The 57,671-nt window shown below is 38.8% G+C and carries 55 protein-coding genes (1 of these 55 only partly in view); 18 read left to right on the top strand and 37 right to left on the bottom strand.

Annotated elements, in window-relative coordinates; all coding sequences use genetic code 11:
* The 3 genes from AC504W_RS12400 to AC504W_RS12390 all read left to right on the top strand — a co-directional run.
* On the top strand, positions 1-139 hold the final stretch of the coding sequence (locus AC504W_RS12400; protein WP_494877961.1) for an nSTAND1 domain-containing NTPase. Its footprint begins 3,542 nt before the window's first position; only the last 139 of its 3,681 coding nucleotides appear in the window; the start codon falls outside the window, past its left edge; it ends in the stop codon at positions 137-139.
* 93 nt (positions 140-232) lie between these two features.
* Positions 233-493, top strand: coding sequence for a ribbon-helix-helix domain-containing protein (locus tag AC504W_RS12395; protein ID WP_103126223.1), 261 nt, complete (start codon positions 233-235; stop codon positions 491-493).
* A complete protein-coding gene (locus AC504W_RS12390) occupies positions 490-822 on the top strand; it encodes a type II toxin-antitoxin system RelE/ParE family toxin (RefSeq protein ID WP_096576603.1) in 333 nt (110 codons plus the stop codon). Before AC504W_RS12395 ends, AC504W_RS12390 begins: the two co-directional genes overlap by 4 nt.
* Positions 823-867: 45 nt before the next feature.
* On the opposite strand, the gene AC504W_RS12385 is transcribed toward AC504W_RS12390, so the two are convergent.
* Positions 868-2,619, bottom strand: a complete 1,752-nt coding sequence (locus tag AC504W_RS12385) for an ABC transporter ATP-binding protein (protein WP_494877960.1) — start codon at positions 2,617-2,619, stop codon at positions 868-870.
* Between the two features lie 200 nt (positions 2,620-2,819).
* Positions 2,820-3,512, bottom strand: coding sequence for a septal nanopore formation protein FraI (gene fraI / locus AC504W_RS12380; protein WP_096576599.1), 693 nt, complete (start codon positions 3,510-3,512; stop codon positions 2,820-2,822).
* Between the two features lie 342 nt (positions 3,513-3,854).
* Between fraI and galE the strand changes: the two genes are divergently transcribed.
* Entirely contained in the window at positions 3,855-4,853 is a 999-nt protein-coding gene (galE, locus tag AC504W_RS12375; protein WP_494877959.1) for a UDP-glucose 4-epimerase GalE, read from the top strand.
* Positions 4,854-5,004: 151 nt separating this feature from the next.
* Here the strand turns inward: galE and AC504W_RS12370 are convergent, their stop codons facing one another.
* Both AC504W_RS12370 and AC504W_RS12365 read right to left on the bottom strand, forming a co-directional pair.
* Positions 5,005-5,604, bottom strand: coding sequence for a hypothetical protein (locus tag AC504W_RS12370; RefSeq protein WP_494877958.1), 600 nt, complete (start codon positions 5,602-5,604; stop codon positions 5,005-5,007).
* Positions 5,601-6,842, bottom strand: a complete 1,242-nt coding sequence (locus tag AC504W_RS12365) for an urease accessory protein UreH domain-containing protein (protein ID WP_494877957.1) — start codon at positions 6,840-6,842, stop codon at positions 5,601-5,603. The genes AC504W_RS12370 and AC504W_RS12365 overlap by 4 nt, the downstream gene beginning before the upstream one ends.
* 196 nt (positions 6,843-7,038) lie before the next feature.
* Between AC504W_RS12365 and AC504W_RS12360 the strand changes: the two genes are divergently transcribed.
* Positions 7,039-8,067 carry a M20/M25/M40 family metallo-hydrolase gene (locus AC504W_RS12360; RefSeq protein ID WP_494877956.1) on the top strand — a complete coding sequence of 343 codons (1,029 nt, stop codon included), beginning with the start codon at positions 7,039-7,041 and terminating at the stop codon, positions 8,065-8,067.
* An 86-nt stretch (positions 8,068-8,153) separates the two neighbouring features.
* On the opposite strand, the gene AC504W_RS12355 is transcribed toward AC504W_RS12360, so the two are convergent.
* Entirely contained in the window at positions 8,154-8,588 is a 435-nt protein-coding gene (locus AC504W_RS12355) for a hypothetical protein (protein ID WP_494878639.1), read from the bottom strand.
* 334 nt (positions 8,589-8,922) lie between these two features.
* Between AC504W_RS12355 and AC504W_RS12350 the strand changes: the two genes are divergently transcribed.
* Positions 8,923-10,572, top strand: a complete 1,650-nt coding sequence (locus tag AC504W_RS12350) for an alpha/beta hydrolase (RefSeq protein ID WP_494877955.1) — start codon at positions 8,923-8,925, stop codon at positions 10,570-10,572.
* A 511-nt stretch (positions 10,573-11,083) separates the two neighbouring features.
* Here AC504W_RS12350 and AC504W_RS12345 read toward each other — a convergent pair.
* Both AC504W_RS12345 and AC504W_RS12340 read right to left on the bottom strand, forming a co-directional pair.
* Positions 11,084-12,262, bottom strand: coding sequence for an AbrB family transcriptional regulator (locus AC504W_RS12345; RefSeq protein ID WP_494877954.1), 1,179 nt, complete (start codon positions 12,260-12,262; stop codon positions 11,084-11,086).
* Positions 12,263-12,515: 253 nt separating this feature from the next.
* Positions 12,516-12,854 carry a hypothetical protein gene (locus AC504W_RS12340; RefSeq protein WP_494877953.1) on the bottom strand — a complete coding sequence of 113 codons (339 nt, stop codon included), beginning with the start codon at positions 12,852-12,854 and terminating at the stop codon, positions 12,516-12,518.
* A 173-nt stretch (positions 12,855-13,027) separates the two neighbouring features.
* Between AC504W_RS12340 and AC504W_RS12335 the strand changes: the two genes are divergently transcribed.
* Complete coding sequence (locus AC504W_RS12335; RefSeq protein ID WP_494877952.1) at positions 13,028-14,746, top strand: ankyrin repeat domain-containing protein; 1,719 nt, start codon at positions 13,028-13,030, stop codon at positions 14,744-14,746.
* A 532-nt stretch (positions 14,747-15,278) separates the two neighbouring features.
* Here AC504W_RS12335 and AC504W_RS12330 read toward each other — a convergent pair.
* Positions 15,279-15,809, bottom strand: a complete 531-nt coding sequence (locus AC504W_RS12330; RefSeq protein ID WP_494877951.1) for a hypothetical protein — start codon at positions 15,807-15,809, stop codon at positions 15,279-15,281.
* 541 nt (positions 15,810-16,350) lie between these two features.
* Here AC504W_RS12330 and AC504W_RS12325 point away from each other — a divergent pair.
* From AC504W_RS12325 to AC504W_RS12310, 4 genes are all read left to right on the top strand, one after another.
* Positions 16,351-19,761, top strand: a complete 3,411-nt coding sequence (locus AC504W_RS12325; RefSeq protein ID WP_494877950.1) for a phycobilisome rod-core linker polypeptide — start codon at positions 16,351-16,353, stop codon at positions 19,759-19,761.
* Between the two features lie 384 nt (positions 19,762-20,145).
* Positions 20,146-20,631, top strand: coding sequence for an allophycocyanin subunit alpha (apcA, locus tag AC504W_RS12320; RefSeq protein ID WP_103126234.1), 486 nt, complete (start codon positions 20,146-20,148; stop codon positions 20,629-20,631).
* A gap of 64 nt (positions 20,632-20,695) precedes the next feature.
* Positions 20,696-21,184 carry an allophycocyanin subunit beta gene (gene apcB / locus AC504W_RS12315; protein ID WP_096576575.1) on the top strand — a complete coding sequence of 163 codons (489 nt, stop codon included), beginning with the start codon at positions 20,696-20,698 and terminating at the stop codon, positions 21,182-21,184.
* A gap of 240 nt (positions 21,185-21,424) precedes the next feature.
* Positions 21,425-21,631 (top strand): phycobilisome linker polypeptide, encoded by a 207-nt coding sequence (locus tag AC504W_RS12310; protein WP_015114200.1) that lies wholly within the window; start codon positions 21,425-21,427, stop codon positions 21,629-21,631.
* A gap of 298 nt (positions 21,632-21,929) precedes the next feature.
* Here the strand turns inward: AC504W_RS12310 and AC504W_RS12305 are convergent, their stop codons facing one another.
* A complete protein-coding gene (locus tag AC504W_RS12305; protein ID WP_494877949.1) occupies positions 21,930-24,593 on the bottom strand; it encodes a CHAT domain-containing protein in 2,664 nt (887 codons plus the stop codon).
* Between the two features lie 171 nt (positions 24,594-24,764).
* Between AC504W_RS12305 and AC504W_RS12300 the strand changes: the two genes are divergently transcribed.
* From AC504W_RS12300 to AC504W_RS12285, 4 genes are all read left to right on the top strand, one after another.
* Complete coding sequence (locus AC504W_RS12300) at positions 24,765-25,184, top strand: DUF3110 domain-containing protein (RefSeq protein ID WP_096576573.1); 420 nt, start codon at positions 24,765-24,767, stop codon at positions 25,182-25,184.
* A gap of 166 nt (positions 25,185-25,350) precedes the next feature.
* On the top strand, positions 25,351-26,274 hold the full coding sequence (murQ, locus tag AC504W_RS12295) for an N-acetylmuramic acid 6-phosphate etherase (RefSeq protein WP_494878638.1): 924 nt from the start codon (positions 25,351-25,353) through the stop codon (positions 26,272-26,274).
* An 813-nt stretch (positions 26,275-27,087) separates the two neighbouring features.
* Positions 27,088-28,545, top strand: coding sequence for a glycoside hydrolase (locus AC504W_RS12290; protein WP_494877948.1), 1,458 nt, complete (start codon positions 27,088-27,090; stop codon positions 28,543-28,545).
* A 272-nt stretch (positions 28,546-28,817) separates the two neighbouring features.
* On the top strand, positions 28,818-30,044 hold the full coding sequence (locus tag AC504W_RS12285) for a nucleotidyltransferase domain-containing protein (RefSeq protein WP_494877947.1): 1,227 nt from the start codon (positions 28,818-28,820) through the stop codon (positions 30,042-30,044).
* A gap of 31 nt (positions 30,045-30,075) precedes the next feature.
* Here the strand turns inward: AC504W_RS12285 and AC504W_RS12280 are convergent, their stop codons facing one another.
* The 15 genes from AC504W_RS12280 to AC504W_RS12210 form a co-directional block, all read right to left on the bottom strand.
* Positions 30,076-31,251: a glycosyltransferase family 4 protein gene (locus AC504W_RS12280; RefSeq protein WP_494877946.1), complete on the bottom strand. Its 1,176-nt coding sequence runs from the start codon at positions 31,249-31,251 to the stop codon at positions 30,076-30,078.
* A 153-nt stretch (positions 31,252-31,404) separates the two neighbouring features.
* Positions 31,405-32,640: a glycosyltransferase family 4 protein gene (locus AC504W_RS12275; protein WP_494877945.1), complete on the bottom strand. Its 1,236-nt coding sequence runs from the start codon at positions 32,638-32,640 to the stop codon at positions 31,405-31,407.
* Between the two features lie 130 nt (positions 32,641-32,770).
* Positions 32,771-34,084 (bottom strand): O-antigen ligase family protein, encoded by a 1,314-nt coding sequence (locus AC504W_RS12270; protein WP_494877944.1) that lies wholly within the window; start codon positions 34,082-34,084, stop codon positions 32,771-32,773.
* Positions 34,085-34,206: 122 nt separating this feature from the next.
* Positions 34,207-35,385: a glycosyltransferase family 4 protein gene (locus tag AC504W_RS12265; RefSeq protein WP_494877943.1), complete on the bottom strand. Its 1,179-nt coding sequence runs from the start codon at positions 35,383-35,385 to the stop codon at positions 34,207-34,209.
* Between the two features lie 11 nt (positions 35,386-35,396).
* Positions 35,397-36,653, bottom strand: a complete 1,257-nt coding sequence (locus AC504W_RS12260) for a glycosyltransferase family 4 protein (RefSeq protein ID WP_494877942.1) — start codon at positions 36,651-36,653, stop codon at positions 35,397-35,399.
* Positions 36,654-36,757: 104 nt separating this feature from the next.
* Positions 36,758-37,570: a hypothetical protein gene (locus AC504W_RS12255; RefSeq protein ID WP_494877941.1), complete on the bottom strand. Its 813-nt coding sequence runs from the start codon at positions 37,568-37,570 to the stop codon at positions 36,758-36,760.
* A gap of 119 nt (positions 37,571-37,689) precedes the next feature.
* The gene (locus tag AC504W_RS12250; protein WP_494877940.1) at positions 37,690-38,853 is read right to left on the bottom strand and encodes a glycosyltransferase; all 1,164 of its coding nucleotides are present in this window, start codon (positions 38,851-38,853) and stop codon (positions 37,690-37,692) included.
* A gap of 106 nt (positions 38,854-38,959) precedes the next feature.
* The gene (locus AC504W_RS12245) at positions 38,960-39,949 is read right to left on the bottom strand and encodes a glycosyltransferase family 2 protein (protein WP_494877939.1); all 990 of its coding nucleotides are present in this window, start codon (positions 39,947-39,949) and stop codon (positions 38,960-38,962) included.
* Positions 39,950-40,012: 63 nt separating this feature from the next.
* Complete coding sequence (locus AC504W_RS12240; RefSeq protein ID WP_494877938.1) at positions 40,013-41,080, bottom strand: glycosyltransferase family 4 protein; 1,068 nt, start codon at positions 41,078-41,080, stop codon at positions 40,013-40,015.
* A gap of 84 nt (positions 41,081-41,164) precedes the next feature.
* Complete coding sequence (locus tag AC504W_RS12235; protein ID WP_494879625.1) at positions 41,165-42,151, bottom strand: glycosyltransferase family 2 protein; 987 nt, start codon at positions 42,149-42,151, stop codon at positions 41,165-41,167.
* A gap of 37 nt (positions 42,152-42,188) precedes the next feature.
* Positions 42,189-43,418 carry a polysaccharide pyruvyl transferase family protein gene (locus tag AC504W_RS12230; protein WP_494877936.1) on the bottom strand — a complete coding sequence of 410 codons (1,230 nt, stop codon included), beginning with the start codon at positions 43,416-43,418 and terminating at the stop codon, positions 42,189-42,191.
* Positions 43,419-43,450: 32 nt separating this feature from the next.
* Positions 43,451-44,890 (bottom strand): Coenzyme F420 hydrogenase/dehydrogenase, beta subunit C-terminal domain, encoded by a 1,440-nt coding sequence (locus tag AC504W_RS12225; RefSeq protein WP_494877935.1) that lies wholly within the window; start codon positions 44,888-44,890, stop codon positions 43,451-43,453.
* Between the two features lie 35 nt (positions 44,891-44,925).
* A complete protein-coding gene (locus AC504W_RS12220; protein ID WP_494877934.1) occupies positions 44,926-46,437 on the bottom strand; it encodes a lipopolysaccharide biosynthesis protein in 1,512 nt (503 codons plus the stop codon).
* A gap of 268 nt (positions 46,438-46,705) precedes the next feature.
* Positions 46,706-47,503 carry a WecB/TagA/CpsF family glycosyltransferase gene (locus AC504W_RS12215; protein ID WP_494877933.1) on the bottom strand — a complete coding sequence of 266 codons (798 nt, stop codon included), beginning with the start codon at positions 47,501-47,503 and terminating at the stop codon, positions 46,706-46,708.
* Positions 47,504-48,119: 616 nt separating this feature from the next.
* Positions 48,120-48,371, bottom strand: coding sequence for a hypothetical protein (locus AC504W_RS12210; RefSeq protein WP_494877932.1), 252 nt, complete (start codon positions 48,369-48,371; stop codon positions 48,120-48,122).
* 346 nt (positions 48,372-48,717) lie between these two features.
* Here AC504W_RS12210 and AC504W_RS12205 point away from each other — a divergent pair, with 346 nt between their 5' ends.
* A complete protein-coding gene (locus AC504W_RS12205; protein WP_096576538.1) occupies positions 48,718-49,140 on the top strand; it encodes a hypothetical protein in 423 nt (140 codons plus the stop codon).
* Positions 49,141-49,229: 89 nt separating this feature from the next.
* On the opposite strand, the gene AC504W_RS12200 is transcribed toward AC504W_RS12205, so the two are convergent.
* From AC504W_RS12200 to AC504W_RS12190, 3 genes are all read right to left on the bottom strand, one after another.
* The gene (locus AC504W_RS12200; protein ID WP_494877931.1) at positions 49,230-49,502 is read right to left on the bottom strand and encodes a type II toxin-antitoxin system RelE/ParE family toxin; all 273 of its coding nucleotides are present in this window, start codon (positions 49,500-49,502) and stop codon (positions 49,230-49,232) included.
* Positions 49,499-49,705 carry a hypothetical protein gene (locus tag AC504W_RS12195; protein ID WP_494877930.1) on the bottom strand — a complete coding sequence of 69 codons (207 nt, stop codon included), beginning with the start codon at positions 49,703-49,705 and terminating at the stop codon, positions 49,499-49,501. The genes AC504W_RS12200 and AC504W_RS12195 overlap by 4 nt, the downstream gene beginning before the upstream one ends.
* A 75-nt stretch (positions 49,706-49,780) precedes the next feature.
* Positions 49,781-50,239 carry a hypothetical protein gene (locus tag AC504W_RS12190; protein WP_494877929.1) on the bottom strand — a complete coding sequence of 153 codons (459 nt, stop codon included), beginning with the start codon at positions 50,237-50,239 and terminating at the stop codon, positions 49,781-49,783.
* 58 nt (positions 50,240-50,297) lie between these two features.
* On the opposite strand from AC504W_RS12190, the gene AC504W_RS12185 reads away from it, so the two are divergent.
* Positions 50,298-50,768 carry a hydrogenase maturation protease gene (locus AC504W_RS12185; protein ID WP_494877928.1) on the top strand — a complete coding sequence of 157 codons (471 nt, stop codon included), beginning with the start codon at positions 50,298-50,300 and terminating at the stop codon, positions 50,766-50,768.
* Positions 50,769-50,787: 19 nt separating this feature from the next.
* Here the strand turns inward: AC504W_RS12185 and AC504W_RS12180 are convergent, their stop codons facing one another.
* The 4 genes from AC504W_RS12180 to AC504W_RS12165 all read right to left on the bottom strand — a co-directional run bounded on the left by AC504W_RS12180 (position 50,788) and on the right by AC504W_RS12165 (position 53,870).
* Positions 50,788-51,168 (bottom strand): hypothetical protein, encoded by a 381-nt coding sequence (locus AC504W_RS12180; protein ID WP_494877927.1) that lies wholly within the window; start codon positions 51,166-51,168, stop codon positions 50,788-50,790.
* A gap of 18 nt (positions 51,169-51,186) precedes the next feature.
* On the bottom strand, positions 51,187-52,473 hold the full coding sequence (locus tag AC504W_RS12175; protein WP_494877926.1) for a nitroreductase family protein: 1,287 nt from the start codon (positions 52,471-52,473) through the stop codon (positions 51,187-51,189).
* Positions 52,460-52,924 (bottom strand): ankyrin repeat domain-containing protein, encoded by a 465-nt coding sequence (locus AC504W_RS12170; protein ID WP_494877925.1) that lies wholly within the window; start codon positions 52,922-52,924, stop codon positions 52,460-52,462. Before AC504W_RS12170 ends, AC504W_RS12175 begins: the two co-directional genes overlap by 14 nt.
* Before the next feature lie 319 nt (positions 52,925-53,243).
* Entirely contained in the window at positions 53,244-53,870 is a 627-nt protein-coding gene (locus tag AC504W_RS12165) for a CBS domain-containing protein (protein WP_494877924.1), read from the bottom strand.
* A 768-nt stretch (positions 53,871-54,638) separates the two neighbouring features.
* Between AC504W_RS12165 and AC504W_RS12160 the strand changes: the two genes are divergently transcribed.
* The gene (locus AC504W_RS12160) at positions 54,639-54,848 is read left to right on the top strand and encodes a TOBE domain-containing protein (protein ID WP_096576524.1); all 210 of its coding nucleotides are present in this window, start codon (positions 54,639-54,641) and stop codon (positions 54,846-54,848) included.
* Between the two features lie 81 nt (positions 54,849-54,929).
* Here AC504W_RS12160 and AC504W_RS12155 read toward each other — a convergent pair whose 3' ends face one another.
* The 6 genes from AC504W_RS12155 to AC504W_RS12130 all read right to left on the bottom strand — a co-directional run bounded on the left by AC504W_RS12155 (position 54,930) and on the right by AC504W_RS12130 (position 57,665).
* Positions 54,930-55,181, bottom strand: coding sequence for a FeoA domain-containing protein (locus AC504W_RS12155; RefSeq protein WP_494877923.1), 252 nt, complete (start codon positions 55,179-55,181; stop codon positions 54,930-54,932).
* A gap of 101 nt (positions 55,182-55,282) precedes the next feature.
* Positions 55,283-55,582 carry a 2Fe-2S iron-sulfur cluster-binding protein gene (locus AC504W_RS12150; RefSeq protein WP_015114168.1) on the bottom strand — a complete coding sequence of 100 codons (300 nt, stop codon included), beginning with the start codon at positions 55,580-55,582 and terminating at the stop codon, positions 55,283-55,285.
* Positions 55,583-55,769: 187 nt separating this feature from the next.
* The gene (locus AC504W_RS12145) at positions 55,770-56,141 is read right to left on the bottom strand and encodes a HesB/IscA family protein (protein WP_494877922.1); all 372 of its coding nucleotides are present in this window, start codon (positions 56,139-56,141) and stop codon (positions 55,770-55,772) included.
* 201 nt (positions 56,142-56,342) lie between these two features.
* Positions 56,343-57,143, bottom strand: coding sequence for a HesA/MoeB/ThiF family protein (locus AC504W_RS12140; protein WP_494877921.1), 801 nt, complete (start codon positions 57,141-57,143; stop codon positions 56,343-56,345).
* A 10-nt stretch (positions 57,144-57,153) separates the two neighbouring features.
* Positions 57,154-57,471 carry a nitrogenase-stabilizing/protective protein NifW gene (nifW, locus tag AC504W_RS12135; RefSeq protein ID WP_494877920.1) on the bottom strand — a complete coding sequence of 106 codons (318 nt, stop codon included), beginning with the start codon at positions 57,469-57,471 and terminating at the stop codon, positions 57,154-57,156.
* Positions 57,468-57,665: a CCE_0567 family metalloprotein gene (locus AC504W_RS12130; RefSeq protein WP_103126258.1), complete on the bottom strand. Its 198-nt coding sequence runs from the start codon at positions 57,663-57,665 to the stop codon at positions 57,468-57,470. The genes nifW and AC504W_RS12130 overlap by 4 nt, the downstream gene beginning before the upstream one ends.
* Between the last annotated feature and the right edge of the window lie 6 nt (positions 57,666-57,671).

Below are 57,671 nucleotides of genomic sequence, written 5' to 3'. Positions count from 1 at the left end.
ATATACAGAAAACCGCTGTAATTGGGAGGATGAATCTACTTGTAGAGAGTTGCAAGGACAAAACCTCACCATTAAATTATCATTTCCGCCCAGTGCTTATCTTTTAAAACGGCGCTGGGAGGAGTGTCAAGTTAAATAAGAATTCAAAAATAATTGCTATCAACTGAGCAAATGTCTCTCCTCAAGCAAGATGGTCAGTTAAAATAATCAGGGTAGTCATACTTCAAAGCCAATGAATATTAATATTGATATACCTGATGAAATGCGTGTTTATGTAGAGGCACAAGTGATGGCAGGTGCTTACAGTAGCATTGGTGAATATTTTCTAAATTTGCTAAAGCAAGACCAAAAAAAGAAAGCTCAAGCCAACTTAGAAGCGCTTTTGAAAGAAGGGATTGATTCTCCAGGACAGGAAGTAACACCAGAATATTGGCAGAATTTGCGTTCTACTGTTTTAGGACAGAATAGTATAGGTAACTCAAGCAACACATGAACTATCGGTTAATTATTAAAGACCGAGCAACGCAAGATTTGCGACTTCTGGCAAATTATATATTGGTCAATGGAAATAGTGATGTAGCAGTTAAATTCTTAAATGCTGCCGAAATGACCTTTGTTCAGTTGCAAAAGACTCCTGGGATGGGAAAGGTAACGCAATTAGTTGTATCGAGTTTAGGTAAAATTCGACAATGGCGCATCAAAGATTTTCAGGATTATTTGATTTTCTATCGGATTGAAGATACCACCGTTGAAATTCTTCGAGTATTTCACGGAGCAAGAGATATAGCTGATGTACTAAGCGAATTAGACGAAGAGCTTTAACCCAAAATCAAACTTCATTTTGACGCTAAATTCTCATTATTTTGACTAACGCAACAATTCTTCGACTTGATGCTGACTCCACAAGGTTCTATACAGACCTTCTTGTTGCACTAGTTCTATATGATTGCCTGTTTGGACAATTTTACCTTTATCCATGACTAAAATTCTATCAGCGGCGGCGGCGGCAGATAGTTGATGGGTGATAAAAATGACCGTTTTGCGGCTAGTTCCACTAGAGAGATTTTTGAGGATTTTGGTGGCTGTTTGATTATCCACGCTAGATAAAGCATCATCTAGAATTAAGACTGGTGCATCAACTAACATGGCTCTGGCTAAAGCGGTGCGTTGTCGTTGTCCACCAGATAAGGTGATACCGCGTTCGCCAACTAGAGTTTCGTATTGTTGGGGAAAATTAATAATTTCCGAATGAATCTGAGACATGACAGCTACAGATTCGACATCTTCTTGTTCGCGTACGGGGTCAGCATAGCGAATATTATTTTTGATGGTGGTGCTGAACAAAAAACTATCTTGGGGAACATAGGCGATCGCACTTCGCAAATCTTCTAATACGATTTTGGTAATATCTACCCCATCTAAAAATAATTGTCCAGGCGCAATATCTAACAACCGAGGTAAGGCGTTGGCTAAAGTAGATTTCCCTGAACCAATTGCCCCAACAATGGCTACTGTTTCTCCTGGGACAATTGTAAAATTGAGATGATCTAAGGCAGCTGTCGCCATTTCTGGGTAAGTAAAGCTGAAATTTTTCGCGGTAATTTCGCCTTTTACTTCCGCCAGCGGTAAATGTACAGCATCACCTGTATCTTGAATTTTGGGTGTGACGCTGAAAATCGATTCTAAGCGATCAATACTGACTTCACCGCGTTGATAGGTGGTAATGGTAAAACCTAATAAAGCGGTGGGAAACACCAGCCGTTCTACATAAATTAGCAGCGCCAAAAAATCACCAACGGCTAAAGTTCCGCCAGAAATACGCGTTGTACCTAACCAAATAATAATTAAAGAACTGATATTAGCTAAACCGCCAATTAACGGAAACAATACATTCCGGCTTTTTGCCAATTGCAGGTTAGCTTTTAATAGCTGCTGATTTTTTTTAGCAAAAGCTTGACGCTCGTTTTCTTCTTGAGCGTAAATTTTAATTAAGGCAATGCCGCTAATATCTTCTTGAATCAGTTCACTAATATCAGAGAGTCTTTCTTGGACAGCGGCTTGTTGTTTGCGTAGGCGATCGCTAAACAAATGCACCAACAAAAACATGAAGGGGTACACTGCTAAAGAATACAGTGTCATGTCTGGGCTAATTGTCAGCATTACAGGCAGTGTCAAAGTATAGGCAAAAAAAGTATTGGCTAAACTTAGCACCGCGAAACCCAACAAGCGCCGGATATTTTCGACATCGCTGGTAGCGCGATTAATTAAATCCCCGGCGGTGTTTGTAGCAAAATAAGCCGGTTCTAACTTGAGTAAATGTTCAAAAATCCGTTGTTTTAGGTCAAATTCTACCTGTCGTCCTACGCCAAATAGCCAGATACGAGAAGCCATGCGGATTAACCACATTGCCGAACTCAACAAAATGATGATTACAACATAATGTAGTAGTTGGTTCCAGCTAAATTGAGTTGAAAGTTTATCAACACAGCCACGAATTAACCAAGGAATATAAACGCCCAAACCATTGACAGACAACAAAGCAAAAATGCCTAATGTTGCCTCTACCCAATGAGGACGCAGGTAAGCACCGAGTTTAGCTAGTCGTCGAGATTTTGCCATTACAGCAATTTTGCAACTCCATCATCCTAAAACAAACGGATCGTAGGTTTATATTTTATCTACAAAGAATTCAGGAGTGTGTGGTCAGAATTCAGTAGAGAAAATTATTTTCTGAATTCTCCATGCTGAATTCAGGTTTTTAAATAAGGCCAGCCACTAGGGCGTAGCGTTGTGGCCTTGTTAATTTTACTTTTTTAACCCTAGGACTGGCGACCACGCAAGAAAAAGTAAACTTGGTTGAGGTAACTTTCCCAAACTTGGGTGGTAAGTTGGAGTGTTTCCGCACTGGGTACAAAGTCTTCCAGTCGCAAACCTCTTTCGCGAATTTGCTGTGGATTTTGTAATAGGTAAGGCGGAATTTGGAGATCGAAAGAGTTGAAAGCGATCGCTTTTAGCCCTAGTGTACTATTTACATCACTAGTTGTAGTTCCTGGTGCTAATGCTACGAGAACTTCCGAGCCAGTCGCCCCTTCTGGCAAATAATTTCTGACTATTTCCTGATTTGCTACAGTGGGATTAACAACTGCGGCAATTGGTGTTCTTACCAAAAAATAAGCGATCGCTGGTGTACTAGACAACAGCAAAATTGTCAACGCCCAACCAATTAAATATCCTCCTGGTTTATCTATCCCACCACCCTTAATTTTTTGGGCGGCAAAAATCATCATCAATACTGATGCTCCCAAAGGCTTAAGGGGAAATGATATCACCCTCCACAAAGATGCCACAGCTGGTTCGTTGGGGTTAACGAACGACAAAGCTAGGACAACCAAAATAATTACTAGGACTACTCGCCCAGCAAAAGTTCCTTGAGGATAGAACCTCTGGAACAACGAATATACGATAGTGCCAACAAGCAGCCACAACAGTACGCGGCTCAACAATATGAACATAGATTAACTCTCAAATTTTCTAGTGCGATCAGCCTAGGGTTTGGAGCAAGATGTGTATTTGACCGTCAAATTGTAATCGGACTTTTACTTGACTGCAAATATTACCAGCCTCACACCTAATGACTACCGTCGTAGTGATTTTAGAGCAATTTTTTGACACTGCGTCTATTATTTATAATTTTCCAGGTGAGTTAAGAAAATAGGGGTGTAGGGGTGTGAGGGTTTAGGGGCAATATAACCTGTTTTGATTTGTTTGTGTCTTTGTTTTCCTTTACACCCTTACAGCCCTACACCTCTACACCCATAATTAATTGAGTAATTTTCAACTCAGAGGGAAAAACTATGTCGCCTGAAAAGCCCAGCATTTTAGTCACAGGGGGAGCAGGATATATCGGTTCTCATACGGTGCTTGCTCTCAAGCAAGCGGGTTATGAGGTGGTAATACTTGATAACCTGGTTTACGGACATCGAGAGTTGGTAGAAAAGATTTTACAAGTAGAACTGGTAGTGGGTGATACAGGCGATCGCCCTTTACTGGATGAATTATTTAACACCCGTAAGTTTGCGGCTGTGATGCACTTTTCTGCTTACGCTTACGTAGGCGAGTCGGTGACTGACCCAGCAAAATATTACCGCAACAATGTGGTCGGCACTTTGACTTTATTAGAAGCAATGTTGGCTGCGTCAATTAATAAATTCGTCTTTTCTTCCACCTGCGCCACCTACGGAGTCCCAGAAGTCGTCCCAATTCCCGAAAACCATCCCCAACACCCAATTAACCCCTATGGGGCTACTAAGCTGATGGTGGAGCAAATTCTCTCTGATTTTGATGTCGCTTATCAATTAAAGTCAGTACGGTTTCGCTACTTTAATGCGGCTGGGGCGAATCCTGATGGTTTGTTAGGCGAAGACCACAACCCAGAAACTCATTTAATTCCTTTGATATTGCTGACAGCTTTAGGTAAGCGGGAGTCTATCTCGATTTTTGGGACAGATTACCCCACACCTGATGGTACTTGTATTCGTGATTATATTCATGTTAATGATTTAGCCGATGCCCATGTTTTGGGACTGGAATATTTATTAAAGGGTGGCGATAGCGAAGTATTCAATTTAGGTAATGGGAGTGGCTTCTCTGTGCGAGAAGTGATTGCGGCGGCTGAGTCGGTGACGGGGTTAGCTATTCCCATTCAAGAATGCGATCGCCGTCCTGGTGATCCACCTGTTTTAATTGGTAGTAGTGAAAAAGCGAGAAAAATTTTAGGTTGGCGATCGCAATATCCCTCTATCCAAGATATTGTGAGCCATGCTTGGCAGTGGCATCAAAAGCGACACAGTTGAAGAAGGCAGGAGTCAGCAGGGGAGCTTCAGGAGCGGGGGGGCAGAGGAGCGGTTACTGTCAATTTCCCTTGCACCCCTGCACCCCTGCTGACCTCCACGAGTGATTTTTTTATCCGAACCGTATTGTCCTACCTCCTGCCTTCCTCAATAACTAACTTCTTCTTGTCTTTTGCAAGACAACAAAGAAAATACCCATAAGTGCCAAACCGGGAATGGCGATCGCCCAAACTGGTAAAGTGCTACTAGTTTCTTGAGCTACATTACTGTTGATATTCTGTACTGATTGGGGATTAGCAGTACCAGCCGCGACGGTGACTTCAAACTTGAGATTAAAAGGCTTGAAACTTGCGCCTTTTGCGGGTTTACCATTTAGCTGTAATTGATAAATGCCGGGTTTTGGGAAAGTAATTGCGGCTCCGGGAATACCTTGAAAGCGTTCAGCGGCTACGGGTTGTAAGGATGGTTCGAGTAGGGCTGGCTCACTGGGGGTATGAGGTTCGGCGTAAACTGCTAATCGGCAATTACATTGGGCGAGAGGAATAGTTTGTCCACCTTTACGGGTAAGAGCAAACCAAGCTTGTGTCGGTTCCCCAGCACGAGGATTATCATTAGGTTCGAGATGAAGAGTTGCGCCGACATCTGCGGCTACTTGCACTTTATGGGCTAAGACAGGATGAATAGTAGTAATTGCGATCGCTAAACAAAACAGCAATAATACATTTAACTTTTTCTTGATTGGATAATAATTCATTCTCCCCCTGTTCCTCTGCTCTCCTGCTCCCTTTGCCCACCTGCTTTGAGCCAACGCAACAGCAACACACCAAGAGTGGCAATTCCTAACAGCAATGTTGCTAATTTATTCGCCCAAGTTGATTCTAGGGAACCTAAGTAATGGGAACCAATCAACACTGCATGAAAGGTACTTAAGAGTAAAGCCGGCACACTTAAAAGATGAATCTGTCGCCACCGCTTACCCCAAGATTTTTGCAATGATTCCCAACTAGTTAAAGCAGCAGGGGTCATTAATATCAATGCTACAGCACCCGCAGCCATCCCCCAGCGAAATTCTGCGGGAAAAAACCAAAAAGCGGCAAAATTCCATTGCAGAGAATGTTCAATCATGTGGGTGGTGTGAACGACAGATAACACAAAAGCACCCACGCCTAAAGCCCGACGGTAACGCATCGGTGCAGCCCACAGGTTACTAATTGGGCGGGCAATCAGCGCTAACATGAGACAAAATAGGGCAGCGTGTCCGGTGTAATCTACCGTTGTGTCACCAGTCCGCAATAGAGTAATTGCGCCAATGACCAGTGTCACCCAACCGCCTAAACGAAATAATTGACTGCGCCTATCTTTACTAATTAACGAAGTCGAAACACCAACCCCCAGCATGGTGGGTAAAGTTCCTGAACCAAAAGCTAACATGGTGGCTGCACCCATCCAGAGGTTACTAGTTTCTGCGGCTTTAATTTGAGCAGCATATAAGAAACCACAAGGCATTAAACCCCAAGTCATCCCTAAAAATATCGGTGTCCACCATTTGGTTTGGTAGGAAAGTTTAATCATGCCTGTACTCAGGCGATCGTGTAAATTACTTTTTAATAAAGGGTGTAATACAGGAATATGGGGCAACCAATTTGGTTTAATTTGTCCTAAGCCAAACCAAATCAGCATTATCCCGGTAATCATCGCCATCAAGCGACGAAATTCGCTGCCAATACCTGCTAGTTGCCCACCTTCAAACAATACTGAACCTAAAGCCCCAATGCCAGCGCCAACCAGAGCATAGCTTAACATTCTGCCGAGATTCAGCAAAAAGTGAAATTTTAATTGTTGTTGCCAAGTAGATGAATTTTCTGAGACAGATTTTTGTCCATTCTGCTTACTAGACAACGAAAACGCTACTGTCAAAGGGCCACACATCCCAAAGCAATGCCCAAAACTGCCTAGAAACCCTAGGATTGCTATCAGCAACAAATCTACCATATTCCTAGGAAGCACAAGGCAGGATTACGCATAAACAGCAGGGAAAACAAGAAAGTCAACGATAGTCACAAATATAATGAATGACACAGAACTTTCCCTGTATGGAACAATAGGTTAAATTTGTGCCTCTGTCAAAAGACAACTCGTCAAACTTTGGGTTTGCGCTACTCTAGGTCTGGAAGGCAAGGTTCAGTGTATGCAAAAACGGATTTGGCTGATGCTGTTGGCGCTGGTGGTAGTGGTCATAGTTGGGAGTAGAAGTATTGCGTTTAATAGTTTTTTTCCACCACGTCCTGCATCAGAAATTGTGGAGAAAGTACCAGCAAAACAAGCTCAACCACAGCCTCCAACACTAGAAATTACGCCGCAGGTTTCTGCTGAGAATTTGCTTAACCACATTCAGCAGTTAAATTTTCAACGTTACACAACAGCAGAGCGATCGCGTACTCGTACATATATCACAACCCAATTAAAAAAATTCGGCTGGAAACCACAGCTAGAAAAATTTGCTGAGGGTGTGAATATCTTTGCCGAACGTTTAGGTACTGATAAAACAGCAGGTACAATTCTTGTCGGCGCACATTACGATACTGTCGCTTCCTCTCCTGGGGCTGATGATAATGGTACTGGGGTAGCGGTTGTGCTAGAAGTTGCTAGATTACTTGGTTCACAACCCACACCACGAACTTTGCAGTTAGCTTTTTTTGACAAAGAAGAAGCAGGACTTTTAGGTAGTAAGGCTTTCGCCGCTAAAGCTCAACGCTTGGAGAATTTAAGCGGTGTGATTGTCATGGATATGGTTGGTTATGCTTGTTACACTCCTGGCTGTCAACAGTATCCACCGGGTTTACCTGTGACACCACCCAGCGATAAAGGTGACTTTTTAGCAGTGGTGGGTGATACAGAACATTTACCGTTATTAAGTGCTTTTCAAAACCCACAGCCAGCTAATTTACCAGCGGTTATGACAGTACCTATTCCCTTGAAAGGATTACTCACACCTGATACTCTACGTAGTGATCATGCACCGTTTTGGTATCAAGGAGTAGGTGCAGTTTTAGTGACGGATACAGCTAATCTCCGAACTCCCCATTATCATCAATCTAGTGATCAGCCTAATACAATTGAGCGATCGTTTTTTGCAGGTGCAGCGCAGATTGTGGTTAATACTACCAGTGCTTTATTACAGAAAAGTGATAGTTTAGCCACTAAAACATCTTTTTGAAGTTAGATTTTTACTCACCGAAGAGGCAGAGGGGAAGGGCTTGTTCCCCTTGCTCCCTGCTCCCTGCTCCCCTGCCTCTTTTGACCCTACCTAATTTTTGGGTAAGTCAAGAACCAGTTCTGTTTGTCGTTGAGTTGGAAATAAGAACCTTGGAAAATTAGCCGCAAAGCGAGGCGAGTTCTCAGATAATATCTAATTAAATGAGTTCCTGGTTCGGCAAAGACATCATCATAGTTTTGGCTGTAACCAAAGGGTTTAGAACAGTAACTACTACCACCCAGAACTGTTAACACAAAAAATGGCGCTTCCTTATATTCATCAGGAACCATAAAAATGCCGTATACATGATGTTCGCCACGCCAAGGTTCCACAACAACTTGAGAGGCGGGTACTTGCAGTTTTTGTCTGTTTGATTTCAAAAAAGCTTCTGAGTTGCATTGAGTGTCATGTACAGGCCACCACAGTATCACAATCAATATTGAAAACAGCAGAATAAAAACATAGATAACTTTGCGACGCATACTTAACCAAGATGAAGTTTGTAGTCTGTATGTTAAGCAAAACCTTGTCGTGACCACAGCAACCTTGTCGTGACCACAGCAACCTTGTCGTGACCACAGCAAACCTTGTCGTGACCACAGCAAACCTTGTCGTGACCACAGCAAACCCTGTCGTGACCACAGCAACTTTGTCGTGACCACAGCAAACCCTGTCGTGACCACAACAAACCTTGTCGTCACGACAGCAAGTTTTGCAGCTTTGACAATTAACCATTGACACCTATCTAAGTTCTAAATTCGTCAAATAGCAAAATATTAGTTATATTCCCGTCAGAATTCATTGACAAAAATTTTTATGGGAATAAGTAGAAAAGCTCTAAATTTATTGCTAGGTTGCTTTTGTGCTGTCACAGTCACAAATTTTTTAAGTATAAATACTGCGGCAAAAGCTGCTGATACAGTTGTGTTACGTTATGGTTTGCTGGCGGAGTCTGTTTCTTTGGCTGACTTACAAAAAGCAGCAGAGGTTGGGGATTTTCCTAATGGTTTTGAGCTTTATGGCCGCAAATTATCCTCACAACAGCGGCGCTTTCTGTTAGAAACCCTGAAAATGCCTTTATCGTTGAATGTTGTCACAGTTAATCGGTTACTCAATACCCAGATTGGGACAACAATTCTTGATGATTTTTCCACGGCTGTTGTGCGTAAGGATAAAGCTGGTGTACAAGCCCTCAGAGCCGGATTAGTTATTGGTTCGACTGCACCTCAAGGTCTTTCGCTACTAAGCTTTATTGCAGCTTATCCTAGTCAAAATTTGGAAATTAATTTACCACAAATTTTCAAAATTGCAGGGAATTTCAATACGGCATTTTGGCGGACTCAACAATTTATGTTAGCGATCGCACCCCAACTTAACCACCAATCGCTACAAGTTTCTTTACCTTTTGACCCCAGTCAACCAGGTACGGCGCAAGTCCAAGTGCTGAAATTAAATTGGAATGACCCCCAGCGTAACCGCAATATTCCGGTTGATATATATTGGTCAAATGCTGCAACTGCAAATAAACCACTAATTGTCTATTCTCACGGTTTAGGTTCTGTGCGGACTGATTTACGCTATCTCGCAGAACATTTAGCATCTCACGGTTATATATTTGTTGCTGTGGAACATCCTGGTAGTAACCAGACAAATGTTGATGCTGGTTTACAAGGTAAAGGTAAACTTCTCAAACCACAAGAATTTTTAGATCGTCCTAAAGATATTAGTTTTGTCTTAGATGAACTTGCCAAAATTAACCAAAATACTAATGACCCATTATCGGGAAAACTGGCAACTGATAATGTAATGGTGATTGGTTATTCTTTTGGTGGCGGTACAGCTTTGGCGTTGGCTGGTGGTGAGTTACAACTTGATAAACTCAAACAACGTTGTAAACAAAATTTGGCGGTGTTGAGTTTGGGCGAAACTGCACAGTGTGTTGCTCAAGAATTACCAAACAACACCTATCAAATGCGGGATAATCGCATTAAGCAAGCGATCGCTCTTAATCCTACCAGTTCTTTGATGTTTGGCGACTCTGGTTTAACTAAGGTGCAAGTCCCAACGCTGATATTAGCTAGTTCCGCCGATAAAACAACTCCGGCTTTAACTGAACAAGTTGTAGGATTTCACAAAATTCCTGCGCCTAAATGGCTGGTTGGTATCCTTGGAGGTACTCATCTCAGCGTCAAAGACCCTAGCACTACTTTAGATCAGGCAGGACAAGCCAATACACCTTTTAGTGGCGGCGAAGTAGTGGGGGAACAAGCCGCAGATGTTCGCAAATTTGTCAAGGTGATAGTTTTGGCGATGGCTGCACAACTCACCCCAGAAGCTAAACAATATAGTGTGTTTTTAACACCTGATTATGCTTTTTCTGCTTCTACACCAGCATTTCCCTTCCGCATAGTCACAGAAATTCCTCCTGATGCGCTCAAAGTGGTGGAGGAATTTGTAGAAAGGTAAAAGTGAAAAGGCAAAAGGTAAAAGGCAAAAGTAAAGAATAGTTATACCATTTCACTAAATAAATGATACGAATAATTTCTCCTCTGCCCCTCTGCTCCTATGCCCCCCTGCGGTCTATTTGTATCAAACTTAAAGTGAAACGGTATTATTTTATCTCCGAGCCAGAGGATGATCTCTGGCTTGATTTATCCAGAAAATTAGCGATCGCTACCTTGTTATTGACTATATAAATTTTTCTTATTACTTGTATTTGGCTTTTTGTGTCAATTTCTGTTGACTTGTCGTAACAACTTAGTTACACTTGTTAACATAAGTTTATAAATGAGAAATAAACTACAACCAAAACCGCTAACAAATAAAGATATTGTGAGAGTTTGATATCTTTTGCAGTTAGCGATGAACAACGGACTTCAGTATCGGTATCTCCCATCGACATTTGGACTTCTCCTAATCACCTCGGTTTGAACAACGCCGGGGTTTTTTCTTTTCAGATGTCAATAGTCATTAACTTTCAGGCTTCACACTTATCTAGACGACGAAATAAAAATAACCACAGTGGTAAGGAACTGTTAATAGCAATGAGTCGGACTAAATGTCCTGTGGTGACAATCTCCACATTATGATCTAATGCTAAAGAAACCAAAATCATTTCTGCGGAACCACCTGGTGCTGTGACTAATAGACAAGTCAACCAATCCCAAGAAGTTAATTGCATTGCCAGCATAGCAGCGATCGCACCTGCAACAAGAGTCAAGGCTACAGAAATCAAAGCGCAACCGACAGTTCGTTTCCCAAAGGCGGGTTTTTCTCCCCAATACTCACCGATGGTAATTCCCAACAGCATTTGACCGACTATATTAATCAATGGTTGTGGACTCAAATCAGCCCCACTAACAAAAGGCAGCAAATTTAGGCAAGAATTAAAAAATATCCCCAGTAATAACGCTCCAAAAAAATCACCAGCGGGAATTTTTAAGGTAATAGCTAGGTAGACTATCAATGCAGTAATCAGCAATGCTATAAATAATAGTCCGAGTTGCGATGGTTCCAGATTGAGTAAGGTATGTTGAACGGGAAGTGTTGATGAATTCCAATAATTACCAACAGTTGTTCTCGCAATAAAAGGAATTACTAATACTACACAAGTAACGCGAATCGCCTGAACTAAAGCCACCAAGGTAACATTTTTATTGTAATCAGCAGCAATTGATGACATTACGCCCACGCCACCGGGAACTGTCGCCAGCATTGCTGTTAATAAGTTGGTTTTACTTAATCGAGAATAAATATAGCCAATACAGCTACCACATAATAATAGAAAAAATGTGAGAACAATAAATATAGGAATCCCCGAAGCTAAATTTATCAAGTTACTATTGCTATTAGATAAACCAACAGTCAACCCTACAAGTCCCATCCCGACTTTTCTTGCAGTTCGGTTAGGTTGGGGAGTGTATTGATAAAAAATCCGGCATCCTTGAAGAATGATTGTACCTGCGGCAATACCACCAAATATCCACGCAATACCGCCAATATGAAATTTTACTAAGCCTAAACCCAGTGGTAACGCTAGTAGCATTTCTAAAAACAGAACCATTAATTGACGCACAATTAGCTGTGGTTTAGCATCAGAAATATTTTGATGAAAAAGTTCCTCCTGAGTGGGAGCGACACTAAGGCTTTGATTCATTGATATGGGGTTTCTTAAAATTAAATTTGACTAAGTTTTGAAATTAATGCGATCGCCAATGAATGACAGATTTTAAGTTCTATGTACAATGGCAACGATATAACAACAATCTTAATAAAATTTAAACATAGCTTTCAGCCTAATTACCAGATGAATATTTGGTATTTAGAACAGTAAATGGTAGGAAACAGATGTTTCCTACCACTTACTGTCTTTTTGAGTAATTTTGGATTTTAGTAACAGCAGATCAGCATTAGTCTTCATCCAAAGGTGGAAAAGCTTCCTCAAATTTCCACAGTTCTTCTTTATTTTCGAGAAACCAATTACGTGTAGCTGGAGTTAATTGGCTCCAAATAATAGCATCTGGAATATTAGGACACGCATATTGATATTTCTGACCAAGTAGTTTGAGATTTAACTCTACTTCATCAGGAATACCAAATTCTTGCCAGTCAACTACTACATAACTTCCGGGAATTCCCGCAGTCGGATCAAAAATTAACTGTGCAGCCCTAATTAAATCAGCAAAATGTCGTGGTTTGAGGTTAGATATCTGCTGAATCTGCAATAACTCGTCATGCTCTTGAGACATTTTCCCTGGAGTGATCAAAATTGACTATTTATAGAACTTACTGCCAGAGATTTTTATTCCCATAGTTCTAGTTTAACGCTTACAGCAAATTTACGATATCTATGAGGATAAGATGGGAAATGCGATCGCTTCTGCTTGTAGTAATTTATATCAGAAGTTAACTCAGAAAATGTATGGAAAAAATTCATATTGATGTACAGCAGGGCAATATTGCAGGAGTCGCAGATAAAATAGCCAATGGTGTTGATATTGAATGTCTAGACGAGTATTCCCAACAAACACCATTAATGTGTGCAGTTAGTAGTCCCAATGCAGGCGTTGATATGATTCGTTTCCTCTTAGAACATGGCGCGAATGTCAATGCTATTGAACAAGAATCTCAAAATACCGTACTTGGGTTGGCTGTGCAGTCAGGAAATCTAGATAAAATCCTACTGATTCTCGATGCTGGAGCAGATATTAACTATCAAACTCCAGATGGATATGATGTCTTAATTCATGCTATGTATGGTCGAGATATTTTGCGAGATGAAAACTTAATCTCAACTTTGAACTTACTCATCTCTAGAGGTGCTGCTGTCAATGGTATGAGTAGCTACGGTGAATCTGCAATCAAAGTAGCGGCTCATCTTGGGAGATTTGATGCTGTCAAATTATTATTGAACGCAGGTGCTAACCCAGAGCAACTGGGATGGACAGAATTAATGTACGCTATAGTTTTTGGCAGCCTAGAGCAAGTAAAGTTCTTGCTAGAGCAAAAAGCAGATCAAAATGTACGTGATTGTTGGCATAAAACCCCTTGGTTATTGAGTATTCAGGTGGGTGAATTACCTAAAGCCAAATTACTCCTAGCTGCGGGAGCAAATCACAACGATGTAGGAAACTGCGGAAAAACGCCGTTAATGTATGCAGTAGAAAACAATAGGCTAGAAGTCTTACAGTGGCTAATTGCCGAGGGATTTGATATTGAAGCCACCGATGACTTTAGTAACACTGCATTAATCATCGCCGCAGAGCATGGTGCTACTGATTGCGTCAGAATTTTACTAGAAGCTGGTGCAAACCCCAGCAGAATCAATGATTGCGATGACAAAGCCATTAAGATAGCGACAAAGACAGAAATTGTCAGAATGTTAATTGCAGCTGGTGAAGATGTGAGCGATATTAACAATGATATGCGGCGATCGCTCACTGGAATTGACAACAACAAATTTTCATTATCACAAGTAACTCCAGAGCAATATTTTGCTGGCAAACATCCGCGCTTTGGCAAAACCAATCCAGAATTGATGAAAATTCCCTTTTGGGAGGCCATGATTTGTGAGGGTTGTTCTGCTTATGCAGCTAAAAATTTTTTTGATGATACAGAACATTGCCAAGATAAAGTATGGTGCTATGACCGATTTGGCAGAACCATTACACAATTACCAGATGGCAGAATTGTCGAAATTGCTGGTGAACATGAAGACTACTATGACCCTGATTTTTGTATATATAACGATGTTGTAGTTTATCAAGGTGATGGTAACTTTCAGATTTTTGGTTATCCCCAAGATGTATTTCCACCAACTGACTTTCATTCAGCCACATTAGTTGGAGAATACATATATATCATTGGCAGTTTAGGATATTTCGGTACAAGAATTTATCATGAAACTCCAGTTTATAGATTAAATATCCACACATTTGTCATAGAAAAAGTAGAAACAAGTGGGGATAAACCAGGATGGATCAGTGAACACAAAGCTTACTACCAAGAACCAGATAAAATACATATTACTGGCGGTAAATTATGTGTGGTTAATAATGAAAAAATAGAAGATTATATAGATAATTCAGTCAATTACATCTTAGATTTAATTGACTTAACTTGGAGCCGCATTGCTGTTTAAATCTAAATCTATAGAAATCTGATTTGATTTCTGAAAAATTGCACTATGTGTAGGGTGTGTCAGGCGTAAGCCGTAACGGTAGATGCGTTACGCCATCACTAACACATCCTACGTACTCAAATAACTTTAGAAGGGTTCTAAATATTCAGTTAGACAGTAAGAGGTTATTTATAAAGTAAAAATAAAAACTTTTGTAATAATTTAGTTAATAAAATTTAGTTTTATAAATAACCCAACTCAATATATAAATTTCCAGTAATAATTTACTCAGGTTCGACAAGAGCAAAATACTTACCTAAAAACACAGTCTTGAATCAAGAAGCTTTGTGGAGGTAGTCACTATGATGGGAGTTATGTGGTTCTTCATTGTCTGCTTCATTTGGCTGATGGGCTTTTCTTTGTTAGCCGAAATTTGGTTTTATGAAGAAGAGCAGGAGTTATAGTTGTCTAATAAACTCTTAAGAACAAGATACCCGGCTTCTCAAAGAAGTCGGGTATCTGAAATGCTGAATAATTTGATAAGAAAAATCAACTACAAGTCACATTGATGAGTTTGGCAATATTTTGCACCATCAATTTCTCCTTGTAATTCGTTTAATTTAACGATTTGAAAAGCTGAACCACCTTGCACTTCAGCTAAAATATAAGCATATTTTTGACCTCTATAATAATGGTCTCGACCAACTTTAGTAACGCGGCGAGACTGGCTGAAGTCATTAGCAATATTAGCGTTATAAATACTTTGAATTAATTTCACCGCCTTGGTGTTTTTGCTGGTGAATTTAATACTGGAGTCGCCGCTGATGGTGATTCCTTCTTTGGTGACTACGCCATTCTCTGAAGGAACATCAACATAAAAATATAAATTACTTTTATTACCTGAATAACCATGTGCTTCGCTACTATATGTCAGGCGTGGAAGCTTGGTTCTAGTTTTTGCCCACTTAATCACGGTATTAATATTTTGTCCAGGCAGTGCATTAGCAGGTGTAACAACGAAAGTAACTGTTAATGAGGACAAAGCAGCCAAGGCAATTAAGTTAAATTTATTACTATTTTTCATAGTATTTCCTGTGTAATAATGCTGGTTACTACAGCATAGCCCATGATTATTCCGGAGTCGCGTTACGGCAATTGTTTGGTTTGGGCTAGAAAAACTGAGAAATGATTAATTTTTCTTTACACAAATGAAAAAAAGCGATCGCCACCCTCACAAGACATATCTGTCATTACCCAGAGTCTGTCCTGATATCCGAAAAGCAAACATTTGTATATTTTTGTCGTAACTAAAGAAAATCCTAGTGACGACTCCAGTAAAATATTTTTGTAAAGTTTTTAACTTTCAGATACAAAACTTAGATTTTGTCTAATGTCCATAGAAGTATTTATTCCTAGACTTGCGACAACAAGGCTACAGAATCTACATACTTCTTAATAAATTACCAGGAAAAACGCAAAACGTTCTAATCTAAAAGCTGACTGGGTTAATTTTACTGGCAGTTTTGAAGGCGGTACTCTGAAGGCATAAACACATCAATGTGTCAAGCCTCAAAGCGACCCAGACTTAACACATAAACGATTATGATGGGAGTTTTACAAATCCGATGAGTGTTAAGGCGAGTGGTGGAAGCTCAGTTGCGCGTCCGCAACTATATCAAACCCTAGCTGTAGCAACCATTTCCCAAGCGGAACAGCAAGACCGCTTTTTGGGAAGTGGGGAATTAAATGAACTGGCAAGCTATTTTGCATCTGGTGCAAAACGGTTAGAAATTGCCCAGGTTCTCACCGAAAATTCCGAGATTATCGTATCTCGTGCGGCTAACCGGATCTTTGTTGGTGGTTCACCAATGGCTTTTTTAGAAAAGCCACAAGAACCTGAATTAGCGATGGCTGGTGCTGCTGTTGGCGCTGGTGGAGATGTCACAGAAGGCATGAAACTAGGAACCGTTACCTACGTTGAAAGTCGGGGTGGTTTTCTAGAAAACTTGCGTTCTATCTTCAACACCTCTCCTAGTGGCCCAACACCTCCAGGTTTTAGACCAATTAACGTTTCTCGTTACGGCCCAAGCAACATGGCCAAGAGCTTGCGGGACTTGTCCTGGTTCTTGCGCTATGCTACTTATGCGATCGTAGCTGGCGACCCCAACATCATTGCTGTGAACACAAGGGGTCTGCGGGAAATTATTGAAAATGCTTGTTCTGGTGAAGCAACCATCGTAGCTTTGCAAGAAATCAAGGCAGCATCTCTGTCTTACTTCCGCCAAGATGCTGAAGCGACAAATATTGTGGCTCAGTACATGGATGTGTTGCTGACAGAATTCAAAGCACCTACACCTTCGACCAAACTACGTCAACGTCCTTCTGGCGATCAACAAGGGTTACAACTGCCGCAGATTTATTTTAATGCCGCAGAACGTCGTCCCAAATATGTGATGAAGCCTGGGTTGTCAGCCGGCGAAAAAACTGAGGTAGTCAAAGCAGCATATCGGCAAATATTTGAGCGCGATATTACCCGTGCTTACAGCTTGTCGATTTCTGATTTGGAATCCAAGGTGAAAAATGGCGACATCTCCATGAAAGAGTTTGTGCGTCGTTTGGCGAAATCTCCGCTTTACCAAAAACAGTTTTATCAGCCTTTTATTAACAGCCGTGTCATTGAACTAGCTTTCCGTCACATTTTAGGACGGGGGCCAAGTAGCCGAGAAGAAGTTCAAAAATACTTCTCAATTATTTCCAACGGCGGTCTACCTAAATTAGTAGATGCTCTGGTAGATTCGGACGAATACTCAGATTACTTTGGCGAAGAAACAGTACCCTACCTTCGGGGTCTGGGTCAAGAAGCCCAAGAATGCCGTAACTGGGGGCCGCAACAAGACCTGTTTAACTACAGTGCGCCTTTCCGCAAAGTACCTCAGTTCATCACCACATTCGCAGCTTACGAACAACCATTACCAGATCAACACCCCTACGGTTCTGGTAACGACCCATTAGAAATTCAGTTTGGGGCGATTTTCCCGAAAGAAACTCGCAACCCCAGCAGCCGTCCGGCTCCCTTTGGTAAAGATACAAGACGGATCTTGATTCACCAAGGGCCTGGGATTAATAACCAACTGAGCAATCCCAAAGCACGGGGCGCATCTCCTGGTACTCTGGGGCCAAAAGTATTCAAACTAGATCAACTACCTGGCACCATTGGCAAAAAAGCAGCCAAAGGTGCAAGCATTAAGTTCTCTGAAAGCTCCACGCAGGCAGTAATTAGAGCAATTTACTTGCAAGTCATCGGTCGTGACGTTTACGAAGGTCAACGTTTAAAAGTCCAAGAAATTAAGCTGGAAAACGGCGAAATTTCTGTACGGGAATTTGTGCGGGCTTTGGCTAAGTCTGATTTATTCCGCAGTTTGTACTGGACACCGTTGTATGTTTGTAAAGCGATCGAATACATTCACCGTCGCTTATTAGGTCGTCCTACTTACGGTCGCCAAGAAAATAACAAATACTTCGATATTGCCTCCAAAAAAGGCTTTTATGCAGTAGTTGATGCCATTCTGGATACCGTAGAGTACAGCGAAGCATTTGGTGAAGATACAGTTCCTTACGAACGCTATCTGACTCCTGGTGGTGTATCACAGCGACAACTACGTGTAGGTAGCATCCGCGAAGATGTGGTCGCCACGAAAGTTGAGAAGCAAGAAACACCACGCTTTGTGGAACTGGGTGCAGTTAGCCAAAATCGGACAGAACCCGATATTCAGTTCCGCGTGAATCAAGGTGTAACTAAGCAACGCGAACAAACTAAAGTCTTCAAGCTGGTAGCTAATACTGTTGACAAAGCTGCCGTCCAAACTTTGATTAGTGCTGCTTACCGCCAGATTTTTGAACGCGATATTGCACCATACATCGCCAAAAATGAATTTACCGTCCTAGAAAGCAAGCTGGGTAACGGGGAAATTTCTGTCAAAGAATTTATTGAAGGATTGGGTTATTCAAACCTGTACCTGAAGGAATTCTATACACCTTATCCCAACACCAAAGTAATTGAGTTGGGAACCAAGCACTTCTTAGGACGCGCACCTGTTGATCAAGCAGAAATCCGCAAGTATAACCAGATTTTGGCTACCCAAGGTCTGAAGGCGTTTATTGCTGCTTTATTGAACAGTGCTGAGTATCGCCAAGTATTTGGTGAAGATACAGTTCCTTACCGTCGCTTCCCAACATTACCTGCGGCTAACTTCCCTAATACCGAGAAGCTTTACAATCAACTCACCAAACAAAATGATGATGTAGTTGTACCCAGCTTTAAGCCAGTCAAAGCACGGATGGATTCTGCCAATACCCCAATTTTGGCAAAAGCGATCGCAGATTTGGCTTACCAATCTCGGCAAATCGACAAGAGCCAGCCGCTATTTATCGAATTAGGTCGTTCCTTTAACGATGGTCGCGGCCAATCGGTAGAAGTTGGTGTTGGTACTAGCCGTCGTAAACCGGCGCGGATTTACCGCTTAACAGGTGGTACTAGCCAAGCAGAAAGACAGCAGATTATTAACGCTGCTTACTGTCAGGTATTGGATGTCTTCAGCGGTCAGGTTCCTGAGTATTACCGTCGTAGCGCACTCGATAGCAAACTGCGGAATGGCGAAATCTCAGTCCGCGAGTTTGTGCGCGAACTAGCAAGCTCAGAAATCTATCGCAAACGGTTCTATACGCCTTATCCCAACACCAAGGTAATTGAATACCTATTCCGTCACCTGTTGGGTCGCGCACCAGCTACTCAAGGCGAAATTAGGCAGTATAACAAGTTGCTGGCTGATAGTGGTCTCAGAGCCGCTGTAGAGGCAATTGTTGATAGCCCAGAATACGCCCGCTACTTTGGTGAAGATGTGGTTCCTTACCCACGCTTCCCATCTCTACCCGCAGGTAACTACCTCGGTAGTGTCCAGGCGGCTGCTGACCTAGTGAAACAATCTTGGTCTAGTCTGTCTCCTGCTGTGTTAACCGGTCGTCCTAGCGATCGCTAATCCTTAGTCAATAGTCCCAGGTCAATAGTCAAGAGTGTTAACTTCTTGACCATTGACTCATGACTATTGACTCTTGACATTTTACCTTTCGTAACATTTCTCTCAGATTGCTGATTTACGTGTAAATCTGAAAAGGAATATTACAAAGTATTAAGAGCAGTCATAAATGCTCAACAGAATGCCGGAGAATATTTTGCGGAAGGTAGCTGAGTTTTTACGCTGGTGTAGTTGAAATTGACACCAGCAAACTCGTAAAGTATTAGCTACAGCAGCTACTCAACTGTTGTATCTAAAAAACAACGAGAGAACGTAGCTACATTCGACCGAAATTAAAACCGCACCAGTTTCATATCCTGGTTTCATTAGTACTGGAGGAATCCATTAATGAGTATCGTCACGAAGTCCATCGTGAATGCTGATGCAGAAGCTCGCTACCTCAGCCCTGGCGAACTAGATCGGATCAAGAGCTTTGTTTCTGGTGGCGCACAACGCCTCCGCATCGCTCAAGTTTTAACCGACAACCGTGAGCGTCTAGTTAAGCAAGCAGGCGACCAATTGTTCCAAAAACGCCCTGACGTTGTATCCCCCGGTGGCAACGCTTACGGTCAAGAATTGACAGCTACCTGCTTACGCGACCTAGACTACTACCTCCGTTTGATCACCTACGGAATCGTTGCTGGTGACGTTACACCCATCGAAGAAATCGGTATCATCGGTGTGCGTGAAATGTACAAATCTTTAGGCACTCCTATTGATGCTGTTTCCTCCGGCGTTGCTGCACTGAAAAATGCTGCTTCCACCCTTTTGTCCGCTGAAGATGCTGCTGAAGCTGGCGCTTACTTTGACTACGTAGTAGGTTCATTGGCGTAGGGTAAAGCTTTTTCCCTGCTGACACAAACTGTTGCAATACGGTTGAAAATAAGGAATTAACAAAATGGCTCAAGACGCAATTACCGCTGTCATTAACTCCGCAGACGTTCAAGGTAAATACCTCGACACAGCTGCTTTAGAAAAACTCAAAGCTTACTTCGGAACTGGTGAACTGCGCGTTCGTGCAGCTACCACCATCAGCGCTAACGCAGCTGCGATCGTTAAAGAAGCTGTTGCTAAGTCTTTGTTGTACTCTGATATCACCCGTCCCGGTGGTAACATGTACACCACCCGTCGTTACGCTGCTTGTATCCGTGACTTGGATTACTACCTCCGCTATGCTACCTACGCTATGCTGGCTGGCGATCCTTCCATCCTAGATGAGCGTGTATTGAACGGCTTGAAAGAAACCTACAACTCCTTGGGTGTACCCGTAGGCGCTACCGTACAAGCTATCCAAGCAATCAAAGAAGTAACCGCCAGCTTAGTCGGCCCCGACGCTGGTAAAGAAATGGGCGTTTACTTAGACTACATCTCCTCTGGCTTGAGCTAAGAGCTAGTTGGCATCTAAGCAATTAGGTGCAGCTTTATTAAGGTCTGGAAATCAACTGTGAGTGCTAGAACGTCTTGTCGCTTATCTTAATTGCATAAATCATGGTGAGTGTTAGTGGTCTAGTATTGATGTTTGATTTCCAGCCTTGGAGAGATTAATTAAAGATTTGTCTAAAAAATATACTCCCGCTTTATTTTGAGATAAAAAAAGTTTTCACACTCACCACAGGAGATTCATCACATGGCGCGGTTGTTTAAAATTACTGCTTGCGTTCCAAGCCAAACCCGTATTCGTACTCAACGCGAACTACAAAATACCTATTTCACCAAATTGGTTCCCTACGAAAATTGGTTCCGCGAACAGCAACGGATTCAAAAAATGGGTGGCAAAATCGTTAAAGTGGAACTGGCAACTGGCAAGCAAGGTACCAACGCTGGCCTGTCCTAATTCATCTATACAAAGAGAACTTTATTGTAGGGAGTTCCCAAGAGGTCATAAAAAGACCTCTTTTTTGTTAATAATCAATAGTCAACATTTATAGCAGGCGACAGAGTTAAAAGTCTTTTGCTGTCTTAGTTTTATTATTTACAGATGTCCTTAGCAACTTATACCAATTCCCCAAAATATGGCTACAAATAGGCAGATGGGGGGCAGGGAGCAGGGAGCAGGGGGAGAATTATCTATAGCCTGGATTTAGAGAATTGGTATTAGCTACTGCTATATTTGTTATTAACTCACCCTTAGACTACAACCAATTACCAATTAATACATAAGCAGACCAAAAACTAGGCGCTCTGTAATTGGGGTGTTGCAAAATTTTTAGTTGAGCATGACGGAGAGCTTGAGCTTTGCTGATGTTACCTTTTTTCAGTTGTTGATAGAAGTCACCAACAAATAAAGCTGTAGATTCATCATCAATTTGCCACAGAGAAGCCAGAGTACTACGCGCACCGGCCCTGATGGCTGTTCCTGCAAGTCCTAAAGCGGCTCGTTTATCTCCGGCGGCCGTTTGACAAGCACTCAAGACTAAAAGTTCTACTGCTTGTGCTTGAGTTTCATCTCGACTGCGGAGTAAGCTGTCAAATTGCTTGACATTAATAGGCCCATCGGCTGCTAGAATAAATGTTTCCTCAGCACGGGAACTAAACTGGCCGTGAGTGGCTAAATGTACCACATTAAAAGGAAATGAATTTACTTCTTTTTCTAGGGCTTTGCTGGTGAATTGCTGATCTAACAGATTGGTTGTCGCAACTCCAGCGTTGGAAATAGACTTAACTTCTGACTTAATGGCAGGTAATGGTGCAAAGTTAGGAAAGTCTGCAGGAGGCTGACTTAACCCAGCAATCAAGGCTTTTAGTGGCTGTTTGACTAAAGGATGAGGATTTTGCAGTTGTAAACTAACACTCAAGGCGATCGCATATTTCTCAATTAAGAATTTTTGACCATCGTAGAGAGATGCCATTGGGATGTTACGCAATACACCATCTAGCACAAATACAAGAGTATCGACTTTTTTGGCTGATAACTTCGATTCAATGGGTTTAAGCAGCCAGTTGTAAACAGTTTGTGATTGCATTTTGACGGCGTTGGTAGCAGTCGGATTCACCAAGACTTTTCTCAGATTGGTAACAGCTTTTTCTACTTCTTCTTGGGTAATATTTGTGCTGTAACTCTGTAGAGGTTGGTTAGGTAGTTTGACAATTACCTGAAGTTGTTTAGGAAGAATGATCGGATAAAAAATAGCAGCAGTAGAAAAAATAGCATTATTGGGATTTTTCTGATCCGCCACTTGATCCAGGATGACGTTTTTACCTTCTAAACAGGCTTCTTGGAAAAAGTTATCTATTTCTGCCAATTGCAAAGCTTCGATTCGCTTACGTGCCTGGTCTAAAATTGTCGCATTTGGTTGCCCTGCTTGAGATTGCACAAGTAACTCTACTGATTGGCGATACAGTGGTTCAACGCTATCTCGAAAATTAAATTGTATATCTTGATTAATTGTTGCTAAATCACTACGTAGAGATTTGATAGTGTCTACTGCGGCATCATAAGCCGCGATCGCGCCGGGAAACTCTTTTTGTTGCCAAAGTAATCTGCCTAACTGCCACTGCAAGCGATAGGCGATATCTGGTGTAATAGTAGCCTGTGCTAAGATTAACCCCTGCTGCGTCAGATTTGTAGCCTCTGACCACTGTTTAGTTTGTTCGTACAAATTGCCCAAGCTCAAAAGTGCATTGGCTTCGGCACGGCGATCGCCTAAACTGTGAGCTTCTTTCACCGTATTTGCCAAAAGTTGGGCAATTTTTGGCAAATTGAGCAGTTGCGAGTCATAAGTAGAGTTTTTTTGTCGATTCGCCATTTCCAGTTTGATCAAGCTTTGGGCGTAATTAATCTGGGAGTAAATAGCAGTGCGACTGGGGGAAAGTTGGTTAAGTTGAGATTGAATAGTCGGTAATAGAGACTCGGCCTCGGTTAATTGTTGACTTTCAATTAACAGACTCAGGTAATTAAGCTGTGCTGAGATTTTGGCTAAAGGTGAAGGAGATAGTTTGATAGCTTGTTGATAATATGTGAGCGCTGCTGGTGTTTGCTGTTGTTTGCGTGCATGATTGCCCAAACTAAACAAACTAGCTGCCATATCATGATGCGATTCTAAACTTTGGGCGATCGCTAAACTTTGTTTTAGAGCTTCTTGAGATTTTGGTAAACTTCCTGATATTAACAACGCATTCCCCAGCGATCGCAACCCCACAGCTTTTTCGAGAGAATCTGGTTGTGATTGCAATTGTTGATTGACTATCTCTAGCATTTGAATAGCACGGCGGTAAAAGCCTTGAGTCCGCCAAGCTTGTGCTTGATTGATTTGCGATCGCACCAAACCACTATCATTATGGGTTTGCTGATAAATTTTCTCAGTTTGCTGCCAACTAACTAAAGCTGCTTCTGGCTTTCCCATCAAAAGTTGCAGACGGCCTTGAATTTCTAGAGATTGGGCAAATATTTGCGAATTTTGGCGGCCTTCTAGCAACTTCAAGCTTTCACTAATTGCTTGTTGTGCCTCTGTGAATTCACTTAGTTGTTGGTAAGCCAAAGATAAATTGCTGAGGGTAATAGCTAGTTTAATTTGATCTCCTGTCTGTTTATATGATTGTGCTGCTTGTTGTAATACTTGTACTGCTTCAGTAAAACGCCCAGCATCATAGAGGATTTTGCCTTGTTCTAAAGGTGAATTAGTAATGGTTGCATTCGTCAATAAAGATGCAGAGGAGAGATTATGAGGTAAAACAGGCAACACAGGCAAACCCAGCACACATAGCAGACTGACCACAAAATACAACAATAAACTTAAAAGCCGACTGATTTTGCGAGAATGTGGCCAAAAATCCCTAGTTTTGGTTTTGATGGGCATGGCAATAGATAGATGACAATAGAGAAAGTAGATAATTGGCTGTAAAAAAATTAGATAATTTCACCAAGAGCATCGACAATCCATGCCCTGTGCTTCGACAATTTTATATTGTTTGTTGCATAAACTAGACCCTAGAAGCAGTTAGAAAAAGAAATTTAAGTAAAAGGATAGATGATTACACCGATGCGTATATTTGTTTTAATTTTTAATGCTCACACAGAAAACGAAGGCATTCACACAGTTCGAGTTGGCGATCGCAATAAAATTCTCATGTTTGAGTCAGAGGATGATGCTCTCCGCTTTGCCTTGTTGTTAGAAGCCCAGGATTTCCCTACACCGACAGTCGAAGCGATCGATGCGGAAGAAATTAAGGAATTTTGCGACAGTGCTGGTTACGATTGGGAAATTGTGCCGGAAAATAGTGATTTAGTTCTTCCTCCAGAACTGAACGTAGAAGAAACTGACTGGCAAATAGATGCCGAAAACGATGACACTTCCTTCGACACTGAAGAAGTCCCACCAGCAGCAGAAACAGAATTTTCTGACTCTGAACTCGAAAATATTCGCCGCAAACTAGAAGGATTGTTGTAATTAGTCATTGGTCATTAGTCATTAGTCATTGGTAATTCTTTAGGGTGGGTGTAAGTGAAATCAAGATATAGATGATGAAGGTTTTATTTACACTCCTACACCTTTGTTTTTTGACAAATGACTAATGACAGAGGACAAATAACAAATGACACAGGAAACAGAAACAATGGCAGATTTGCAGGAACGCGGGCATCTTCTAACTGAGCAGGTAAATCCTCTTAGTCTCAACTTAGATCAACTTAGTGCTTTAGAATTAGTAGAACTGTTTAATAGCGAAGACCAAAAAGCCGTAGCAGCAGTAGCCGCGGCAAAAGTTGAGTTAGCTCAAGCCATTGAACGAACAGCAGAGCGTTTGCACCAAGGTGGACGCTTATTTTATATAGGTGCAGGTACAAGCGGTAGGTTAGGGGTGTTAGATGCGGCTGAATGTCCCCCTACTTTTTGTACACCTCCAGAACTAGTGCAGGGAATCATTGCTGGTGGTGCTGGCGCACTGGTACGTAGTTCTGAGGATTTAGAAGACCGCGCCCAAGACGGAGAAGCGGCGATCGCCCAAAGGCAAATTACCCAATTAGACGTAGTGGTTGGGATTACAGCTGGTGGGACAACTCCTTTTGTGCATGGAGCGCTAAACGCCGCCCGTCAACGGGGAGCCGTAACTATATTTATTGCCTGTGTGCCAAAAACACAAGTTAGCATCGATGTTGATATTGATATTCGTCTGTTAACTGGGCCAGAGGTATTAGCTGGTTCAACTCGCTTAAAAGCTGGTACTGTCACAAAGCTGACTTTAAATATTTTGTCCACTGGCGTGATGGTGAAGCTAGGCAAAGTTTATGGCAATCGGATGGTGGATGTAGCGGTCACAAATCAAAAACTCCGCGATCGCGCTTTGCGAATTCTGCAAGACCTTACTGGCTTAAGTCGGGAAACTGCAAATGTACTGCTAGAACGTAGCGGTAAATGGGTCAAGCTGGCTTTATTAATGCACTGGACTGGTTTAGAAAAAGCAGCAGGAGATCGGCTTTTATCAGAACACCAAGGTAATCTCAGAGCCGCTGTAGGCACCTACAAGAACACACAAGCCTGAGAATTATTGCATAGATAAATCCTGACATCAATTCCAAACATCTGGCTGCTACTAATTTTTGGTGGCAAGCCTTTTTTTCGTTTTGCACCTGGAACACTATAATCAATCTTTTGACTCGGAAGCAATTGTCAGGCGATCGCTTAACAGCAACAAAGCAAAATTAAAAGTTAACAAATCAACAAACTTACGCTTACAAATTTTAGTAAATAATAAAAAATTAGATTACAAATTTAGTAATGTTGTTTTACTAGACAAAAAATTTATCTTCCTATACATAGCATTGCTAAATCTTTCTTTTCTATTTACTATCCCTACTGCAACAAGTAACTTGACAACTCATTCAGGATAGCTGTATCAAATATATCTTTCTGGAAATCCTATTACTTTTCCAATCTACACCTAAGACAGATAGAGATTTTTTTACAAAAAAATAAAAATACTTATTTAAAAAATAACAATTTATTTTTCCTAGAATATACCCAAAAATATCAAAATTTATATGATTGGTGTTACAGGTTACATAGAAATAGAAAATGATAGATAAAGTATGCAAAACACTGTTAGACACTGCTTTGCAAATTAAAGAAGATTAAGTATTTTCTGATTAAATTTAAATATTACGTAGAATTACGAGTTTTTTATGATACGTAACACTTTCTTTTTTTAACACTAATTACGAGTTTTTTCTAGTACCAATCACGCAAATATTAAGTTAACCTAAATCACATTGTGGTTTTAGCCCTATTTACGCAATTTCTCGGATATAGAGAAATTGCAAGAGTTTAGTGTTCCCTAATGAGTTCAGGATTTTTCATGAGTAAACGTAATTCTTTTTTGTGTTCTTTAGTAGCCTCTGCTGCATTTTTGGCACAACCATTAGCTAGTGCATTAGCAATTACTCCTATTAACATCACAGTTAAATCAGGAGCAAAACAAGCATTTCAAGGGTTAGGATTTAGCTCAACTATTGCTGGTAGTAATGGATATGCAAAGCTAACACAATCACAAAAAAATACACTGCAAAAACTGCTGTGTAATGATGCGAAATTCAAGATTGTCAGGCTCTGGTTCGACGGAAAGAAATACGCACCTCAACCCAGTGTAGAAAACATGCCTGTGTTCGTAAATCCTTATGTAAAATCAGGATTTATTGCTGATGCCTTAGCAAATGGATGTACTACACTGCTGTTAGCGCCTGGTGCCTTACCATCGTACATGAAGTCTGAAGATAGTATCTACATTAAAGATACTGAGATATTCAATTATGCTACTCTTTTAGCCAACTTCATATCTCGAATGAAGCAAGAATATGGAGTTAAACTTCATGCTACAGGCATATTAAACGAGCCAAATGATAATTCAATCAGATTCAAAGATTCTCAATGGCCTGTGATGGTTAAGGCACTACGCCAAGAGTTAGATAATCGTAATTTACAAGATGTAAAAATAATTACACCTGAGTTGGCTAATGCCGATAGTATCGCTGTCCGAATCATCAAAGCCATCAAAAATGACTCCGAAGCCTGGAAAGCACTGGCGGCGATTTCTACCCATTCTTACAATATGGCCGCAGCGTCTTGGATAGTCTCGCAAATTGAAGGAACAGATAAAGAATATTGGATGACAGAAGCTGGTAACAATGGCCCAGAAGAACCCGGAGACGCTCTTCACGCCGCTTCTGCGGCTTCCCGCTTTCTCAATGATATGAACAATCGGGTTACTCACTGGATTTGGTTTATTGGACATGCACCATCACATACCGAAGATAACTCTACACGAATAATTCCTTACACTATCAGCCCATTTAAATATCAGTTGTTCCAAAAATATCATTACTTCAAGCAACTAACTCGAACCTTTGATGTCGGAGCCGTATTCCGCAAAAGCTATAGCTCGTTAGAGAAAGATATGAGATGGTCTTCGGGTAAAAAACCGCGAATTACTGTAGCTAGTGCTAAAAACCCTGACGGTTCTTGGGGAATAGGGATAAGTAATTACACTTCTGACAAATTTTTCTTTGCTCTACCTGCTGGTTTGGGTTATCCAGAAGGTACATTGGTGAGTGACGCACAATCTGGTCGTCAAGCAGAAACTTTTGCTGTCACAGTGTTTATAGAAGAACTAGCTCAAACTGGAGACATCAAGATGAAAATGTATCGTTCTAACAGCAATGTGAATAACGTCTACATTGGCACTGCTTTGATGCGGAAAGGAACAGTTACTATTCCCAAAGTAGAAAGTTTGGATCTTATTACTCTTCGCAATCAGTAATTAAAACGATAGCCTTTGTAAATTCCCCAAACTAAGTTAGTCAATCATCAACAAAGTTCTGATTAGTGAAATGACATTTAAATCATCAACGTTTTAGCTAGAGGAAATTCTAGCTATTTTTTTCTAGATTTTAGTTAAATCAACAAAACTCTCAAATACTTAACATAGCCAAAACACACTCGACTTAATATTTACTTCATCACTAAGCTATAAATATAGATATGTGTGATAAAATCATATATTGATTATTCTAATAATATGTAAGCAAAATCTTGTTAAAAACAATACATCTTCAACAAAATATTCTAACTCCTGAAATAGAACTATTAATTTGTTGTTCTCGCACTTACCTAGACGAAAAAAGTTCTATAACCATCCAAACTTTGTTACAACAAGCGCAAATTAACTGGCAATATCTCATTGAACTTGCTGCTTACCACAAAGTTTTACCTTTGTTATTTATTAATCTTAGTAAAATAGATGCTCAATCTATTCCTAGTAATATATTTAGTTCACTACAGAAATATTATTATCTTAATACACAGAATAGTCTGTTAATGGCGAGTAAACTTTTAAATATATTAAATATTTTCGCTGAATATGACATTCCTGTCATTCCTTTTAAAGGGCCTATTTTAGCTATCACAGCCTACGGAGATATCTCACGCAGATCTTTTGGAGATTTGGATCTGCTCGTACATCGAGAAGACTTTATTAAAACTAAACAACTTTTGATGGATAAAGGATTTGAGGCGTATGCAGATAGTAGTGAACAAGAAGCCGCTTATCTTAAATCTCTCAATATTCCCGATCAAGAAGCTTATTTACGTTCTCATTGGGAACTACATCTAATTAATCGCCAAGAGCAAGTTACTTTAGATGTTCACCAAGGAGTGTTATCCAAGAAATTTTCATTACCCTACAGTTCAGAATGGATATGGGAAGATACCAAATTAATATCTTTTACTGGTAAACAAATACTTAGCTTTTCTGCGGAAAATCTGATCATTATTCTCTGTTCACAAGGTGGAAAAGACTGTTGGCTATGGTTGAATAGAATATGTGACTTGGCTGAAGTACTACGTACCTATGCTGATGTGAATTGGGAAAAGATTTGGCAGCTTGCTATAAAGCTAAAAATGACACAAATGCTGTTACTCGGACTTTCGCTTGCTCATAATGTCTTAGATGCTCAACTTCCTGAATTTATTTTACAAAAAATAGAAGGTAACTCATTAGTCAAAAATCTAACTTTAGAAATTATTATTCAACTGACTTGTAATCTGCCAAATACTGCACCACAAAGTCAATTAAAATCTATCCTATTTCATTTAAAGTTAATAGAAAATCCTTGGGATAAGATAACATATTGTTACGAGCAGATTATGGTTCCCACGATCGCTGATAAAAGTTTTATCCGTTTACCCAAAGCTTTATCATTTTTGTACTATTTTGTTCGACCAGTGCGGATGATTTTTTTTAATCAAAATACAAAATAAATAAAAACTATATTAAGCGATAAATTACTTTTTAAATAAACTGCCTATAAATAGACATTAATTGCTTATAATTTACTGCTGAAGAATATCTGGATTCATACATAAAACGAGCATTAGTACCACAATTATTCATAAACTCAGGATGATTAATAGCCCATTGTATTTTAGCTGCTAAATCTTGTGAATTGCCAGCTTCAAAGTGTAATCCGCTGACCTGATCTTCAACAATTTCGGCCATACTTCCTAACTTAGAAACTAGTACAGGTAAACTAGAAGCAAATGCTTCCACAATTGTTAATGGAAAACCTTCATACCAAATTGAAGGAAGAACTAAAAATTTAGCTTTTTTCATTAGTTCCATGACTATTGATTTATCTTGATATCCTAAAAATTCAATTAAATTTGCATAACCTGCTCGTTGAACTTGTTTCTGTAATAATTGACGTATTGGGCCATCTCCAACAATTTTTAATGGTGTAGATATATTGTTATGGATATAAGCATCTATCAGAACAGAAACTCCTTTTTCTTCTGATAGTCTACCAACGAACAGCAAGTAATCATCACGCAGACTATTGGACTCCACAGTATTTGGATGAAAAACAAAATTTGGTTTAATATAAATTTTTTCTGCTGGTAGTCCAGCTTGAATCATTTTTTCCTTTTGAAATTGAGTTAACACAATATAACCGTTGACTCTCTGGTGCCAAGTACCTGTTAATCTATGCCATGTAGTCATTGCTGCTACAACAGAACTTTGAAGATGAGAATTGCGATAACAGCCATGCACCACACTAGACCAAGGGATTAATTTACCAATACAATCTTCACAAATCTTGCCATCTCGAAATGGCATTGCTTTAGGACAAGCAAGGCGATAGTTATGCAGTGTTTGAATAACAGGTACTCCAGCACTATAACAAGCATCATATACAGCAGGAGAGAGTAAAGGAAAAAAATTATGTACATGAACTATTTCAGGAGAACAACGCGTAATCTCTGCTTGAACTCGGTGTTTAGATGCAAGGGAATATATGGCTCCCCCAGCTGCTGCCAATGTATCCCAAATATTAACTATATTCAGGTTATTTTCTTCCAATAAAATCACATTATGCCCATTAGCTTCTAATAGGCTTTTTTCTGCCTGAACTACATTATCTTCACCACCGCTTAATCGATAGCGATTGTGTAACATTAACAGCTTCATGCTTTTTTCTGAACTGTTGGATATGAATTAATACTATTCAGTTAAGGTGTAGTAATTTTGGTTCTGAGGGATACACTAATAAAAATTTATCTGAACTTTATTTTTATATGAATAGTCTATAAAAACAGGGAATAGCAATTAGAGAAAATCTAGCTATCTTTGACTGTAAACTTCTTTGTAACATTGAGCCACAAACAACCCTTTAAATTCCCAACTAAAAACATCTCTAACTCTCTTTTTCCCAGCCGCACCCATCTTTAATCTTAATTTTGGCTCTGCAACCAAAGATATCATTGCTTGAGCGATGTCGTTGACTGTTTGTGCTGGTGTATTTGCCTGAATTTTAAAACCAGTTTCTTCAGTAACCTGAAGTGCTGGCCCTCCTAAATTTAAGCAAATCACTGGTAAACCTACAGACATAGCTTCTAAACAAACTAACCCCCCAGAGTCATGTAAACTTGGGTGAACTAGTACGTGGGAGTCTCTTATTTTACTTAAAGTCTCGTTACGAGACAAACTACCCCAAAATTTTACTTGTTGATCAATGCCTAGTTCTTGGGTGATTTTTTCCAGATGTTTTCGCGCCGATCCTTCTCCAACAACCCAATACTCAGAATTAGATATGTTTGCTTTTGCAAATGCTAATAGTCCTAAATGAAATCCTTTCCAATGCAACAGTCTACCCACACTGATAAACTTGATAATAGATTGATGAGATGGAGAGGTATTTGCAAAACTCGCTAATTCTTCCTGAGATATACCAAGTTGAGAATATATTTGAACATTTTTTGCTCCTAAATATTGCAGCCTTTTGGCTGTATCCTCAGTTGTCGCCCAAGCTAAAATGCTGCGTTTTGCTGTTAAGCCGACAAAAGGATCACACTCTCCTATGAAGCAAGCTGTGTTTCTAATAAACTCATATATTTTACTGCGAAAATTTAAACTTTGCCAAAACTTTTTGGGAGTTAATTCTCCTCCACCTACAGGCCCCCAAATAAAAGGAATCGGTAATAAACAAAGAAAACTTGGACTAGTATATTTGACATAAGTTACATGATGCACAATATCAAATTTTATTTGATGATGGAGCGATCGCCCAATCAAATAAGCCTTCATTTGCCATAAATAATAGTGAATATATACCCACTTTTGGGTAGATTTTCCTTTTTGGCTCCAATCTATAATTAAACCAAAAGGATCTAGATAAATAAAATTGAGATTGGGTTGTGGCTGGAGGGCTAATTCGGCTTCAATTGCTGGGCGGTGACAGTTAGAAGTTAAAACCCAGAGATGATGATATTTGCTCATTTCTCGAATAAAATTCCAACCTACGCCTGGTTCAGAACCTTGACCTGGCTCACAGGCGTATGCAGAAATTAGAATTTTCATAATCATTAAGTTGTATGCAGCATTAATTCAGCATTAATAGTGTGTAAAAAAATAACTTGGGTAATATTTAAGTACTTTAAATGAGAAATATATCTAACAAATAAATTTCTTAAATATTAAGATGAGTTACTCATTGTCCAGAGTCAATTTCCGCCTCAAGAAGTTGTGGATAACGTTTGTATATTTGCATTGCGGCTAAACCAATACCATACATTGTCCATAGCCAAATACCTCCTGTTGGGCCTTCAATAATCACTTCAAATGATGTGACAGTCATACTAGCTACCCAGTAAGCAAGTAAAGTTAAAAATATGCCAGCCCATTTTGTTTCTCCCTTTCTTCTACACTGTAAATATTTAGCTAGTATGCTACCAGCCCAACTTAATTGAATTAATAACCAAAGAACAAAACCAGGAACACCAGTACGCGAAAGTACAGTTATATGACCATTATGAGGACTACGCACAACACCACCACCTACCGGGTCAAAACCAGTACCAGCGCCCAAATTGAACCCAAATCCTCGCCCAGTCCAAAAATAATCTGAGATAGTGCTTTTAATTAAATAAGTCCACCATTCTAAGCGATACTCTTTTGAACCTTGTCTTTCATTATTATTAATAAAAATGCTGAGTATTTTGCTGATAAATGGTTGAAAAATTTCTGGTTTGATAATTAAAGCCAATAAAACAATCAAAATTATAATAGTTACTATGCGCCAAATTTTACTACTTTTATACTTAGCAAGTCCAACCACAAAAAAAGCATTGAGAAAAGCCAGTGTTCCTGAACGGTTCGCATTTAAAGCTACTACACCCAAGTTGAGAAAAAACATCAAAGTAAATAATACTGGTTGAAAATCTAGCAAACTAGACCCAACAAAAAAAGCAGTAATTCCAGACAAATGAGTCATGGCATCTGCTGTTTTGGGAGAGATAATTTTAGCTCCAGCACCAGGTAAACTAGGTAATGGTAATGTTCTGGCTATTAACCATAGAAATGGCAGAAGAATAATAAAAATTCTGCAAAAACGCTCATACTGGGCAACCATAAACAAAAAGCGCTGTGGTTTACCAAGTAATAAGGTTGCAACTATTAAAGCAAAAGATATGTAGTACCACAATGCAGCGTCACGTATGCAGTCCAAACCATATACAGGAAAATAAGGTATGGTATTGATGCAACACCACACCATAAATATAATTAAAAACCAAGTATGCGGTAGCTTGAGAATTTTTGGGATAGACTTGTTTATACTTAACGTGAACAATCCGAAAACAAGAGTAATTTCCCCGATATAAAAAGGCCCAACTCCGAAATAAGAAAATCCTCGTCCACACAGAGCATATCCCAAAAGCACCCAACTATACCAGTTGAGAAATTTATCGGCTATGGTGGATTTTTCTGTATCACTTTTCAGATAAATACTTGGTTTATTGAGCATAAGCTGCTTTAACTGTTATTTGTTAAGGTTGGGAGAGGAAAACAATTCAAATATAAATTGAAAGGAAGAAATATTTTTGTCTAAGGTTAAAATAACAGTAATTTTTATATGATTTAGATTCATCAAATTTTTAACAGACTACGATTAGCAGCTAACTCATAAATTTCCATCATCCGATAATAGTTTTGTTGTGCTGTGTACTTAGATTCAAATTCATTCCTAGCTGCTTGACGCATTTGAGCTAGTAGCTCTTGATGAGCCATAGCCCACTGTACTTTAGTGGCTAAATCTTCTGGGTTGCCAGGTGAGAAAAGCAATCCAGTACGTCCAGCATCTACCAATTCTGCGATCGCTCCAATATTAGCAGCAATGACTGGGGTACCCTTAGCAAACGCCTCAACCGCTACTCGACCAAAAGTTTCATACCATTTAGAGGGAAAAACTAAAAACATCGCTTCTCCCATCAATTTATGTACTTCAGTGATTGGTTTACGTCCTAGCCATTCTACATTGGGTAATCTTTTGACTGATTCCACCACTTGATCTGCTAGAGGCCCTTCTCCAATAATTTTCAAAGGAACTTTCCCTTCCAGATAATTCCAAGCAGCCAGTAAAGTATCCAATCCTTTTTCTACAGATAGTCTGCCGACAAACAGCGCATAACCACCAGAACCATTTCCTACACCCGGATCTGGATGCACAAAGTTAGGCTTGACGACAATTTTTTCGGCTGGGAAACCGCCGGCAATAAATTTCTGCCGGGCAAACTCAGTTAAAGAAATGTAAACATCTACCATTTCCAGCCAAGTACGCATAGCCCGATGAACAGTTAACATAGTTGCTACGGCGATCGTTGCTGGGCGGTTGTCCCGATAGCAACCATGCCAAACGCCAGGATAGGGAATAAACTTCCCCATACAATCTTCGCAGACAAGGCCATCCCGAAAAAATAAGCCATTGGGACACAATAGACGATAGTTACGCAGAGTTTGCACCACTGGTACTCCTTCTGACTTGGCTGCATAGTGAACCGAAGGAGAAATTAAGGGGAAAAAATTCTGAATATGAACAATGTCACAGTTTGACTGTTGAAGTTTTTGTTTGACTATGTTGTAAGATTCTTTAGACCAGATAGATCTCAATCCCATCGGGACAGCGCCAATAGATGGAACTCGGTCATTGTGTTCTTGATAAACATCAACTGCATGACCCATTTCTCGTAATAGTTTTTCTTCAGCCTCACGAGATTCATCTTCGCCGCCACGAATTTGATAGTTGTTATGAATACTTAGAATCTGCATAATTTAGGAATTCAAAGCTGAATCGCACTTGAAGATGTCAAACTTTCTGGAGAACTCAAAATTTCTGCGTAAGTTTGAGCTAAGATATGACCTTTTGCCTCCCAAGAAAAGTTTTCCCTTGCCAGGGTACGAGCTAAGTTTCCCATACGCAAACGTAATTCGGCATCCTGAGCCAAACAAGTCATTGCTGTTGCTAAGTCACGCACAGTTTGTTCGGGAGTATGAGCAGAAACCTTAAAACCCGTATCTTCCGTCACCTGCAAAGCCGGCCCCCCTAAATCAAGGCAAATGACTGGTCTACCTGCTGCCATTGCTTCCATACAGACAAATCCACCTGACTCATGTAAACTCGGATGAACTAGCACATGAGATTCTCCTAATAATTGAAAAATTTTCTCTCTTGGCAGCTTACCCCAAAACTTAACTTGCTGCGTAATACCCAATTTTTCCGCCAGAGCTTGCAGATATTTCAGTTCTGCCCCATCTCCAATCATCCAATATTCAGAATCTGTAAGATTTGCTTGGGCAAAAGCTTTCAAACCTAAATAGAACCCTTTCCAGTGTAACAACCTACCAATACTGATGAATATCACTGGGGAAGTTTTGGGTACTAAAGATTGAGCAAGCATATCTATCTCCTGCTGGGGTAAACCTATAGGAGAAAAAACTTTCACATTGTCAGCCCCTAACTTTTTTAATTTGACTGCTGTATCCTGAGTCATACCCCAGGCTAGAATGCTTCTCCTGGCTGTAAGACGCACAAAGGGATCATTTTCTCTAGTCCAACGCATCAAGTTTCTTAATAGTTCGTAAATTTTGCCCCTCCAATGGAAATTTTGCCAAAAAGTATTCGGTGCAGATTCTCCACCCCCAACTGGCCCCCAGATGAAAGGAATTGGTAACAAAGATAAAAAACTTGGATAGTTATACGTCACATAAGATACATGGTGAACTATATCGAAACCAATATTATGATGTAGCTTTCTTGCCACAAAATATGCTTGTATTTGCCACAGATAGTAATGCAAATATATGATTAGTCCAGAACCTTTTTTCCAGCGATCTGCACCAGGTAAATCAAAATAGATAAATTCTAATTCAGATATTGATTTCTCCTTAATTTCAGCTTCAATGAACGGATAGTTATCTTTACGGGTTAAAACCCAGACTTGATGTTTTTTTGCAATTTCGTTAATCGCATTCCAGCCGATACCAGGATCGGAACCCATGTGTGGTCTACATGCGTAGGCAGACACAAGAACTTTCATGAATTAATGGCTCCCGTGAAAAAATTGTGGCATTTATTTCAATTGATCAGTTATTTTCATTTATTTAGAGTAAAATTAATCACTGTTTCTACACAATGAGCCAGTTAAGAAAACATTTCCACAAATAATTTACGACTAGCTTTTCTGATTGTTTGAATCAATTGTTGTCGTTGATTTAAACGGTAAAAACCCCGGACTGAGTAATCAACATTAATATCATGTTTTTCAAACAAATCAACTACAGCTTCTTCTAACCACTTGCCTTTGACTATTCCTGTTAAACTATAGGGAATAATAAATTTATTTTGACGATTAAAGTAGTCAAGACTTTGGCAGTAAAATTTATCTGTTTCTTTACTTGCTCTAATCGAACCCCAGCGTTCAAATTCCCAACCTGATTCATTTGGTTTTAAATAAAACTTCAGTCTATCTTTGACCCAAATACCTGCTTGCAAACTTATGCGATAGTTACATTTTTGCCGCAACTCCCAGAGTATAGGGTATTTACACAATTTATTGTATGGTTCGTTTCTGTTACCAACAATTTCCATTAACCGAATATGGGCGCACTCTTCATGCTCCATAATTTGGAGAAATTGCTCAATCAGATCTGTATTTACATAATCATTAAGAAAATAGTCTTCTTGTAAATACAGTACATATTTTGTATTAATTTTATCTAAACACCGAATTAAGCAATCACTCCAACTTAATTTAGCTGTTGATTCATCTAGCCCAACTTGCGAACACTGAATATTTAAGCCTGGATAAGCAAAGGTTTTTGTCTCTGTATTGAGAATAATAGGATATGGACAATTGGGCCAATAAATAGAGAAAAGCTTGAAGAAAGGCTGCCAACAATCTTCAAAACTGTCTGTGCTATTTACCAGAATTGTTAGTTGTGGTTCATTAGTCATACTTGTGCGCTCGAAATGTTATTTGTTTAAATAAATTTATTTACTAATGTACGAAGTTTATGATTTTTTACAGAAAAGTGGGCGTGATAATTGTCTGAGATAAAATATCAAAAATATATTTAAATTCTTGTTGCTAAACAACTGCTATAAATACCTTCTAAAATTTTGATTTGTTTGGAATTATCAAAATTTTTGGTTATATGTTCTCTGGCTTTGACACTAAAGTATTGCCATTTTTCATTATCTTTTAACAGAGCCAAAATATACTCAGCTAATCCATCAATATCACGCTCTGCTACTAGAAAACCAGTTTCTCCGTTAATCACAGCTTCTGGGATACCAGCATGAAACGTACTAACAACAGGAAGCGCCATAGCTTGCGCCTCAACGACAACAGTAGGTAATCCTTCCGAATCTCCTTGAACAGCGGTAACACTTGGTGCTGCTAACACTTTGGCCCGGTTCATCCAGCTTTTTACTACTTCTGAGGGTTGTACTCCCAAAAACTGATAGTTGCTCAATAATTTTGCTGCTAGAGCTTCTAGCTCTGATCTTAGGTTACCATCTCCGATAATTATTAATTTGGTGTTAGGTAAAATAGATTGGACTCTTGCCATTGATTTAATCAGGTATTCACAACCTTTCTTTTCTGTTAAACGCCCCACAAATAGAACTACAGGCTCTCTGGTAAGTGAAACATCTTGTTGAAATTTGGTAATGTTTATTCCATCGTAATGTGTAATGATTTTTTCCTCTGGGAAACCCTTCTCTATGAGCTTTGTTTTAATAAAATTAGATACAGCAAGAAATTTCTGGGCTTCACGCTTCAGCACGTCCAGACGACGATAATAAATCCAATGATTTACAGAAGCGTAACGAGCATACTCTTCTTTGACTGTGGCATCAGCGCCCCGAAAGTGTACTAGTAAGGGAATTTTCAGTTTTCGGGCTAATGGAAGTGCTAATACCCCACTTAACCCAAATTGAGCATTAATCAAAACAGGATTGATCTGTTGTAATTCTTGATATAATTTTGGCGCAAAGCCAGAAAATTTAAATGCAGCCTCTACTAATTGACCAGATAAGTTTCCTTTATTGACTACTATTGCGCGTTCTGGAGGTAACATTAATCCTTTAACAAAACGCGAACCTGCATAATAAGCAGTAAAATTTTTTAATTGTTCTCCTAATAAATCTCGGACAAATGTTTGAGAAGCAGGAAGTAAGAGGCTACTGAAGATTACAACGGCGGGATTGGAAATATCCGGTTTTTTATCTAACATGAAATTTTGATGAGTTGCTAACCTAATTACTAGGAAATAATCTAGCTTGTTTGCTCTGTGCGATCGCCTTAATTTTATGAGTTAATTATATTACTGAAAAAGTTGATCAATATTGATATGTTTTGGAACCCTTGATTAACTGGTTAATTCTAGATTTAAACAGAAAAATTGCCCGATATCCATTATTGCCCAAGGTTGATAATACTATTCCCTTAATAATCATATTTGCTGACCAAGGTAAATATTTTAATAAACCAATAACATAACCCCAAGCCAGCAGTTTTTTACCATCTTCGACTGATTTTCCTACCCGAATCAGCTGAATAATTGAGGTCTTTAAGGATATAAATCTCCAATATTCTATGTAGCCAACACGCTGTTTCATAATTTCACCCCATTTAGTTTTAAATATTTCCAAACCTGTAGATTTTGCTGCTAAATTACCTCTAATTTGCTGGTCATGAAAATATCTGATAATAAGTGGTTGATTTACTGCTAAAAAATGATTATTTGCGGCGGCTAGACTTAACCATAAATCGTAGTCTTGAAAACTAGGTAGACTTTCATCAAAACCATTCACCCCTAGTAAAGCAGAGCGCTTAACCATAAATAGTGATGTAGTAGGAGGTAGCCAACCTCTCAATAAATGATCAAGCACATCACCTTCATAAAGAACTAAGCTAGGTATTTTTTGTTGTCCTTCAGCACATTCATACCCCAGTCCGTAGATAACAGTAGCATCAGGATCATCACTGTCTTGTAAACGTTTTAACTGTAACTCTAGCTTCTCAGGTAGCCATTCATCATCACTATCTAAAAATGCGATTAGTTCTGCACTTGCTGCTTTAATACCTTGATTGCGTGCATAGCCACCACCATAGTTTTTCCCTAAAGCTAAAAATATAATTCGTGGATCTGTAAATTCTTTAACCACTTCAGCCGTGTTATCTGTAGAACCGTCATCAACAATAATCAATTCAAAATTAGGAAAAGTTTGTTTGAGAATACTGGAAATTGCTCGTGGTAAAAGATTAGCTCGATTAAATGTTGGCACTACAACACTAACGATTGGTTGCTCTTGAATTGATATGTTCATAATTTTTATATTTTTAATAATATTTATTTATTAACTATAAAACTCTTAAATATTACAAAATTATCAACATTGACGATATACATTGCCTGTGATTTCAGCTATAGTTTTCCAGTCATATTTTTCTGCTACTTGGCGATTATATTGACCCATATTTGATAGTTGAAATTGTTGTTTTAAGGCTGCATTCATGGCTTTAATTAAACCACCTTCATCATCAATTTCATATAAAAATGCTCCATCATTATCTAGTACTTCGCCAATACATCCTTTGCGTGGCGCAATACAGGCTCGACCAAAAGACATAGCCAGCATTACAGCTCCTGAAGTTAAAATATCTCGATAGGGAAAGACAACTACATCACAAGCATTCATATAAATTTGAATTTTCTCGGCGGGAACAAATCCCGGTATAAATTTAATTTTTGGATCATTATCAATCTTCTGTAAAAGCATATCTGTCATTTCGGGACTATTTTGATATACTTTTCCTGCAATTACTAATTGACTAGCATTATTATTTAGATGTTTAAATTTATCGATTAGTTCCAATACTCCCTTGTATGGCCTAATCATTCCTAAAAAAAGAAAAACCAAAGCAGAATCATCTAAATTTAAGCTTTTTCGTGCTAGGCTTTTTTCAATATTATTATCGTAACAATTGATATAGTTACCATGTGGAACAACAAATATCTTATCGTGATTACTTAGGGAAAAAGACTTTATAACTTCTTCTTTGGCACTGTCACAATGGGCAATAATGCCATTGGCTAATCTAGCAACACAACTGCTACAGAAACTATCTAAAATTAGGTTTTTATTTTCATGATTTTTTAGATTATGTACAGTCCAAATAATTTTGATTCCTACTATTTTTAAAATAATCAATTCTAAAATAAAAAATAATAGTTTTAGTAATCTTTCTAAGATGGTTGAACCTGCAAAGAAAGGATTCAGCCAATGTAAATGTACTATATTGGTTTTTTGAGGAAAAAATACTGCCGGTAGAAAAAAAGTTGTTGATATTGAAGCATCCGGTAGTTCTGCTTGAATACCTAATTTATTAAGGTGGTTAATTAGCTCTTTTTGGTATGGATTATCATCATTTGTTCGAGGTAGGAATATAGATTTCATGTTGAATTAATATTAAAAATATTTTTTATTCAAATTGATAATTTTGTAAATGATGGGTTTAAAATTTGTGATTGTTAGCAATTTTCAAGATGCTATTTTTGTCTGATTTAACCAATGCCTGAGTTTCCAAAATTTGTTACAGAAACTTATGAAGCTTAAACGAATTTTGAGCTTAATATAATTTGGATAGAAAGTTTCGCTCATAGGAAAACTCTCTAAAAGAGCCTTGACAGTTTGAGTATCGCCGAAATAAATATGGCGATAAGCTGCTAGTAATGCGTAATATGCTAAACAATGCTCCAGAAGAGAAAGATATTCTGGGGGACAGTTATTTCTGATAGGTTCTGGGTCTGTAAGCTTGGGCCAAGGTGGTCTTACTCCCTTACGCCCTTGCCCAAGTTCAGATGCTTCAGTATGATGCCACATAAGTGGGGTAGGGTCTAAATAAATTTGGTAGTTTAATGCTACTTGTATCCATAAATAAGAGTCTTCACCATAAGTGCAGCGATCTTTACTATAAAAACCACCAAACTGTTCGACTACCTGTCGTGAACATAATACTGCTCCAGAGTGGAAGAAGTCGATCACAGATTTCACTAATTGCGGTTTCATATCAGTGGGCAGTCGCCATACACCTTCTGTTGTCAGAAAATGGGGAAGATGTTCTTGCCAACTTGTACGTTCTTCACCCCGAAAATGTCCACTCACACTCAGCAAACACTCAGGGTGTTTTTGAAGATGTTCTATGGACTTCTCTAAAAATTCTGGTAACCACTCATCATCAGCATCAAGAAATGAGAGAAAGGGAGCCTTGCTTTCTGTGATACCTCTGTTACGTGCTGCACCAGGGCCGCTATTAATTTGGTGAATGATGTGGATGCGGGAATCGTGATAATTGCTGACAATATCTGGTCCATTATCTGTAGAGCCATCATTCACAACAATGATTTCAAAGTTTTGATATGTTTGCCCTAGTACTGAGTCGATCGCTCTAGCGATATACTTACCTTTGTTGTACAAAGGTATGATCACACCTACAAGTGGAACTTGTTTTGGCTCCAATTCTTTCATCTTGATGTTCCTGCAATGATGAAGGTTTACTGCATAATTAAGCTAATATCTGTGCAATTAAGTCAAAATTAGTTGCTGTTCTTTGTTTGACTTCTGGTAAAACGGAGTTTAAATGAGCAGATACTTGCTGACGTTGCTGCCAAGCACTACGAATTGTGTTACAAGCTATATCAATATCTAGAAACTGTTGAGCAGATATCAGTAATCCTTGGTGAACCATTTCTGCACCCAGTAAATCGGTCATAATACCTTCGGCTTTGACAGAGTAACCTATGGGTAAGGTACAAACACCACTTGATAATCCAGCGATCGCAGCGTGCATTCTCTCAGACACAACTAAATCGCAAGTACTGATCAAACCTTTAAATTCTGAGGCTGTATGTTCAGCACCAGCTAACTGGACACGAGGATCGAAGTTCAATAATCTCTGCAATTGTCCGGCGAGAATGCGATCGTCGTTGTGAGGACGATAATCATGTACATGTGGAATCAGGATTACCTGCGCCCCAAATTCATCAAGAATCATCTTGATTACTTGACACCAAACTTTGATGTGTTGCTCGTAGTCAGTACGAGTATAGCGACAAATACCTTGACTAATTCCAAGGGCAACTAAGGGACGGTCTGGATTGATGTTGTACAATTTCCGCAAGTTAGCAACAATTTCTGGCTGTGCTGGCGGGAGCAAAAATGCTGGGTCAGCTGTATGTTTAACTATATCTGAAGACAGACCTAAATCTTTAGTTACATATTTATAAGAGAATCCTTCTCTAACAGTCACTAACTTGGAGCGACGAGCAACATTCAGCCAAATTTCTGCTTCTGCTTGAGTTTTAAAAGGCCCAATAGATTGCGCCAGGAATACTACAGGCACACCAGCGTCTAAAGCATATTCTAGGGGTTGGAGTTGTCTTTTGAGAAAGTTGACACCGTAATCAGAGCTAAATATATCGCCACCAGATGCGATCGCCACTGATGCACCATCCAGCAACCGCAACATATCTTTGTAGGCAGGTGCTATGGACTTATAAAACTGAGATAAATTGTTCCGCCAGCGTTGAAGTTTATGAATTGGTCTTAAGGAACCATCACTAATTAAATCTACGTTGTACTGTTGCAACCTGACTTCATCATAATCAAGCGTTTCCGTGAGGATACTCATAGCCAGCTTTGGCTGACGTTGGCGTAGCTGCTCAATGGTTGTTACCACCATTGCTTCAACACCCCGGTTACGTAATCCAGTAATTCCTGTAATAACTGCTTTCACTTGATTGCCAACTCCATCTTTAGTAGTATTTTTTACTTAACTAATAGGCTTTTGATAAATTTTTTACACTTTTGAATAAATTGCTTCCATAAAACAGTAGATGGGTAAGTCAATTGATATTGCCACACCAAAAAATTCATATTTTTTGGGAAAACAGAAAACTGCCCAGCTTTTATGGCTTTTTGAAAAGCAATGTGGCTTTCTTCGCCTAATTTCATCCTCAGTTCTTGTCGTTTTTGCAGTTGTCTACTTAAATGAATAATTTGCGATTTAACCCGCTTATTTGGCCGCCATTCACCACGTTTGTCCGCCAAATATAAACGGTAGGCTAAACCTTCCCTGCGATGGTTTAGTCCCGAAGATTGTGATTTTGCGACTTCATCTGCTGTAATGGCATTCAGGTGTAGATTACCTGTATTTATTCCTTTTTCAATTAATTTCTGGATTACTAGATTACGAACAACAACTACATTTGTGCCTTGACTATCATTAACATATTTAGGTAGCCAAGCATCACCAACAACTATATCTGCTGCTTCCGCAATTACATCATCACAATATTCACAAGCTTTATATTTAAAAAAACCATGTCCCCAGTCCCAACCGTATAAATCACGCACCGGACTAACATATTCAATCACTTCGCCATCTTTTAAACCAACAGCTTTCATCCCATATTGATTAGCACCTCTATCAGCCAGCTTGTATCGGAAGTCAAATTCTAAAAGATCACCTGGTTTGATTCCACCTTGCCAAGCAAACATTTGTGCAAAATGAATACTTTTTAAATGTCCACAAATTAGCCCCACACAAAATTTTATCCGTTCAGCAATTATGGGATCTTGCTTCATCAGCAGTCGAATAGCTTTAATAAAACATGGAACACCAACTATTACATAACGTCCAGGCTGCTCTCGCAGCATTTGTATAACTTCTGAGATTTCAATTGGGTAATATCGTGATTTTGCTCCGTTACGCACCTCTTCTATAGTTTTAGATATCTGGTAATTAAATAATCTGGGATCTGTTGGAGAAGGCGTACAAGGCTTAACATGAATAACTCCATCAACTAAACCCTCACTTAGAAGTTGAGTAACAATCCAATTCCCCATACCACCTGAACTACCACGTCTACGGAAATCACTTTCGTTGACAAAACCTGCATAAGTTGTCAGATAGTAGCCAATTTGGTTGTGATATTGACAATCTTTACCGAATATTTCCTCAGCAAGCTGATCTTCATTTAATCCTTCATTTGAAAAAGGACAAACTGTTTGCAATGAAATCTGATGAGAGATTTGATCAACTGGCTCATTCAGCGTTGCACAAAGCTTGCCATACTCATCTAGTTTTATCTTGATAGGAGAATCAACTACAGCAGCACAAGCACCACAACCTATACAATAACCACCATCTACTACAGTTTCAAATAGTTTGGATATTTCTTGATTTTTTGATGTACTGCCTAACATTAATCACATTCTCCTCGTGGCTGATAAACCAACATTTATTTTTTTAAACTCATTTTAGGAAATAATGAACTCAGGAGATTTCTTATTTGTTGTAGATAGTGTGGTGCAATTAGTGCAATAGTTCCTGTATATATCAAAAAACCACCTACTATACAAAGAAAAAGTAAAGTGTAGGAATTAACTATATCTGGGAAATTGAATACATTTTTTATACTGAGATTAAATAAACTTTTAATCCCTAAAATTCCAGCCACCATTGCTAGAGTTGCTACTAACGGAGTGAGATATTGCTGCAAGTAAGTTGTTAATTTAATGTTGATTAATTTTTTCAAGACAAATATGGGTATAGGCGACATAATATAAGCACGAAAAACATAAGATGCGGCGACTGCTACTATCCCCCAACGAACTGCTATCCAAAAGCAAGTAAAGTTGCCAATTGCCTGAATACAATACAGTGCTAAATTCCAACTAGGTTTGCCCATAGCCATAATGACTGTACCATTGTAATAAAAACCCGCATACAAGGGGCCAACTAAAGTTAATATCTGCAAGACTGGTATACTTGTTTTCCACTTTTCTCCAAAAACAGTCACTATTAAATCAGGGGATAAAATTGAAATACCTATAAAGACTGGAAAAGCCACAATACTAGTAAAACTAATTGCATTATAAAATGCTTTTCGCATCTTTTCCGGTTCTTGTTGTAAGCGCGAAAAGACAGGCATCGCTATTTTCTGAATCACGGAAATCATTAACTGAGTGACTATCATAAAAATTCGATAAGCCACCGAGTAATAACCAAGAGCAACAGAATCGAGGAAATAGCCGATTAAAAAATTATCAGAGTTTTGATTAACAAAGTTCAGGACATTAATTCCTGTGACGTTAATACCAAATGAGAATAATTCTTTGAAGTGTTTTCGAGAAAATCTAAATCTAGGTCGCCAATCGCTAACCCACCATAAAGCGATGACTTGAGTCACACTATTAGCTAAATACTGCCCAACTAAACTCCAAACCCCAAAACCTAAAAATGCCAAAACTATACCAACAACACCACCTACAACCACAGCTATTAATGAACGCACAGCTAAACTTTTAAAAGCCAGCGAACGTTGCAGAATTGCTTGTTGTACACTGCTGAGACCATTAATTACAAAATTGAGAGACAGCCAGCAAAGAATTGGTATTATCTTAGGTTCTTTAAAGAAGGCGGCAACTAAACCAGAACAAGCGATGCTTAAAGCCGCAAGTATTACACTCACTCCTAAATTAGTCCAAAAGGCAGTATCTAAATGCTCTGCTTCCAAGTCGTGACGCTGAACAATTGCTGTCGAAAATCCTTGATCTACAAAAATTTGTAAAAAGCTGAGAAATATGCCCGACAAAGCAACTAACCCGAATGCTTGTGGCCCTAGTAATCGAGCTAGTAAAAAGAAAACCCCAAAGGAAACCACCTGTTTTCCCCAACTCTCAATCGCAGACCACAGTAAACCTTTAACTGCTTTCTGTCGTAAATTTGATGTTTGTTTTGGTGATTCCATTCCAGGCTTTACCTATACAAAGGATAGAAATATCTATTATGATTTTTTCACTGCGAATTGCTATTTGATCAAGGAAGCAGATTATCTTGATTAAGAATTAATCATTAGCCTAATTAAAAGGGCAAAAATTTTTTCAAAAGTTTACATTTAAAAACACACTTAATTCAGGATAGTTAATACTAAAATAGGAATACAGTGATTAACTGAAAGTCTGAATTAAATATGGTTAATTTATCAATTATCACGACTAAAATTGGCTAAAAATTACTCATTCCACTGTGGTATTTAGGAAAACTCCAGCAATACGGCTAGATAATAATAGCTGTTTAGCGGCTAACCAGATGAAAACTGGAATTGTTGTTGCATAGCGCCGCCAAAGTCGTCGCGGTTCTTGAATCCAACGATAAAGCCATTCTAAGCCTAAGTCTCGGATTATACGGGGAGCGCGTTTCTGAATTCCGGCATACACAGGGAAAACACCACCTACTCCAATCATGACTGCGCGAATTTTACCCTTGTGTTGTGCTATCCATTTTTCTTGTTTTGGACATCCTAGAGATACCCAGACTACACCCGCGCCACTGGAATTAATTTTATTGACTAAAATTTCGTCTTCAGTTTCCGTCAGCGGGCGGAAGGGTATTGGTTCCATTCCAGCTATTTTCAGTTTGGGAAATTCTTGTCCCAATCTCGCTTGCATTTTGGCAAGAATTTCAGTTTGTGAACCGACAAAGAAAACACTCAGATTATGCGTTTGTGCATACTGACATGTCTTAACAAATATATCCATACCGGCTACACGATCTTGGTAACGAGATCCCATTCGACGCATCATCCAGACTAGTGGCATACCATCAGGTGTGACCATATCTGAATTTTGTAGTACGTTAGCAAAATCTGGATTCCAGTGGGCTTCCATGAGCATGTGTACATTTGCTACACATACACTTCTACTTTCACGAGCGATCGCCCATCGTAGAATTGTTTGTATCTGATCCTCAAAGCGTAAAGCTGTAATAGGGAAATCGAGTACTTTTTGAGTAGGCAGAAACATATCTGCTACCATAGCTCACTCCTTGTATCAAAGATAAATAGAAACAGATTGCCTTAGGCACTCTCCATGTCTAAATAAGCCAATTAGATGAATCTTGACTTTTTTTTGAGCTTGTAGCTTTTTTACAAGAGAACACATAATTATGAAACAGTTTCTCAGCAATTTTACTATTTACTGAATACTATTCCAAAAAATCACAACCGTAGATTAGCTTACTTGTTTAACTAATAGTTTATTACACTAGTCTGCAAAACTTTATATTTACTTTATATTTTTCTAGGGATTAGTTCACCTAAACATTACATTCATACTTAATTTATGCTTACGTAATAGTATTTATGTTCGTAAAAATTTCTTGTAAATTTAGGCAAATTTTTATACGTCATCCCTCTTATAGAGGATTGATTGCTATTAAATATATTTAAATTCATACAGGGAAATGTATCTATCAATAATATTTATTTATAAATAAAGTAATTTTACTAGGTATAATCTAATTCCTATTCTCGAAACCAACTTCAAATAATAAACAACGCGTATTCATTCAGTAAAATATTACAACACTATAGTCAGGGTTTCCTTACATCTCGCCATCATTATTTGTAGGGGTAGTGTTAAACAGAACACTTCATATTATTTGTTTTTTGACGTTTCCGTACAAGCCGTTGGTTAAACCTACAAAAATTAGCAAATAAAAAGGGGAGGAATAATTCCCCCCCCTTTTTTGATTGTTATCTCTATTATCTGATTGATTATTTTCTTTTAATCGTTGCCTTAGCATTTGTCTTTGTTTCTTGAGTTGCCGCTTTCTTGCTGAACCACCTTTGCCTTTATCATTTCTCCCTTCGCGGCGAGGAGATTCCCATCTTTTTAAGCGCATAAAAATAGTTTTTACTGGAGTGTGTTAATTGGTAATACCATTATAATACATCTATATATTTATTGTCTACCCAAATCTCACAACTCCTTTATCCTCTATTTACCCGTTTGCTTGACCAATCGAACCTAATAAAATGCTGTTAGAAAACATCAGATTCCATACAGCAGCAATAATTTAAACATCAATGACTTTTATCACAAAAAGTCAAATGCCAAGAAGCTATGCACATTCTATCTAAGTTGAATTTTATTCAACAGTCGTAGCGTATCACACTAAAACCTTTAGAAATAGTGCGTTAGGCTTGCCTTAATAGACTTCAAAAACATGAAATTTATAAGGTAAGCTTGTGTCTGATTTAGAACTACACAAATATCTTCCCAAACTTCCCGAACCAGCCCTACAAGAATTTACAGAATGGTGTGTTTTAGAGCAGGCAAAAGCCGCAGGTATAGAATTTACTCCTGATCCAACTAAGTTAGCAAATTTAATACCCAATGAGTATATTTGGCAACTTATTGATCAGTTTATGAAAGTGAAACCAGACCCAATTAAAGCGGGTCTAGTAGCAACAATAGCTGGTCAAGAAGCTGATAGTCATGGTTTAGTTGGTTCGCCAATTATGGCAGATTTTTTGGCAATTTATATTAAGTATTCAATTCCCGAAAATGGCACACCGCCAGAAGAAGCGAAAAAGTTAATCACAGAAGCCGCAATTCAGCAGTATGAAAAGCTATCTGAGCTTGCTGATAAATATAATGTAACGTTCTAAGTTGTGGTCATTAGTTAATTATTCCGAGGCTTTGTCTGTATTATGAGGCAAAGCCTTTGTAGTATTATTTTGAATAATAAAAATATTTTTTAGTATACTTCATCATGACTACCAACATCTACAAATACTGCATCTCCATCATCTGTAAAGTAAAATATTACTCTCTCATCATAATCTATACTAAAACTCCATAATTTATTTAGGTTCCCTGATAATTTATGAGTTCTCAAGCTTTGCTCAAATGGATCAGATGTAAACTGTTCTAGCTTGTGCCAAAACCTTTGTTCTAAATCAACATTGCCTTTGATTCTTTTTTTAAAAGCACGCCGAAATGAAGAACTGAAGCTAACTTTTACTATCACTCCTCAATCAATTGTCTCAGTTCATTAATATTAGATGAGAACTTTAATTCTGCATTTTGCTCTTCTATCCGTGCTGTTTTGAAATTATTAACTATTTCTTCTCGGCGTTCTTCGCGGAGATACTGTTTTAGTAAAAGTTCAAGTTCTTGCTTTTCTTCTAAGGAAAGGCTTTTGATTGCCTCGACTACATCACTAAAGCTCATAAACTCAAATACTTGTTTGAAATCTTATTTGTTCAATTTAACATGATGGCTGTTTGTTAGGACAACAATAGTAAATTATGACTTTCTTCTGATTGATTCTACCCATTGACGCTGAAATTCTGCTTGTTCTTCAACAGAAACAGGTTCTACATCTTCTCCAGACGCAAAAATATGTACTAACTGAGTACGATTTGGAAAACTGCCAATTTCAGCTTTATATACTTTAATGCCTAAACCCATATCTGCTGCCATACCAGTAATAATAATTTTACGACTGGCTCCGTAACATATAGGATAAAGATGTTGCAGAGCTAGTTGCTCACGAATCAGCTTGAAAGTTCCAAAGAAAATCCCATCAATACACTCAATTTCACCATCAGCCCATTTCAGCTTTATCCGACATTCAGTATGTCGTCCTCTTTCATCCGTCCAATCTCGACAACCCAGTTCTACAATTGCGGGAAACAACGTTTTATCAGCACTTTTAAGTAAAATATGATGTTGTCCGAATGGTTTTTCTAGAACATTTGACATACTACAAATAAGATAGCCTAAAGGTTTAATTCACTAGCTTTAATTGTTATATTCCATAATGCTAACTATTATCGGTTGTGGAAATCTCAATCGTTGCGATGATGCTGTAGGTGTAATTATTGCCCAACGCTTACAACAATATCTAGCCGAAAATCCTTACTTGAATGTGCGCGTGTATGACTGTGGAACCGCAGGGATGGAGGTAATGTTTCAAGCTAGAGGTAGTAAGAAATTAGTGATTATTGATGCTAGTTCAAGTAATTCTGAAGCGGGTGCAATATTTAAGGTTCCAGGTAAAGAATTGGAAGCTTTACCGGAACCCAGTTATAACTTGCATGATTTTCGTTGGGATAATGCACTGGCCGCCGGACAGAAAATATTTCAGGATGAGTTTCCTGAAGATGTGACAGTTTATTTAATTGAGGCGGCAAATCTTGGTCTTGGACTGGAGTTAAGTCCTGTTGTTAAACATTCTGCTGACCTGGTTTTTGAGGAGGTAGCTGCAATTATCAGACAGAACAATTACTAATTCGTAATTACAGAAACTCTTAGCCAGCCATGTCACGATAAACAGCGATTTCATCTACCCTCATTTCAAAAGGTATACCCTGGCTTTCAGGAGGACAAACGCGGATTTTTGCACTGCTAACAATTGACTGGAGTAATGTCCCCATTGGTACGATTTGTTGTAATACTCGCCAGTTGGTAACAGGGTCGGGACATTCAATGACTAATGTCATGGCACTAGCATCGATTGTGACATACCAACGACAATGAGAAAGAAGATTTTGAATTATGCGATCGCACGCTTCGTAAAAGTATTTACTAATAGAATGCTCTAGTTGTTGCCGTAAAATGATATCTGCCGATGTTGGCTGCATTGGGTGGAAATCGGAATCATCATTGAAACAATACATACACCTAACCATCTCTACTTACAAAACTACTTAAATGCCAATAGCCATTGCGTAGAGGATATCCTTTGTTGTTTCTAAGAAACTCTGGGTTTCATCGTCGTAAAAAGCGCCAATTCCGCTACATTGTATCCCTAAGTAGTTACTACTCAGGTAAACTCTGTGTCCTAAAAACCCTGCCAGCTGCATAGCGGTTTGATAATTTGTATAGTCGGACACAAAAAATAAAGTTACTGCACAATCACGAGCTATGCCTTGATTAATGCACAAATAACCAGTATGTTCGCTAAAATCACCACTCTTAATCAGATGATTATCTTGATATAACCCAGGGGATATCCCCTCGACTCGATGCACGACTGAATAAACTTTTATTGCTTCGCAACTTTCTGTGGGAATCGGTTGCTTTAGTTGTTGCAATATCTTGAAATAATCTTCTTGAGAAATCAACTGTTTCCGGAAACGTCTATTTGAACGTCTATGCCAAACAGTTTGATAAAATTTGTCCTTGTCAAACTCAAACTTTGGATGTTCTAGCTGTTGTTTAGAACTCTTTTGTAAGGCAGTTACTTGATAGCCATCTTCAATAAATTGATTAGCTTCAAAATAATCTGTGCCACAAACAAAAGGAACTTTTAGCCTTAAACGCCTGACATTCTTTTCTTCTACTTCCCCACATACAACACAAGCTGTGACAAACTCTTTATTCTCAAAACCTAAATCTGTATTGAGAGCTAACTTATCAAAATCGAAAATTAGCTGGATGTCTTTGTCATGGAGATAAGCTGATGCGGCAATTGTACCTAAATGGTGTCCGCTATCTAAAAAGCAATACCTCAGACTTCTGTTATTATATTTCCAACTAGACCTATAATAAACGCAACTAATTAAAAAAATGACTCCCTTGATACATTTGCTCTGTATAATATAACTTTCTAAGCCATCATCTATTAATTCATAGATGAGTGTTAGACAATTATTCTCAACTTCTAGATGGTATATGCCATCAACTATTTCAGGCATTCCACGAATTTGTACATAAATCTCTGTAGGATATAGACCACCAGCGGAAGGATTTACACGTAGTTTGAAAGCTACATCTTTATAAGCTTTCTCTAGGGTAATTGCACCTGTTAAGTAAATTAAAGAATGAATCGGATGATTGATATTTAATTGCACCCGACGATAAAATTTTGGATATTGTTTAAAAGCAGATGGTTGAGTTTTAGAGTCTACATAATTGGGATCAAGCTGCACTGATAGGTAAGAATGTTTAGTTGCTTGATGATAGTTTTTGCTAGATAAATCATTTTCCAGCATCTTTCAACATCCTTAAAACTTCGACCGTACTGGCAAAATCTATAGCTTTATAATCGTCTAAATTTTTTAAATTCAAATTAGGGTGATGTGGTAAAAGTAACTTGACCACTTCTGCTTTACCTGATGATGCTGCATACATTAAAGCTGTTGCACCATTATCGTTTTGGTTATCGATATTAATTTTCACTTCTAGCAGCAAATTAATTAATTCATAATGATTGCCAAAGCAAGCAAACCATAAAGCATTATTACCATCATTATTTCTATAATTAATATCCGCACCTGCACGAATCAATTCTTGAACCACTGAATAATTACCTATCCTGGTGGCTTTCATCAAAGCTGTATCACCATTTTCACGCCTCTGATTTAATTCTTCAGGGTTGTAGTTGTTAGCTATCAACCATTCACAAGTTGTTTTACTCAAACCTTGCTTATTTTCTTGCTTCATAAATCGCCTCAAGTTAGATTCAATTTTGCAGCAGTGACTTTATTGCATTAAAGTCAAGTGGGCAATGCTGAAAGTTCGTTTCATACCTTATGTTGAAGTTGTGAACATTACTATTTCTACCGTTATTGAAAATGGTGCGATAATATTAGCCTCATATTTTGTGCGATCGCTAATCGCATAAGATATGAAAGAAACACTTTTTCTTCCCTTACACCCCTATATTCCCAATAAAAGGTAATGGTGGACAATGCCCACCATTCACAATAAACTCTTTAGAAATGCTGACTATCGAGTTGTATAAACTCCTCTCAATTCACACTTAGACAGCATTCATTGTCTGATTAGACTGTTCACTAATTGGCATATATTTAGGTTCTTCAGAGAATAGTTCTCTAGAAGATTTATCTTGTTTGGGTGCGCCATAAAAACCTGCTTCGGCTTCAAGTTCATCTACGAAATCCCAAGCTTCGATTGTGCGTTTAGAGTCTGGGCCGTAGTTCGCAGAAATTGCCCGTGCATTAGAGACAGCTTTATATATCTCTTTTTGCAAGAATAGTAATTTGGGTTTCTCTACAAAATCACCCTTAGTAATAATATCGCTGATAGAAATTATCCCAAGTAATTCGCCTCTGATGACAGGCGCACTCCGCATACCTGTATTAGCCAATAACCTTGCCACATATTCTATATCAAGGTCAGGATCTACAGTGACGCAGGGTTTACTCATTATTTCGTAAACATAAACTCTTTGAGGATCTTTTCCATAAGCAACCACTTTGCCTGCAATATCACTCTCAGTCACAATGCCATAAGCATCACCACTATGACGAGGTTCGACAATTAATTCTTGGAGTTGTTTGAGCCTTAATAACTTCACTGCTGCTGCTACAGTAGCGGAGCCGCGAATGGTAGCTACATCTTGAATCATGATTTGTTTGGCTCGCATAATTCCTGCTCCTTATTTATTGCAAGTAAGGGAATTTTTTCTAAACTGCTGTACTTTTCCCAAACAGTGTTTGCTTAGTTTAAGCAATTACGAAAATTAGACACAGGTTTTACGCAGTATGAAACCTAAATCCTACTTAGTAGAATTATGGATTTTAGGTATAAGATTTACAGATTTCCCTAATAAATCGTTGAAGCGATCGCATCGTTTTGCCTAATTTTCAGTTGTACCAGGATTCAGGTAGAAATATCTTAGATAACCCTGTAATCACTTGCTACTGGCGTTTAGGTTCACTAGCAACAATTTAGCTTACTTATATATTATCACTCTGATAAGTTTGTTTTATAAATAAGTGTATATTCTCCTATAGATATTGGTTAAATAACACAAAAAATTGTCAAATTGCATTAGAAAATACATTTGTTTTTTAAAGGTTGTGTTTTCAACTTAGGCTGGCTTTAAAACCTAGGTCTCTATGTAAATTTGTTTAGTTTGTAGGCAAAACTTATCTTTTGAAATTTGTTTTTATAGACATGATTGATGTATAAAACTTGCTAACAAATTAATTATCCATTGGGTATGAATTTTGCTATGTCTGCCAAGCAAATATATCCCCCCAATGGAGTATTTTTATTAGCAATCACTTACCCAAGTAATTTTGTATAAATTATATCTGCTAAATTTATAAAGAAATTCTAAAAAACACCTCTTTTATTCCAAATAGTTGGTATTGCTTCAAACAAGCATCATCCAAAAGGAAAATAAAACATGGAAATTAGCGCTCGTAATGCAATAAAAACTACTGTTAAGAAAGTTGTAACTGGTTCAGTTAATACCGAAGTCACTTTAGAACTAGCACCTGGAGTAGAATTAGTCTCTATAATCACCAAATCCTCAGCCGACAGATTAGGACTGGCTGAAGGTAAACAAGCTTATGCTGTTATTAAAGCATCAGATGTTATTGTTGCTATTGATTAATCAATAACTGATTTGTGAGATGTATAAACAAGATACCCGACTTCTTTAATAAGTTGGGTATCTATAATATTGAGCATATAATTAACTTTCAACAATCCGAACATAAATAGTCCGAGCAATTTTTTGGTTAATACTGATAGTTTGGTTATTAACTTTGACTAATAATGAAGGAAATTGCTGTTCTATTGTAATAGAAATACCGATTTTTATGCCTATTAAAATAATTTTATCTAGTATTTTTGTATTCTCAGTTTGATAAAAAGCTACTATACCTTGTTCACCTGGTTTAAGCAATTCTAAGGAGCAGCCAGTTATGGAAAAAGGAGTAAACATTATAAATGTAAATTATAAAACATGAAGTATGAAAGATAAGGAGTATTTTCCTGACCTTTCATACTTTTATTGATTGCTATGAATAGCAACTAAACCACTAATTAAACGAGGTAAGGTTCTTGGTGTGTTTTGATTGTGCAGTTAGAGCGAGGATAGGTAACGCACAATAGAGCAAATCCTTTGGACATTTGCTCATCATCCAAGAAGATTTGATCAGATTGATCAACTTCACCTTCAGTAACTTTGCCTACACAGCTAGAGCAAGAACCTGAATGGCAAGAAAAAGGTAACTCAATACCATTTTCTTCTGCTCCGTCTAAAATTGTAGTTTCTTCGTCAATTTCAATTGTGGTGTCGAGGTCTTCTTTTTTGTTGATTAATCTTACTTGATAGGTAGCCATTTTTCCGATTCTCCTCAATTTTACGGTTCGGTTAATTCTCGAAGTGTGTCAGTCTCCTCTTCGAGAAAATATGAATAGGAAGACACTACATTTGATGAGTTATAGCTAGTGTCTCTGACATCTGGTGCGGAGTACGTTTACGGCAAGCCTTTATTATGGTTCAACTTGCAGCTAAAAGAAGACTCTTTTAGCTGCAAGGAACACCACTCGGCGTACAGTCTCCTGCTTGGAAAGATTTGCCACAACCACAGGTACTAGTTGCATTAGGATTGGTAAATTTGAAACCGCTTTCTACCACTCCTTCGACAAAATCAATCACGATTCCTTCTAATAGAGGCGCACTTTTGGCATCAACATAAACCAGCACACTACCTTGCTGAATTACTAAATCATCTGGTTCGGGTTGGCTAGTGACATCCATACCATATTCATAGCCATTGCAACCGCCACCTTTGACAGAGATACGAATACCTTTAGTTGCACTATTTTCATCGGAACCGGAACCTCGCAGGAAAGCCCGCAAACGAAATTCTGCTTTTTCTGTTAAAGTAACAGTCATCCAATCTCCTAATCTGTAGCGATTGATTGTTCTAATCTAGAATTTGCTAATTTAGTCAAAAGTCCAGAGTTTAAAGATCACTATTGACCCTTCGGGTGACGCTCCTGCGTCGCTAACGCTGCGCTAACGTCAGTTGCTCATGGGGGAAACCCCCAAGACCGCACTGACTCACCATTGACCAATGACTATTGACCTTTATTATTAAGTTGTAAAATTACTGGTGGTTTCCATTGATGGAGATTGTGAGTATCTCCAAGGCGCACTATTGCCGCATACTTGACAAGAGCGATCGCGGTATGAACGACGCTTGGCAAATTCCATCCGGTTGAAGTCTATTGTCAGTAATTGTGACAATAAAGGCTGACTAAACCCAGTAATCAGCTTGACTGCTTCTAACGCTGTCAAACAAGCCAATGTCCCAGAAACCGCACCTAGCACCGAGAAACCACGCCGATCCCAATCAGGCTTTTCGGGAAACAGACAAGATAAACAAGGCGTGACACCGGGAATAATCGTTGTCAGATAAGCCTCCATCCCATCCATTGCAGCTTCTACCATTGGTTTGCGCCAGCGTACACAAGCTGCATTCAACAAATTACGTTCTGTAAAATTATGAGCGCAGTCCAGTGCCATATCTGCGGACTGTACCAAAGAATCTACATTCTCTGCGGTTACGTAGTCATGAACCGCCTCGATTTCGATATCAGGATTGATAGCTTGCAAGGTTTCTTTAGCTTTAAATACCCTTGGCTTACCTACCCAATCATCAGTCATCAGAATCTGACGATTCATATCATCAAGGCGCAAATCGCCACCCCGGACGAGAATTAGTTTGCCAACACCTGCTACTGCTAAGTAAAGCGCGGCTGTACCACCTAATCCCCCCACACCTGTAACCAAAACCGTCGCTGACTTCAGGCGCTTCTGAGCCGCTTCGCCAAAATTAGGCAGCATCATCTGGCGACTATAACGTTCTAACTCGGTAGGAGTTAGGTTGATCACTATTTACCTCCTAATCAGAAGAGAGTTCTGTCAGCGTAATTACATTTTTGGGCTTGTCTTTGAAGACTTTGAACACCTTTTGTTCTTGGGGTGTTGATTCAAGAAATACTTGGTATGCTTGTTGCAAAGCCAAGCAATATTGATTGAGTTTTTCTTCTGCACTTAAATCAGCAGAATTATTATCAATTTCTTGAATATATTGGGAGAATTTTTTCAATATATGAAGACGATTGATATTGACAATTTTTTGGTCGTAATCTAATTCAAAAAATTGAAAATATTCTTCAGCATCACTTATTTTTTTGAATTCTTCAATAGTTTTACTCATTTAGCCTCCAATTCTGTTAGCTGCTGCTTTAACTCATCAAGTTGCCGATATATTTCATAAGTTGCCGCCGCAACATCCATAAGTGTTTTGTAATCGGTTGGTAGACCTTCTGCTAAATCGTGCAGATCCATTTTCATTTGACCTGCTTTGCTGTTGAGGCGTTTAATTTGAGTTTTCAATTCCTCGATAGTCATTGGTCA

Source organism: Nostoc sp. C96 (assembly GCF_059384975.1).
The sequence above is the reverse complement of the archived record's forward strand: the minus strand, read 5'-3'. Positions and strand labels throughout refer to the sequence as shown.

Coding starts and splice junctions, on each gene's coding strand:
- AC504W_RS12395 (WP_103126223.1), top strand. CDS start 233: ATGAATATTAATATTGATATACCTGATGAAATGCGTGTTTATGTAGAG.
- AC504W_RS12390 (WP_096576603.1), top strand. CDS start 490: ATGAACTATCGGTTAATTATTAAAGACCGAGCAACGCAAGATTTGCGA.
- AC504W_RS12385 (WP_494877960.1), bottom strand. CDS start 2,619: ATGGCAAAATCTCGACGACTAGCTAAACTCGGTGCTTACCTGCGTCCT.
- fraI (WP_096576599.1), bottom strand. CDS start 3,512: ATGTTCATATTGTTGAGCCGCGTACTGTTGTGGCTGCTTGTTGGCACT.
- galE (WP_494877959.1), top strand. CDS start 3,855: ATGTCGCCTGAAAAGCCCAGCATTTTAGTCACAGGGGGAGCAGGATAT.
- AC504W_RS12370 (WP_494877958.1), bottom strand. CDS start 5,604: ATGAATTATTATCCAATCAAGAAAAAGTTAAATGTATTATTGCTGTTT.
- AC504W_RS12365 (WP_494877957.1), bottom strand. CDS start 6,842: ATGGTAGATTTGTTGCTGATAGCAATCCTAGGGTTTCTAGGCAGTTTT.
- AC504W_RS12360 (WP_494877956.1), top strand. CDS start 7,039: ATGCAAAAACGGATTTGGCTGATGCTGTTGGCGCTGGTGGTAGTGGTC.
- AC504W_RS12355 (WP_494878639.1), bottom strand. CDS start 8,588: ATGCGTCGCAAAGTTATCTATGTTTTTATTCTGCTGTTTTCAATATTG.
- AC504W_RS12350 (WP_494877955.1), top strand. CDS start 8,923: ATGGGAATAAGTAGAAAAGCTCTAAATTTATTGCTAGGTTGCTTTTGT.
- AC504W_RS12345 (WP_494877954.1), bottom strand. CDS start 12,262: ATGAATCAAAGCCTTAGTGTCGCTCCCACTCAGGAGGAACTTTTTCAT.
- AC504W_RS12340 (WP_494877953.1), bottom strand. CDS start 12,854: ATGTCTCAAGAGCATGACGAGTTATTGCAGATTCAGCAGATATCTAAC.
- AC504W_RS12335 (WP_494877952.1), top strand. CDS start 13,028: ATGGAAAAAATTCATATTGATGTACAGCAGGGCAATATTGCAGGAGTC.
- AC504W_RS12330 (WP_494877951.1), bottom strand. CDS start 15,809: ATGAAAAATAGTAATAAATTTAACTTAATTGCCTTGGCTGCTTTGTCC.
- AC504W_RS12325 (WP_494877950.1), top strand. CDS start 16,351: ATGAGTGTTAAGGCGAGTGGTGGAAGCTCAGTTGCGCGTCCGCAACTA.
- apcA (WP_103126234.1), top strand. CDS start 20,146: ATGAGTATCGTCACGAAGTCCATCGTGAATGCTGATGCAGAAGCTCGC.
- apcB (WP_096576575.1), top strand. CDS start 20,696: ATGGCTCAAGACGCAATTACCGCTGTCATTAACTCCGCAGACGTTCAA.
- AC504W_RS12310 (WP_015114200.1), top strand. CDS start 21,425: ATGGCGCGGTTGTTTAAAATTACTGCTTGCGTTCCAAGCCAAACCCGT.
- AC504W_RS12305 (WP_494877949.1), bottom strand. CDS start 24,593: ATGCCCATCAAAACCAAAACTAGGGATTTTTGGCCACATTCTCGCAAA.
- AC504W_RS12300 (WP_096576573.1), top strand. CDS start 24,765: ATGATTACACCGATGCGTATATTTGTTTTAATTTTTAATGCTCACACA.
- murQ (WP_494878638.1), top strand. CDS start 25,351: ATGGCAGATTTGCAGGAACGCGGGCATCTTCTAACTGAGCAGGTAAAT.
- AC504W_RS12290 (WP_494877948.1), top strand. CDS start 27,088: ATGAGTAAACGTAATTCTTTTTTGTGTTCTTTAGTAGCCTCTGCTGCA.
- AC504W_RS12280 (WP_494877946.1), bottom strand. CDS start 31,251: ATGAAGCTGTTAATGTTACACAATCGCTATCGATTAAGCGGTGGTGAA.
- AC504W_RS12275 (WP_494877945.1), bottom strand. CDS start 32,640: ATGAAAATTCTAATTTCTGCATACGCCTGTGAGCCAGGTCAAGGTTCT.
- AC504W_RS12270 (WP_494877944.1), bottom strand. CDS start 34,084: ATGCTCAATAAACCAAGTATTTATCTGAAAAGTGATACAGAAAAATCC.
- AC504W_RS12265 (WP_494877943.1), bottom strand. CDS start 35,385: ATGCAGATTCTAAGTATTCATAACAACTATCAAATTCGTGGCGGCGAA.
- AC504W_RS12260 (WP_494877942.1), bottom strand. CDS start 36,653: ATGAAAGTTCTTGTGTCTGCCTACGCATGTAGACCACACATGGGTTCC.
- AC504W_RS12255 (WP_494877941.1), bottom strand. CDS start 37,570: ATGACTAATGAACCACAACTAACAATTCTGGTAAATAGCACAGACAGT.
- AC504W_RS12250 (WP_494877940.1), bottom strand. CDS start 38,853: ATGTTAGATAAAAAACCGGATATTTCCAATCCCGCCGTTGTAATCTTC.
- AC504W_RS12245 (WP_494877939.1), bottom strand. CDS start 39,949: ATGAACATATCAATTCAAGAGCAACCAATCGTTAGTGTTGTAGTGCCA.
- AC504W_RS12240 (WP_494877938.1), bottom strand. CDS start 41,080: ATGAAATCTATATTCCTACCTCGAACAAATGATGATAATCCATACCAA.
- AC504W_RS12235 (WP_494879625.1), bottom strand. CDS start 42,151: ATGAAAGAATTGGAGCCAAAACAAGTTCCACTTGTAGGTGTGATCATA.
- AC504W_RS12225 (WP_494877935.1), bottom strand. CDS start 44,890: ATGTTAGGCAGTACATCAAAAAATCAAGAAATATCCAAACTATTTGAA.
- AC504W_RS12220 (WP_494877934.1), bottom strand. CDS start 46,437: ATGGAATCACCAAAACAAACATCAAATTTACGACAGAAAGCAGTTAAA.
- AC504W_RS12215 (WP_494877933.1), bottom strand. CDS start 47,503: ATGGTAGCAGATATGTTTCTGCCTACTCAAAAAGTACTCGATTTCCCT.
- AC504W_RS12210 (WP_494877932.1), bottom strand. CDS start 48,371: ATGCGCTTAAAAAGATGGGAATCTCCTCGCCGCGAAGGGAGAAATGAT.
- AC504W_RS12195 (WP_494877930.1), bottom strand. CDS start 49,705: ATGAGCTTTAGTGATGTAGTCGAGGCAATCAAAAGCCTTTCCTTAGAA.
- AC504W_RS12190 (WP_494877929.1), bottom strand. CDS start 50,239: ATGTCAAATGTTCTAGAAAAACCATTCGGACAACATCATATTTTACTT.
- AC504W_RS12185 (WP_494877928.1), top strand. CDS start 50,298: ATGCTAACTATTATCGGTTGTGGAAATCTCAATCGTTGCGATGATGCT.
- AC504W_RS12180 (WP_494877927.1), bottom strand. CDS start 51,168: ATGGTTAGGTGTATGTATTGTTTCAATGATGATTCCGATTTCCACCCA.
- AC504W_RS12175 (WP_494877926.1), bottom strand. CDS start 52,473: ATGCTGGAAAATGATTTATCTAGCAAAAACTATCATCAAGCAACTAAA.
- AC504W_RS12170 (WP_494877925.1), bottom strand. CDS start 52,924: ATGAAGCAAGAAAATAAGCAAGGTTTGAGTAAAACAACTTGTGAATGG.
- AC504W_RS12165 (WP_494877924.1), bottom strand. CDS start 53,870: ATGCGAGCCAAACAAATCATGATTCAAGATGTAGCTACCATTCGCGGC.
- AC504W_RS12160 (WP_096576524.1), top strand. CDS start 54,639: ATGGAAATTAGCGCTCGTAATGCAATAAAAACTACTGTTAAGAAAGTT.
- AC504W_RS12155 (WP_494877923.1), bottom strand. CDS start 55,181: ATGTTTACTCCTTTTTCCATAACTGGCTGCTCCTTAGAATTGCTTAAA.
- AC504W_RS12150 (WP_015114168.1), bottom strand. CDS start 55,582: ATGGCTACCTATCAAGTAAGATTAATCAACAAAAAAGAAGACCTCGAC.
- AC504W_RS12145 (WP_494877922.1), bottom strand. CDS start 56,141: ATGACTGTTACTTTAACAGAAAAAGCAGAATTTCGTTTGCGGGCTTTC.
- nifW (WP_494877920.1), bottom strand. CDS start 57,471: ATGAGTAAAACTATTGAAGAATTCAAAAAAATAAGTGATGCTGAAGAA.
- AC504W_RS12130 (WP_103126258.1), bottom strand. CDS start 57,665: ATGACTATCGAGGAATTGAAAACTCAAATTAAACGCCTCAACAGCAAA.